52 protein-coding genes and 1 riboswitch (2 of these 53 running past the window's edge) are annotated in these 57,671 nt (G+C 43.8%); of the genes, 4 read left to right on the top strand and 48 right to left on the bottom strand.

The genetic code is table 11. The annotated features are described in order from the left end of the window. From CKV62_RS02685 to CKV62_RS02585, 21 genes are all read right to left on the bottom strand, one after another. A protein-coding gene (locus CKV62_RS02685; RefSeq protein WP_095065519.1) for an MlaD family protein crosses the window boundary here: on the bottom strand, positions 1–811 show its 5' portion. 449 nt of this gene lie to the left of the window's left edge; 811 of the gene's 1,260 nt are visible here — the first part of the coding sequence; it begins with the start codon at positions 809–811; the stop codon falls past the left edge of the window. Then, positions 811–1,569, bottom strand: a complete 759-nt coding sequence (locus CKV62_RS02680; RefSeq protein ID WP_095065517.1) for an ABC transporter ATP-binding protein — start codon at positions 1,567–1,569, stop codon at positions 811–813. The genes CKV62_RS02685 and CKV62_RS02680 overlap by 1 nt, the downstream gene beginning before the upstream one ends. Positions 1,570–1,589: 20 nt before the next feature. Further along, a complete protein-coding gene (locus CKV62_RS02675; RefSeq protein ID WP_095065515.1) occupies positions 1,590–2,351 on the bottom strand; it encodes an MlaE family ABC transporter permease in 762 nt (253 codons plus the stop codon). A 34-nt stretch (positions 2,352–2,385) separates the two neighbouring features. Continuing rightward, a complete protein-coding gene (locus CKV62_RS02670; RefSeq protein WP_095065513.1) occupies positions 2,386–4,419 on the bottom strand; it encodes a SpoIVB peptidase S55 domain-containing protein in 2,034 nt (677 codons plus the stop codon). Between the two features lie 13 nt (positions 4,420–4,432). Next, complete coding sequence (locus tag CKV62_RS02665) at positions 4,433–4,717, bottom strand: biotin/lipoyl-containing protein (RefSeq protein ID WP_095065512.1); 285 nt, start codon at positions 4,715–4,717, stop codon at positions 4,433–4,435. An 87-nt stretch (positions 4,718–4,804) separates the two neighbouring features. After that, complete coding sequence (locus CKV62_RS02660) at positions 4,805–6,148, bottom strand: phosphodiester glycosidase family protein (RefSeq protein WP_095065510.1); 1,344 nt, start codon at positions 6,146–6,148, stop codon at positions 4,805–4,807. 197 nt (positions 6,149–6,345) lie between these two features. Beyond that, positions 6,346–7,731 (bottom strand): rod shape-determining protein, encoded by a 1,386-nt coding sequence (mreB, locus tag CKV62_RS02655; protein ID WP_169835183.1) that lies wholly within the window; start codon positions 7,729–7,731, stop codon positions 6,346–6,348. Continuing rightward, the gene (murA, locus tag CKV62_RS02650) at positions 7,712–8,977 is read right to left on the bottom strand and encodes a UDP-N-acetylglucosamine 1-carboxyvinyltransferase (protein ID WP_038117054.1); all 1,266 of its coding nucleotides are present in this window, start codon (positions 8,975–8,977) and stop codon (positions 7,712–7,714) included. Before murA ends, mreB begins: the two co-directional genes overlap by 20 nt. 237 nt (positions 8,978–9,214) lie before the next feature. Further along, the gene (glpX, locus tag CKV62_RS02645; RefSeq protein ID WP_095065508.1) at positions 9,215–10,177 is read right to left on the bottom strand and encodes a class II fructose-bisphosphatase; all 963 of its coding nucleotides are present in this window, start codon (positions 10,175–10,177) and stop codon (positions 9,215–9,217) included. Between the two features lie 64 nt (positions 10,178–10,241). Then, the gene (gene fsa / locus CKV62_RS02640; RefSeq protein ID WP_095065506.1) at positions 10,242–10,886 is read right to left on the bottom strand and encodes a fructose-6-phosphate aldolase; all 645 of its coding nucleotides are present in this window, start codon (positions 10,884–10,886) and stop codon (positions 10,242–10,244) included. A gap of 12 nt (positions 10,887–10,898) precedes the next feature. After that, positions 10,899–12,179 (bottom strand): serine--tRNA ligase, encoded by a 1,281-nt coding sequence (serS, locus tag CKV62_RS02635; RefSeq protein WP_095065504.1) that lies wholly within the window; start codon positions 12,177–12,179, stop codon positions 10,899–10,901. 155 nt (positions 12,180–12,334) lie between these two features. Then, positions 12,335–13,288 (bottom strand): cation diffusion facilitator family transporter, encoded by a 954-nt coding sequence (locus tag CKV62_RS02630; RefSeq protein WP_095065502.1) that lies wholly within the window; start codon positions 13,286–13,288, stop codon positions 12,335–12,337. A gap of 152 nt (positions 13,289–13,440) precedes the next feature. Further along, positions 13,441–14,727, bottom strand: a complete 1,287-nt coding sequence (guaD, locus tag CKV62_RS02625; RefSeq protein ID WP_095065500.1) for a guanine deaminase — start codon at positions 14,725–14,727, stop codon at positions 13,441–13,443. A 129-nt stretch (positions 14,728–14,856) separates the two neighbouring features. Continuing rightward, positions 14,857–16,206: an NCS2 family permease gene (locus CKV62_RS02620; RefSeq protein ID WP_095065498.1), complete on the bottom strand. Its 1,350-nt coding sequence runs from the start codon at positions 16,204–16,206 to the stop codon at positions 14,857–14,859. 53 nt (positions 16,207–16,259) lie between these two features. Next, a riboswitch (purine riboswitch) is annotated at positions 16,260–16,358 on the bottom strand. A 144-nt stretch (positions 16,359–16,502) separates the two neighbouring features. Continuing rightward, entirely contained in the window at positions 16,503–17,822 is a 1,320-nt protein-coding gene (potE, locus tag CKV62_RS02615) for a putrescine-ornithine antiporter (protein ID WP_095065496.1), read from the bottom strand. 62 nt (positions 17,823–17,884) lie between these two features. Next, positions 17,885–20,059 (bottom strand): ornithine decarboxylase SpeF, encoded by a 2,175-nt coding sequence (gene speF / locus CKV62_RS02610; RefSeq protein ID WP_095065494.1) that lies wholly within the window; start codon positions 20,057–20,059, stop codon positions 17,885–17,887. A 555-nt stretch (positions 20,060–20,614) separates the two neighbouring features. Further along, positions 20,615–22,126, bottom strand: coding sequence for a lysine--tRNA ligase (gene lysS, locus CKV62_RS02605; protein WP_095065492.1), 1,512 nt, complete (start codon positions 22,124–22,126; stop codon positions 20,615–20,617). A 29-nt stretch (positions 22,127–22,155) separates the two neighbouring features. Continuing rightward, complete coding sequence (gene greA, locus CKV62_RS02600) at positions 22,156–22,629, bottom strand: transcription elongation factor GreA (protein ID WP_038117070.1); 474 nt, start codon at positions 22,627–22,629, stop codon at positions 22,156–22,158. A gap of 114 nt (positions 22,630–22,743) precedes the next feature. Further along, positions 22,744–23,739 (bottom strand): tRNA dihydrouridine synthase DusB, encoded by a 996-nt coding sequence (gene dusB / locus CKV62_RS02595; RefSeq protein WP_095065490.1) that lies wholly within the window; start codon positions 23,737–23,739, stop codon positions 22,744–22,746. Between the two features lie 87 nt (positions 23,740–23,826). Next, the gene (locus CKV62_RS02590) at positions 23,827–24,594 is read right to left on the bottom strand and encodes a type III pantothenate kinase (RefSeq protein WP_095065488.1); all 768 of its coding nucleotides are present in this window, start codon (positions 24,592–24,594) and stop codon (positions 23,827–23,829) included. Positions 24,595–24,604: 10 nt separating this feature from the next. Next, entirely contained in the window at positions 24,605–25,579 is a 975-nt protein-coding gene (locus tag CKV62_RS02585; protein WP_095065486.1) for a biotin--[acetyl-CoA-carboxylase] ligase, read from the bottom strand. A 216-nt stretch (positions 25,580–25,795) separates the two neighbouring features. Between CKV62_RS02585 and CKV62_RS02580 the strand changes: the two genes are divergently transcribed. Further along, a complete protein-coding gene (locus CKV62_RS02580; protein ID WP_095065484.1) occupies positions 25,796–27,139 on the top strand; it encodes a threonine/serine exporter family protein in 1,344 nt (447 codons plus the stop codon). A 151-nt stretch (positions 27,140–27,290) separates the two neighbouring features. On the opposite strand, the gene ftsH is transcribed toward CKV62_RS02580, so the two are convergent. From ftsH to CKV62_RS02550, 6 genes are all read right to left on the bottom strand, one after another. Continuing rightward, entirely contained in the window at positions 27,291–29,249 is a 1,959-nt protein-coding gene (ftsH, locus tag CKV62_RS02575) for an ATP-dependent zinc metalloprotease FtsH (protein WP_269456720.1), read from the bottom strand. Positions 29,250–29,337: 88 nt separating this feature from the next. Next, complete coding sequence (gene hpt / locus CKV62_RS02570; RefSeq protein WP_095065482.1) at positions 29,338–29,883, bottom strand: hypoxanthine phosphoribosyltransferase; 546 nt, start codon at positions 29,881–29,883, stop codon at positions 29,338–29,340. A gap of 22 nt (positions 29,884–29,905) precedes the next feature. Continuing rightward, the gene (gene tilS / locus CKV62_RS02565; RefSeq protein WP_095065480.1) at positions 29,906–30,904 is read right to left on the bottom strand and encodes a tRNA lysidine(34) synthetase TilS; all 999 of its coding nucleotides are present in this window, start codon (positions 30,902–30,904) and stop codon (positions 29,906–29,908) included. Then, a complete protein-coding gene (locus tag CKV62_RS02560; RefSeq protein WP_095065478.1) occupies positions 30,873–31,769 on the bottom strand; it encodes a Ppx/GppA phosphatase family protein in 897 nt (298 codons plus the stop codon). Before CKV62_RS02560 ends, tilS begins: the two co-directional genes overlap by 32 nt. Positions 31,770–31,834: 65 nt before the next feature. Then, positions 31,835–32,233, bottom strand: coding sequence for a S1 RNA-binding domain-containing protein (locus CKV62_RS02555; RefSeq protein WP_095065476.1), 399 nt, complete (start codon positions 32,231–32,233; stop codon positions 31,835–31,837). Between the two features lie 75 nt (positions 32,234–32,308). Beyond that, entirely contained in the window at positions 32,309–32,641 is a 333-nt protein-coding gene (locus tag CKV62_RS02550) for an FtsB family cell division protein (RefSeq protein WP_038117092.1), read from the bottom strand. Positions 32,642–32,957: 316 nt separating this feature from the next. Here CKV62_RS02550 and CKV62_RS02545 point away from each other — a divergent pair, with 316 nt between their 5' ends. Beyond that, positions 32,958–33,905 (top strand): L-lactate dehydrogenase, encoded by a 948-nt coding sequence (locus tag CKV62_RS02545; RefSeq protein WP_095065474.1) that lies wholly within the window; start codon positions 32,958–32,960, stop codon positions 33,903–33,905. A gap of 206 nt (positions 33,906–34,111) precedes the next feature. Here the strand turns inward: CKV62_RS02545 and CKV62_RS02540 are convergent, their stop codons facing one another. From CKV62_RS02540 to CKV62_RS02470, 15 genes are all read right to left on the bottom strand, one after another. After that, the gene (locus CKV62_RS02540) at positions 34,112–34,351 is read right to left on the bottom strand and encodes a GlsB/YeaQ/YmgE family stress response membrane protein (protein WP_095065472.1); all 240 of its coding nucleotides are present in this window, start codon (positions 34,349–34,351) and stop codon (positions 34,112–34,114) included. A 12-nt stretch (positions 34,352–34,363) separates the two neighbouring features. After that, positions 34,364–35,173, bottom strand: a complete 810-nt coding sequence (locus CKV62_RS02535) for a hypothetical protein (protein ID WP_095065470.1) — start codon at positions 35,171–35,173, stop codon at positions 34,364–34,366. A gap of 57 nt (positions 35,174–35,230) precedes the next feature. Then, entirely contained in the window at positions 35,231–35,698 is a 468-nt protein-coding gene (folK, locus tag CKV62_RS02530; RefSeq protein ID WP_095065468.1) for a 2-amino-4-hydroxy-6-hydroxymethyldihydropteridine diphosphokinase, read from the bottom strand. Beyond that, a complete protein-coding gene (folB, locus tag CKV62_RS02525) occupies positions 35,698–36,060 on the bottom strand; it encodes a dihydroneopterin aldolase (protein ID WP_038117103.1) in 363 nt (120 codons plus the stop codon). Before folB ends, folK begins: the two co-directional genes overlap by 1 nt. A gap of 1 nt (position 36,061) precedes the next feature. Next, entirely contained in the window at positions 36,062–36,895 is an 834-nt protein-coding gene (folP, locus tag CKV62_RS02520; RefSeq protein WP_095065466.1) for a dihydropteroate synthase, read from the bottom strand. Beyond that, positions 36,888–37,457 carry a GTP cyclohydrolase I gene (folE, locus tag CKV62_RS02515; protein WP_095065464.1) on the bottom strand — a complete coding sequence of 190 codons (570 nt, stop codon included), beginning with the start codon at positions 37,455–37,457 and terminating at the stop codon, positions 36,888–36,890. Before folE ends, folP begins: the two co-directional genes overlap by 8 nt. 8 nt (positions 37,458–37,465) lie before the next feature. Then, on the bottom strand, positions 37,466–39,022 hold the full coding sequence (locus tag CKV62_RS02510) for an ABC-F family ATP-binding cassette domain-containing protein (RefSeq protein WP_095066696.1): 1,557 nt from the start codon (positions 39,020–39,022) through the stop codon (positions 37,466–37,468). Positions 39,023–39,115: 93 nt separating this feature from the next. Next, the gene (locus CKV62_RS02505; protein WP_095065462.1) at positions 39,116–40,261 is read right to left on the bottom strand and encodes an amidohydrolase; all 1,146 of its coding nucleotides are present in this window, start codon (positions 40,259–40,261) and stop codon (positions 39,116–39,118) included. Positions 40,262–40,276: 15 nt separating this feature from the next. Further along, positions 40,277–41,215, bottom strand: coding sequence for a S66 peptidase family protein (locus CKV62_RS02500; RefSeq protein ID WP_095065460.1), 939 nt, complete (start codon positions 41,213–41,215; stop codon positions 40,277–40,279). A gap of 93 nt (positions 41,216–41,308) precedes the next feature. After that, positions 41,309–42,910, bottom strand: a complete 1,602-nt coding sequence (locus tag CKV62_RS02495; RefSeq protein WP_095065458.1) for a peptide ABC transporter substrate-binding protein — start codon at positions 42,908–42,910, stop codon at positions 41,309–41,311. Continuing rightward, entirely contained in the window at positions 42,907–43,725 is an 819-nt protein-coding gene (locus CKV62_RS02490) for a serine hydrolase (protein ID WP_095065456.1), read from the bottom strand. Before CKV62_RS02490 ends, CKV62_RS02495 begins: the two co-directional genes overlap by 4 nt. Before the next feature lie 13 nt (positions 43,726–43,738). Further along, on the bottom strand, positions 43,739–44,686 hold the full coding sequence (locus tag CKV62_RS02485; RefSeq protein WP_095065454.1) for an ABC transporter ATP-binding protein: 948 nt from the start codon (positions 44,684–44,686) through the stop codon (positions 43,739–43,741). Beyond that, positions 44,686–45,666 (bottom strand): ABC transporter ATP-binding protein, encoded by a 981-nt coding sequence (locus CKV62_RS02480; RefSeq protein ID WP_095065452.1) that lies wholly within the window; start codon positions 45,664–45,666, stop codon positions 44,686–44,688. The genes CKV62_RS02485 and CKV62_RS02480 overlap by 1 nt, the downstream gene beginning before the upstream one ends. Continuing rightward, the gene (locus CKV62_RS02475) at positions 45,666–46,565 is read right to left on the bottom strand and encodes an ABC transporter permease (protein ID WP_095065450.1); all 900 of its coding nucleotides are present in this window, start codon (positions 46,563–46,565) and stop codon (positions 45,666–45,668) included. Before CKV62_RS02475 ends, CKV62_RS02480 begins: the two co-directional genes overlap by 1 nt. Further along, entirely contained in the window at positions 46,558–47,490 is a 933-nt protein-coding gene (locus CKV62_RS02470) for an ABC transporter permease (protein WP_095065448.1), read from the bottom strand. The genes CKV62_RS02475 and CKV62_RS02470 overlap by 8 nt, the downstream gene beginning before the upstream one ends. Positions 47,491–47,624: 134 nt before the next feature. Between CKV62_RS02470 and CKV62_RS02465 the strand changes: the two genes are divergently transcribed. Both CKV62_RS02465 and CKV62_RS02460 read left to right on the top strand, forming a co-directional pair. After that, on the top strand, positions 47,625–48,458 hold the full coding sequence (locus tag CKV62_RS02465; protein WP_095065446.1) for a pyridoxamine kinase: 834 nt from the start codon (positions 47,625–47,627) through the stop codon (positions 48,456–48,458). Positions 48,459–48,482: 24 nt separating this feature from the next. Further along, positions 48,483–49,073 carry a DUF805 domain-containing protein gene (locus CKV62_RS02460; protein ID WP_095065444.1) on the top strand — a complete coding sequence of 197 codons (591 nt, stop codon included), beginning with the start codon at positions 48,483–48,485 and terminating at the stop codon, positions 49,071–49,073. Between the two features lie 248 nt (positions 49,074–49,321). Here CKV62_RS02460 and CKV62_RS02455 read toward each other — a convergent pair whose 3' ends face one another. The 6 genes from CKV62_RS02455 to CKV62_RS02430 all read right to left on the bottom strand — a co-directional run. After that, positions 49,322–50,491: a hypothetical protein gene (locus tag CKV62_RS02455; protein ID WP_095065442.1), complete on the bottom strand. Its 1,170-nt coding sequence runs from the start codon at positions 50,489–50,491 to the stop codon at positions 49,322–49,324. Positions 50,492–50,580: 89 nt separating this feature from the next. Next, positions 50,581–54,225, bottom strand: a complete 3,645-nt coding sequence (gene cydD / locus CKV62_RS02450; protein ID WP_095065440.1) for a thiol reductant ABC exporter subunit CydD — start codon at positions 54,223–54,225, stop codon at positions 50,581–50,583. Positions 54,226–54,390: 165 nt separating this feature from the next. After that, a complete protein-coding gene (gene cydB, locus CKV62_RS02445) occupies positions 54,391–55,410 on the bottom strand; it encodes a cytochrome d ubiquinol oxidase subunit II (RefSeq protein WP_095065437.1) in 1,020 nt (339 codons plus the stop codon). Continuing rightward, positions 55,401–56,789: a cytochrome ubiquinol oxidase subunit I gene (locus CKV62_RS02440; RefSeq protein ID WP_095065435.1), complete on the bottom strand. Its 1,389-nt coding sequence runs from the start codon at positions 56,787–56,789 to the stop codon at positions 55,401–55,403. Before CKV62_RS02440 ends, cydB begins: the two co-directional genes overlap by 10 nt. Before the next feature lie 66 nt (positions 56,790–56,855). Beyond that, positions 56,856–57,308: an RrF2 family transcriptional regulator gene (locus CKV62_RS02435; RefSeq protein WP_095065433.1), complete on the bottom strand. Its 453-nt coding sequence runs from the start codon at positions 57,306–57,308 to the stop codon at positions 56,856–56,858. A gap of 107 nt (positions 57,309–57,415) precedes the next feature. Further along, a protein-coding gene (locus tag CKV62_RS02430) for a MogA/MoaB family molybdenum cofactor biosynthesis protein (protein WP_095065431.1) crosses the window boundary here: on the bottom strand, positions 57,416–57,671 show its 3' portion. 239 nt of this gene lie beyond the right edge of the window; only the last 256 of its 495 coding nucleotides appear in the window; the start codon falls outside the window, past its right edge; it ends in the stop codon at positions 57,416–57,418.

Below are 57,671 nucleotides of genomic sequence, written 5' to 3'. Positions count from 1 at the left end.
CAGATTGATATGGCTTTCCGCCCATCAATTTATTGACACGAGCCGAAATCTGAGCCGTATTATGCAATGTTTCGCGAATATTCTCTTGCGCCTTCGGGTCCGTCACGGTGGATTCCATGGAACGAGCCATATAATCCACGCGTTCTGTAGTCTGTTTTAAATTCGTCAAAATAGCACGCATATCATTCCCCGCATTGCCATCCGAATTAAACTGCTGCGCCGCTGCATTGAGCTGAGCCGTAGCATCCGCCATATTCTGCGTAATAGCTACTGCATTATCCGCCATAACAGCCGTCGACTGCAAAGAATGTTTTAATGCACCTTGCGTCGCCGGGTCGCCGATAATATTGTTGATGGACTGCAACATCTTTTCTGTACCGTCCATCAATTTCTGAGCACTTCGCATAGCCTTATCCACAGCATCGCTACCTTCCCCGCGAACGGTATCGCCATTTTGTAAATACACCTTGGATGTGCCCGGAGAAATCTGAATATATTTATCCCCCAGGAATCCATCCGCCCCCAAACTGAAGGTTGAATCGCTCGGAATCTGTGTAGATTCATCAATTTTCATTTTTACCACGACACCGTGCGGTGTAATTTCAATATCTGAAACGGTCCCGATGGTAACACCCGAATATTTAACCTGATTACCGTTTTTTAAACCGTTAACCTGCTCAAAATCACCGGTAATGGTCATCTGCGGCTTCGCCCATATATCGATACGCCCCACAAAAAGGATTCCTGCAATAAATAATGCGATCCCTATGATTGTGAAAGCCCCAACTTTCGCCTCCGTCGTCCACTTCATTATAAATCTCCCATCGCAGACACATGAATCGGTTCTGCTTCGCCATGAATAAACTGTTGTACTTTTTGATTTGAAGAATTCTTAAAGTCTATTGTATCAGAAATCTCCACAAATTTCCCCTTATCCAATAGTGCTATGCGATTTGCCACATAGAATGCCGCATTCATATCATGCGTCACCACTACCGAAGTACAACCCAATCGTTCTTGCATCCCTTTAATTAACATACTGATTGTCCCTGATGTAATGGGATCCAGTCCGGATGACGGTTCATCATAGAGAATCAACTTTGGATCCAAGGCGATGGCACGAGCAAGACTGACCCGTTTTTTCATGCCGCCGGACAATTCGTTCGGCATATACTTCTCATACCCCTTTAAGCCGACCCAGTCAAGACGTTCCGACACAATCCGCCGTATATCTTCCTCCGGTAAATGCGTATGCTGCCGCAGTCCGAACGCTACATTCTCACCAACCGACATAGAATCGAAAAGTGCGGAATATTGAAATACCATGCCCATCTTTCTGCGTACCGTATTAAATTCTTCTTCGGATAACGTTGTAATATCCGTGCCGTCTACAATAATTTGACCCGATGTAGGTTTCTGTAAGCCAATCAGGAGTCTCAGCAGCGTACTTTTACCACTGCCGCTGCCGCCAAGAATGACCAATGTTTCCCCATCCAAAATAGTCAAATTTATGGAGTCTAAAATCACCCGTGTATCATAGGCGACTACAACATTACGTAATTCAATCATATTAGCCTCTATCGCCTCGACTAGTATAACAAGGTGGATAAAAAGTAATTCAACACAAAGATTAAAATGATGCTGGTCACTACCGAACTGGTCGTAGAAAAACCTACCGCTTCGGCACCCATTTTCGTCTCCATCCCCTTATATGCACCCACCAGAGCGATAACGGCGCCAAACACACTGGATTTTATCAATCCCAATGTAAAGTCGGAAATAGTTGAAAACATCTGAATGGAATCCATATAGGTTGCCGGAGCCAATCCTTTGATAACGGTAGCCACAAAATAACCTCCGGCAATACCGATAACGATACCGTAAAAAGCCAGAATAGGTACCATAATCATACAGGCCACGACACGGGGCACCACTAAATATCCGATAGGATCAACGGCCATTACACGTAGCGCATCGATTTGCTCGGTGACCTTCATCGTGCCGATTTCCGCCGTTATAGCGGCCCCTACGCGACCGGCCAACACGACCCCTACCAGAATAGGCCCCAGTTCACGGCCCATAGCTACGGCCATGAGCCCCCCTACAGTACCTTGAGCGCCGTATTTAACCAGGACATCTGTAATCTGCAACGTCATAACGGCACCTGCAAACAGCAGTGTGAGGCTGATAATGGGCAGAGAATCAACGCCCAAATGGGACATCTGTTGAAATACATGCCATAGGTTAAGCATTTTCAATTGTTTTATAGTCTGCCACACCAGAAGTGTGGCACTGCCCATTTGAGACAGTCGATCCATAACGGACCGCCCGATTACTTCAAGCCAGGTCAAACCGATTCAGCCCCTTTCCCTGTGTCACGATTATTTATTCAGCCGGATTTGTTGTTTCATGTTCCTTTTGAGCATCGCCGTTACTATCAGATTTATCATCTTTCTGGGTATCCGGTTTTGCATCTTTTTTAGTATCAGGTTTTACATCCTCTTTACCATTGGATTTTGCATCTTTCTTCGCATTTTTGCCTTTTTTAGATGCATCCTCAAGGTCCAGCTTATGTTCCATCTTAATCTGTGCTTTTACCTCTTTTGCACGTTTTGCCAAAGCTTTATCTCGATCGGCCGGCTTCATAACCTGGATGGTGAACTGGCCGTCACCTTCTACGATATAGTCCGTATCGACAGCCGTTTTTTCTATCTTTTTATCATCATCCTTGCCATCGCCGATATCTTCTTTTGAGGTCTTTTTCTTCACATCGCCCGGCATAGGATTGGTTTCAACATCTTTAAGTTTCGCCTTCTTAACGGATTTAGTACCCTCTTCATTAACAAGGCTGATACCGTCTTCCAGGAATTCCACAACAATCTGATTGTTTGTATCCGTCTTTTGCAATTCATCAAAGAGATCATTGAAATCTTTGTAAACTTTCAAACGACGTAAAATTTCATCCGTTAAGTTATATTTCTGTTTTTCCAAAACATATGGCAATGGAATTTCACCGCCGCCGCGAACTTCAAGCGTATATTTACCTATCGCCTGGTCGTCAGGAACTTTAAAGAAAATTTCCTTTACGACCTTTTCTCCGCGGAACGGTTCCAATGTTACATCTACCACAATGGTATCGCCAGGGGACACGATTGTGGATGACGCGGATGCATCGACAAGCTTCGCCGTTTTCTTATCTTGCGTTACCTCTGTCTCTACAGAAATATCAGTAATTTCATAATTGATAAAACGGTTATTCATAAGTACATCAATAACATTATAAAATTCATCAACCGTCTTCTCACTGATGGATTCGGAACTATAGAACATATTCGTTCGTGTAAACGGCTTATGTTCCTTTCCCTTCGGGGTGATCGTATAGGTAATTTTCGCAGTGCCCGAGCCGCTGCGATCCACTGTTTTATTCAACATGTTATATAAGGATGTAGCCGCTAAGGTCGGCGTCATATCTCTATCTTCGATTACCTTAACGGAGCTCGTCTTATCACGGCCCATATCGGTGTCTTTCAGATGAAATCGCATCGGAATCCCATGTGCAATCACACCGGATACGCCGGCGATACCGGCCCCCCGGTCCTCTGTAACAGATCCGACTTCACGTCCCATGGATCCCAATTTGAAAGCGGAGTCATAACTTTTTACAACCGTAAAGATACTGGCATTATGCATGAAATAGTTCGATGAACCGTGTTTCAAGAACGGATGTCCGAACGCGACAACCTTTTCGCCATCTACATACGTTACGGTCCCGATAGCACCGAGTTTAAGATCTCCGTCAACAAGTAACGCCGCTACAGAGCCGCCTGCTTCCAACGGTTTTTCTATATCATCACCGCTGGCGCTGGCCGTATCATAGGTTTCATACTTATATTGAGGTAACTTGGATTTGAAATAGTTCATTGATGCCGCATCAAAACCATACGCCATTAACGGTGTACCTAAAGGAATCAGCTGCTTATCATCCCAGGTATTAGACAGGTTTTTCTCATACGGGATATTCCAAAGTTTCACCATATCCTCGATTGGCGTAATCATGCCAACCGTACCGTCCGCAAAACCCCAACCGTATGCAACGGCACCGACGAGTTTCCCGTTTATATACACGGGACTGCCGCTCATGCCATGAGCGATACCTCCGGTCTGTTCCATGACAGGCCCCGAGAATTTCGCCAGAATAAGATGTCCGGAAGGCCCCTTATCCTTCATGACACCAAGCACCTTTACATCAAAGGTAGAAATAGTATCCCCTACAATTACAGTTTTTGCTATTCCTTCCATGCCCGTCTCTACGTCATTGACAGGCATAAAATCAACAGCCTGTGCTACGTTAAGAGAGGTACAGAAGAAAAGCGCCAGTATCGCTTTTCTATACCGACGCCAAGAATGAGAAAACGTCATTCCTTTCTCTCCTTTATTTACTTTCTACAGTGACAACGATTTGATCACGAGAAACGTCTGCCCCCACTGTAACATTAACCGCCGATACAGTACCATTTACAGTAGATTTAGCAGCCGCCATAGGTCCTGCTAAGGTTTCTACGGTTACCAAGGTTTGCCCTTCAGTTACAGGGGAACCAACGGAAACAACAGAAGCCACCTTACCTGTTAATACACTTTGGTATGATACAGGGGCCGCCATTACAGATGTAACACCTAATACGCCTAGCGCTGCTAAGGCTAATATGACTCTTTTCATAACGATCCCTCCTTTTACAAAATTAGTTATGTACGTATAGTATACTAAATTATAACGTTTTTTTCAAACAAAATTGCATACAATATATCATTTAATAATAATTATATCTTCGTATGTCGAAGGTGCAGATGATGCCTTGTGTACATAGGCGTCATTCACGAGAACATCTACGCTCCCCTGATTTGATAATTCAAAACCATCCGTGGCCCCCATCTTCGAAAGCAACGCCGCCCCCTCTTTTTCGGTGACCCCGACGGAATTGATACCCGCCTTATCTACAGTCAGCACGACCAAATCATGATCCTTCGTGGTACCTATAAAGCTGCGGGCTTCATTATTTGACGTATCGGCACCTACATAACGGCCATTTTTCATTACCAGTGTACCGCCCTGAACGTCAGCACCGCCTGCGGTACTGACCTGAGCCAAATCCTGTCGATTTTGAATTGTAACCGGCGTTCCTACCTTTAACTTGCGCAGAGCGTCTCTAGACTCGCCATGCCCCGACAATACATATTGGTTTACACCGATTGGAGAATTTCCCTTTCGATGACTCACAACCTTTCCGTTCGACACGGTCACCTCATAACCGAAATCATTGGTCTTTGTGGAGCTGCCATACGACGGAGTGTATAAGGTCAACGCATTTTCCTTACGAGGGGTATTCACAGACGTAATTGTAAAACTTTGTTTTCCCGCTTTCGCCTGTAAGGAAGGTCGTTTTTCCTCTATAAAATAACCTCGGTTAGGGGTATACCGCAAAGTTCCGCGATTGCCTATCCGTTCCAGATCAACGGCACCATTAGAGGCAACGGTATAAGGTTGCTCAAAACTACGCCCCTTGACTTTTGCACCGATAGCCGCCGTATGTTTCTGCTGTATGCTGGAAAGTGCTTTTCCTTCAGGTACATGAGATGACACCATCGGCGATGTGTTATCGACAGTCAACGCAAAGGCCTGAATTTTTCCTTCGCCTACAGTATTGCTGATTTTGCTGTACTTGATGGATTTATTAATATCCTTTGTAGTCTGTTGTGAATAATTCGAGAACAAATCGACTATGATACGAGTCGGATTTTTCAATGTAAAAGCATGGTGCTGTACATCTCGGTTCGCAGTCAGTGTTACCTGTAAAGAACCGTTCATATTTTGTAAGCCCACACCTTTAAGCACACCGGTTTTACTGGAGTTTTGCGCCACCGGAGATGTCAAACCATTCTTTGTGCCACCTAAGTTCAACGTAAGAGACCGATCAGCTTCATTATAGGAGCTCGTCCAAGAAACAGGCATTTCCGACAAATCAAACACAACTCGACTTGTGCCGTCATGATTGGATACGCGTAGTGCCGTAAGATTTCCCGCCTCAGCCGATGGAACCAGCAATCCCATAGCCCCAAGCAACGCTGCGGTTAGATAGATATATCGTTTCATATATGTCCTCAATAAGACAATCTATAAGACTTGCCTTTATATAAATTTTGTACAATATACTTTTACTATAGTATACATGATATATTTCAAAAATACAAAAACGAAGTTATATACTTCTTTGACATGTCAACAAGACTAGCGACAGAAGAATAACTTCGTTTGTATTTTACTTTATATTCATGAAATATAAATGTATATTATTGTAATTCATCCAACGTATCACGCAGTTGTGACATTTCATCAAGGGCCTTGGCAACCCCCTTGATAACCGCATAGCGAGGTGATTCCACGAGATAGGATGCAACACCTATAGAGCGCGTGATGACCCGATCAAGACCGTCAACGAGGGCTCCGCCACCGGTTAAGATAATCCCGTGATCAATAATCGCCGCTACCAACTCAGGTGGCGTCTTTTCGAGAATACCTTTGATAGCCTCCAGAATATTCATCACCTGCGCCTCTAAGGCCCGTTGAATTTCCAAAGAATTAACGGAAACCATCTTGGGCAGGCCCGATCCGGAATCACGGCCGCGCACTTCAATAACGCGCTCTCTGGCACGACGATCGACGGTGCCGACGGCAACCTTTATCTCTTCCGCCGTCAGTTGCCCGATAATAAGACGTTTTTTACGTCGTATATAGCGAATGATAGAATCATTAAACGAATCTCCGCCGATACGTAAGGACTCGCTGACAACGACACCGGTATCACATAATACGGCAATATCCGTAGTGCCGCCGCCCACATCTACCACCATGGCCCCCACCTGCTGCGCATCGTTGAGGCCCGTTCCCATAGCAGCTGCGAGTGGTTCTTCAATAAGAACCGTCTTCTTTGCCCCCGTCCGTAAAAGCGCTTCCAGAATCGCCCGCTTTTCAACAGGCGTAATCCCTGACGGCACACAGACGATGATGCGCGTTTTCATGAGACGCGAAGCAGGTACGACGGAACGAATAAAATACTTCAGCATAAATTCTGTCATATCATAATCCGCAATGACCCCCGCTTTCACGGGACGAATGACGGAAATCCCCTTTGGCGTACGACCTACCATAGTACGTGCCGTTTCTCCCAAGGCGAGAATATCCCCTGTCTTGTCATCTCGTGCGATATAAGCCGGCTCATCCAAGACAAGTCCCTTCCCCTTCGCATAGATCAGAATATTGGCCGTACCCAAATCGATGCCTAAATCAAACGTCAGAGACCGATTCAATCGACTCATCCAGTCCCCGACCTGTTCCGGTCTGACCAATCGCTTCAAGGTCATGGCAGGTGTTGTCTTGGCAATCGCTACGGCCTCACGATTACGGCGTTCAGCACGACGTAACTGCGTAACCTTTACCATGGCATCTCGCATATTCGAGGTCAAATGGTTCGCCTGTTTCGTTACCCCTTTTGAAAGCTTCGCGGATTTTCGCTTTGTCTTGCGTAACGGCTTACGGCCCGCATCGCTCTTCGTATTCGCCGCCCTGGCCGCACCTAAATTCTGCTGTTCGTTATATAAAGCCGGCCCTTTAGAGCGCCGGCTTCGTTTCTTTGTATTCTGTTTTGGCCCTTTATTCTTATTCGTCAACCCGAACAATATCGGCACCTAACCTTTTCAACTTACCCACAAAATCATCATAGCCGCGATCGATGTGATGAAGACGACCGATTTCCGTCGTTCCTTCAGCCGTCAATGCGGCACATACAAGGGCAGCCCCCGCACGTAAGTCCGTTGCATTCACGACAGCACCATGTAAACGCGGCATGCCCTCTACGATAGCCTGCCGATTATCGATATCGATATGAGCCCCCATCTTACGAAGTTCGGCAACATGCATGAAGCGGTTTTCAAATACCGTTTCCGTAACGGTGCTCGATCCTTCTGCAATCGTTGTCAAAGCCATAAACTGAGCCTGCATATCCGTCGGAAATCCCGGATACGGCAACGTTTTAATATCTACCGCTTTAATGTCTTTGCCGGTACTGATGACACGAATGCCATCAATATCTTCCTCTACGGTAACGCCGGCCTCTTTCAGTTTAGCCACCACCGGTTTTAAATGTTCCGGCAGCGCATTTTCTACAAATACATCCCCTCCGGCCATAGCCGCCGCAATCAAGTATGTTCCCGCTTCAATACGATCAGGGATGACCGTATGTGTAGCACCGTGCAACTCAGGTACCCCTTCGATACGAATCACATTGGTGCCGGCGCCGCGGATATTAGCGCCCATTGCATTTAAGAATGTCGCCAAATCAACAATTTCGGGCTCCTCGGCAGCATTTTCAATAACGGTCTTTCCCTGCGCCATAGATGCAGCCATGATGACGTTTTCCGTAGCACCTACGCTTGGAAAATCCAGATAAATCTGAGTCCCTTTCAATCCTTCCGGCGCATATGCATGTACATACTCTTCGGTAATATCAATTTTTGCACCGAGAGCCTCGAATGCTTTCAAATGAAGATCGATAGGACGTGCCCCGATAGCGCAGCCGCCGGGCATAGAAATTTTAGCTTCCCCCTTACGGGCCAACAAAGGTCCCATCACGAGAAAGGATGCGCGCATCTTGCGGACTAATTCGTACGGTGCTTCGGTTGCAGTGAGTGTAGAAGCGTCAAAGATGATTTCATTATCTTCTTTATTTCTGGTAATCTTAACCCCTAAAGACTCGATAACTTGGCATATAGTTCCAACATCCTCCAAATTTGGAATTTCAAGTAATTTACTAGGTGTAGACGCTAGTAATGTGCCGGCAATAATAGGTAATACCGCATTTTTTGCACTACTGACACGCACACGGCCTTCCAATCGATTGCCACCTTGAATAATTAGCTTTTCCAACAGAATTCCTCCTACACTTTATATCAATAATCTTGCATCACCTACAAGATTTTGTATTTATAACGTCACATACTAAATGTTATTATACTAAATGTTATTATACTATTTTTTTCTATCTCTCATCAAGAGACCGATTAAATTTACAGCGAAAAAAGGCTCCTCTTGATGAGGAGCCTCTTCAAAACTATAACAACCGCAATTCAATGACGAGAAGATCAATGAAACAGTCATATAAATTTATTTTGCTTTCAACGATTTTAATTTCTGATCCATATGAACCGTGTCGAGGAATCGTACAGTACCTGTTTTAGAGCGCATCACGATAGTATGAGTACGCGCACCGCCCGGGAAGTATTGAATCGGATTCAACAAGTTACCGCGTGTAATGGCTGTTGCCGCAAAAATAACATCATCGGTACGAACTAAATCATCCAGGGTAAGGACCTGATTGACATCGGTAATGCCCATTTCATGACAACGACGAATTTCTTCATCCGTTTCCGGTTTCAAACGAGCCTGCATATCGCCACCTACGCATTTCAATGCTGCAGCGGCCAATACGCCTTCAGGAGCGCCGCCTGTACCGACAACCATGTGTACCCCGGAGCCTTCAATACAACATTCCATTGCAGGGTTTACATCTCCGTCGGTGATAAGCATGATACGTGCACCTAGATCACGAGCTTCTTTCATCAATCCCTGATGACGCTCGCGATCAAGCATAACCAATGTGATTTCATCTACATTACGGTCCATCTTGGCAGCCACGTTTTTAATGTTTTCCGTCAAGGATTTTGTAATATCGATAGCACCTGCCCCGCGAGGACCGACGCACAATTTTTCCATATACATATCCGGTGCGTGCAACAGACCGCCCTTTTCAGCGATAGCCATAACTGCAATCGCCCCGTTCTGCCCTTTTGCAATAAGATTCGTTCCTTCGATAGGATCCACCGCGATATCGACTTCCGGTCCGCCCGCACCTACATGTTCACCGATATAAAGCATAGGTGCTTCATCAATTTCACCTTCACCGATAACTACGGTACCGGAAATGCGTACGGAATCAAATGCTTGACGCATCGCATCTACCGCAAGACCATCGGCCTCATCCTTTTGTCCGCGTCCTAATAAACGACCGCTGCGCAAAGCCGCAGCCTCAACGACACGAGCAAATTCCAACGATAATGTACGATCCATAATGGGCCTCCTTATAAGTCCTGTATTTAATAATGTAGCTCACTTGTATGAGTTATATACTGTCTTATTGATTAGCTTGTTTCCAATCAGCCATAAACTTTTCAAGACCTGCATCCGTCAACGGATGTTTCATGGCCTGTAAAAGTACTTTAAACGGAACCGTCGCAATATGGGCACCGGCCTTTGCACATTGAATGATATGCAGTGGAGTTCTCACACTGGCAGCGATAATTTCCGTCGGAATGTCATGGATAGCGAAAATATCAGCAATATCCTGAATTAATGTAAGCCCTTCCATACTGATATCGTCGATACGTCCTACGAACGGACTCACATAAGAAGCACCGGCACGTGCCGCCAACAGCGCTTGATTAGCGGAAAAAATCAAAGTCACGTTTGTTTTGATGTCTTCTTTACTTAACACAGAAACGGCCTTAAGCCCTTCCGGCGTCATCGGAATTTTAATGACTACGTTAGAACCTAACTTCACCAGTTCATGAGCTTCAGCGACCATGCCTTCCGCATCAGAAGCGATAACCTCCGCGCTGACAGGTCCATCCACGAGATTCGCAATCTCGGAAATAACTTGTTTCAAATCGCGTTTAGCTTTCACGATAAGGGATGGATTGGTAGTTACCCCATCGATAAATCCGAAAGCATAAGCCTCTTTAATTTCATCAAATTCCGCGGTATCAATAAAAAACTTCATAGGAGCCCCCTCTTACTTCACCGGCGCAATCACTTCAACGCCGCCCATATACGGAACAAGAACCTTAGGAATTACAACGGAACCGTCCGCCTGTTGATAATTTTCCAAAATGGCGGCCACCGTACGGCCTACAGCAAGTCCGGATCCGTTCAAGGTGTGAACGAATTCAGGTTTTCCTTTAGGTCCGCGACGGAACTTGATATTCGCACGACGAGCTTGGAAATCGGTCATATTGGAGCAGGAAGAGATTTCTCTATACTTACCTTGTGCAGGCATCCATACTTCAACATCATAGGTCTTAGCGGAACCGAATCCGATGTCACCCGTACAAAGGGTGATAACGCGGAACGGTAATTCCAACAAGCGCAACACTTCTTCGGCATTATCCGTCAATGTTTCCAGTTCCTTAAAAGAATCCTCAGGTTTCGCCAACTTCACCATTTCCACCTTATTGAACTGATGCTGACGGATAAGCCCCCGCGTATCGCGACCGGCAGAACCGGCTTCGGCGCGGAAACATGCAGTGAAAGCGGTATAATATTTCGGCAACTCATCTTCATTCAGAATCTCGCCGCCATGATAATTCGTCAGTGTTACCTCTGACGTAGGAATCAAGAAATATTCCGTATCCTCTACATGGTACATATCTTCCGCGAATTTAGGCAGCTGACCCGTTCCGGTCAACGTTTCGCGCGTCACCATATACGGTGTCATCATTTCCGTATAACCGTGCTTATCTACGTGAAGGTCGACCATAAAGTTGATAAGCGCGCGCTCTAAGCGGGCCCCCAAACCTTTATACACGGTAAAACGAGCACCGCTCATCTTGCCGGCGCGATTGAAATCAAGAATATCGAGGTTTTCACCTAAATCCCAATGAGCCTGTACGTCAAAATCGAATTGACGCGGTTCGCCCCATTTACGCTGCTCTACATTTTCATCCTCATCGGCACCGACAGGAACGGACTCATCACACATATTCGGCAACATCAAGGCAGCATCACGTAAGCTGGTTTCCACCTCGCGAATACGGTTATCGAGTTCCGCAATATCATCGCCTACCTTTTTCATTTCGGCGATTTTATCATCAGCATTTTCTTTATTGCGTTTCAATTGACTGATTTCCTCTGTTACGGAATTACGTAGAGCCTTTAATTCCTCCACCTTACCAATCAATTGACGACGTTCATCATAAGCGGATACAAAGGTTTCTAAATCGCCCTTCGTATGGCGATTGTCCAAATTTTGTTGCACCAAATCGAGATGTTCACGAACAAATTTTAAATCTAACATACTATAAACCTCTTTCTCCAACTATGTTACGTACAAAGTGTATTCAATACGTTTAAGTATACCATATATTATTGTATTTATCATTAACAGCCTATATTTATACATCTATTCAGCTCAGCAAAGATTTATACATCGACGCGCATTCATACAGATGTCTAATCGTCATCATCTTCGTCGAGCAGATAATCTTTCGCCATCCACTTGCGTGTGCCCGTGAAAGAAATGGTCACCCATTTTTCCGTCGGATTTCCGCCGATTTCCGCATCGATTTCATTGCGAATCGCATCAAGCTCGGCAATGGTTTGGTACGGGAAGTTCTTGCGAACCAGAATATCAATTTCGATGATTCTGGAATTACCGTACGCCTGTACGCTTGTCACATAATCCTTGAAATCATATTTTTTCATAAATCGTTCCATAATTTCCTGCACCTCATCATGCAAGGATGACGGCGCCCAGCCCAAAATTTGTTTAGTGGACGGAACGATAATATGAATGGCGGATGGAATCATCTGTACTGCGAGTACAATCAATACAATCGGGTCAATATAAGCGGCCCATTTTCCGTATTCCGTTCCTTCCAGCATCGTTGCTACGACGAAACTGATCAGAATAGCGGCTTCCAACAGTGCGTCTACATACCAGCTTACGTTATCAAACTTGATCAAGTTTGACTGCAAACTCTTATTGATGCGTCGAACATATAGATAGTACGCGGTGTCTGCAACAGTAAAGAATATGGCATAATAAATAGCAGGTCCGAAATCTACGTGACGTCCTCCGCTTAACAGATCCGTGATACCGCTGGATAATGCGTACAGCACGATAAGCAAAATAAAAAAACCTTCCACCGCGAGTACGAGAGGTTCAAATTGCCAATATCCGAACTGAAAGCGCTTACTCGTCTCACGAGCCACTAATTTGGCCGTCATGAGCATCATAATCTTAATAACTACATCGACAAAGGAGAATACACCATCTAATAAGACCGCACTCGACCCGGTCACAATCCCCATTATCGTACCGCTCACAGCCACCAAAGCCATAAGCCCTACGGATTGCATCAGCAGTTTCTGTTCAATGGAGCGCCTTGCCCCTAATATATCCATTGAGCACACTCCTTTCTGACTTATATACATCTTTATTATACACTAATCATCGAAGTGTATAAAATATATTACAAAAAGCCCACCGTATACCTTATGCACGGTGGACCTTCAATAATCACTAACATATGAACTTCTATTCTATTATATGATAGCTACATAGCCATTGGCGGCTCATCTAACAATTTACCGGCTACATATCTCCCAACAATATGGCGATCATCGCCTATATATAGCCACCGTTCCAGACGTTCCTCTATACTCCGTTCATTCGGATCAAACAATTCATGATCATCGATAACAAGAGCATCAAATTCATAGCCGGTTTCAAAGCTACCTACGTCACCAAAGAATTGTCCGCCCCCCTTAGTCGCCATATAGAAAGCTTCCGATAATGTAAGCGATGCATAGCTGGCATCCACCTCGGCCCACTTCATCTTTGACAAACCCACGGCTTCGGTCAAAACCTTGGCCATACTGATGTCATGGCCTCCTGAAATGTCTGAGCCTAATGCAATGGAAATACCATGATTCAACAATTTTCGTATAGGTGCAATGCCGCTGGACAAATTCACGTTAGAGTACGGGCAGTGTGCCACCATCGTCTTCGTTTCATGCATCCGCTCCATTTCTTCATCGCTCAGATGAATACAATGAGCCATGACCGTCGGCACTGTACCCATCAGACGATGTTCACAGTATACATCCGTATAACTGGAGGAATCCGGATGAAGTGAATGAACCCAGTCAATCTCACCATGATTTTCAGATAAATGAGATTGAATTGGCACATTATACTCCACCGCTAAATCTCCGAGTCCACTCATCAGGCGGCTCGTACAGGATGGCACAAAGCGAGGTGTTATAATAGGTCGCACGAGCGGTCCGAATTGTTGAGCCTCTTCAAGCCATACTCTTGTATCATGTAAAGACTGGTCCGTATCCTCAATCAGATAATCCGGACTGTTCCGATCCATATTAACCTTGCCTACAAAAGCGGATAAACCGGCTTTTGAAAGCAGTTTCATCAATAGCAATGTGCTTTCTTTATGAATAGTGCCAAATAAAATACTGCGCGTTGTACCGTAACGCCATAATTCATTAACAAAAGCGCTATATACCGTCTTTGCGTAGTCTAAATCCGAAAACTTCGCCTCCTCCGGAAATGTATACGTTTCAAGCCAAGGCAGCAATTCTTTATCCATGCCAAGGCCTCGATTGCAAAATTGAGGCGCATGGGCATGGGTATCGACAAATCCGGGAATAATTAAATTATCTCCGTAGTCCTCAACCGGATACGACTCAAATTCGGAGGGAATACTTTCACCACAATACGCGATACGACCGTCACGAATAATTACATAACCGTTTGGAATCACTGAAAACTCCGCTGGTCGTGATGTATAAATAATATTACCTTTTACTATATAAACGGAATTCATCGAATAATCTCCTCTTTTCAACAATACCGCTTAACCGTAATATACGTACGTCAACTACAATGAACTATAATTGCTCGATGTTACTCTCTCAACAATAAAAACACATATAACAATCCTGACTCTCACAGCTTATATAGCAAAATGTATGATGAAAGCAATGGTCATTACATACATAACAGGATGGATTTCCTTACAACGTCCTGTAATAAGTTTCACCAATGTATAAGAGATAAAACCGAAAGATAAACCTTGCGCAATACTGAAGGTAAGCGGCATAAGAAGAATCGTTAAAAAAGCAGGCAACGCTTCCGTAAAATCACCGAAGTCGATATGCGTCACTTCACTCATCATAAATACACCTACGATAACGAGTACCGGAGCTGTTGCTTGAGCGGGTACCAATAAGAATAATGGCGCAAAAAACAGAGCGATTAAATATAATATACCCGTTACGCATGCCGTAAGACCCGTACGTCCACCATCGGCAACAGCGGCCGCACTTTCAATATAGGAAGTTACCGTAGACGTACCGATGATTGCACCGGCCGCGGCACCTATAGATGTACATAGTAATGCATGGTTTAGCCGTTTAAATTTACCGTCCGCATCAACGAGATTCGCTTTTCGCGTGACACCGATAAGCGTACCGATGTTATCAAACATATCTACGATTGTAATAGAGAAAATAATCGACAAGAATCCATATTTAATAGCACTCATCACATCCAATTGAGCAAATGTATCCACAGGAAATGGCGGCACCAAGTTAAAAACATCCGTACTAGTTTCAGGGACCTTTGTATAACCGAAAATCATGGCCGCAACAGTCGTGATAATCATCCCCAACAACAAACCGCCCCTCACCTGCTTGGCTAAGAGCACACTGGTGATGAGCAAACCGGCCAATGTCAACAATACCGCAGGATCCTGCATATTGCCAAGTGTTACAAATGTGGCCTTATCCGCTACGATAATATGAGCATTTTTAAATCCGATAAAAGCAATAAAGAGACCTATACCGACACCGATAGATGTTTTAAGTACCTTGGGAATACCGTCAATGATAAGATTCAAAATACGCGTTACTGTCAAAACAATAAAGACAGCACCGGAAATAAATACGGCACCTAGTGCGGTCTGCCAGGTCAGTCCCATCGATCCGCATATGGTATAGGCGAAGAATGCGCTAAGTCCTAGTCCCGGAGCGACGATAACCGGAACGTTCGCTACTAAACCGATTAAAATTGTCGTAAATGCGGTCGTCAAAATAACTGCCGCAACCGTACTTTCATGAGGCATACCGGATGCAACCAGCAAATTCGGTATAACCGCTAAAATATATACGGAAGCGATGAACATAGTTATGCCCGCAAAAATCTCGGTACGCACATTCGTACCATGCTGAGACAGCTTGAAAAATTTATCAAGCCAGCCCCGGTCCTGTCCGTGTCTTACACTCTCATTCGACATCGAATTCATCTTACTTACCTCCTAACTTAAAGAGAAGAAAATAAATAAAAACGACTACAAGAGCATCACAAAATAGCTCTTGTAGTCGTGAATATCGGTTCCCGCTAGAAAGCCTTGACCCATCATGTCAAGGGTATACAAGGTATAGTCTTACTATGAAATTATATATATCAATTATATAAAATATGTACCGAACAAAATATATCTTGGTTTAAGTATAAAATTATTTTTATATACTGTCAATAATAAATAATAAATAAACATCCTAACAATGCGCCTCCCTCAGGAGGCGCATCGTATAAAGACTATTTCCCGAGATTTCGTTCCAAATCAAATCGGTCCGATACAAAGCCGTACAAGGTCCAGCCCGCAAAGGTTACAATGGCACCATATGTCATTGCTTCAAGACCGGATGCATATAGCGCATATAAGCTATAAATGGAGCCAATGAAAGCGATAAAGGTTGTCCCCTTCAATTCGCCGCCACTGCGGCCCGCAGCTTTCATCAACACGATGATAGCCCCCATCGACAAGAGGTATGGAATGATATTCGTTACAACCGCTAAATTAACGAGCGTTTCAAACTGTTCACTCAAAGATGGACTGATTGTCATCAAGCTGAGGAAGGATTGAATGATTGTAATCGTTACCATACCAACTACAGGTGCATCTTTAGATGTAATCTTGCTGAATAATTTAGGAAAATATCCTTCGTCCGCAGCACCTTTAAATACATTGGCAATGGTGAACTGCCATCCGAGTAAAGATCCGAAACACGACATAACCATAAGGCCCATAACGATTTTACCGGCTACACCGTTAAACATGGATGCAAAGGCCAAACCAAACGGTGCATTACTGTTAACGAGTTCATTTGCAGGAACAATACCAAAGATCATATTGGTGGATACGATATAAATAACTGCAACCCCTAATGTACCGCCGAGAACTGCTTTCGGTACATTCTTTTCGGGATTATCTACGGCATCCGCATTTGCACAGGCGGACTCAAGGCCAAGAAATGCCCATAAAGTCATGGCGATGGAATTAGTTGCCGCTTCGCCGAACGGCATATTATTAACATTCCAGTTCGCCACATACATATCTGTTGAGAAATAAGCCCAACCGACTGTACTGATTACGATAACCGGTGCAATAACACCCCATACCGTAAAGCTGGATACACGTCCCGTGATACTGGCACCACCGAAATTCAACGTCGTCGCCAACCACAATGTGACAATTGTATAAATACCGGTCAACAACGGAGTCAACGTAACATCTGCAAAGGTCGCCGCATAACCTACGGCTGAAATAGCGATAGCAATATTGGCAATTAAAAGAGACACGCCATACGTATAATTCGCCATGAAGTTCCCCGCCTTGCCAAAGGAATATTCGGCATAACCGCCCATACCGCCGCCTTTACGACTATACATACCGCACTTTGCAAAAGCATAGGCCAAACACATGGAACCTACAGCTGTAATCAGCCATGATACGATTGACAATGATCCTACCTGCGCCAATTTTGTAGGCAGCATGATAATACCTGAGCCCATCATATTTACAGCGGTCAAAATTGTAAGCTGCAATACGGACATCTTATTTTTGCCTGTACTCATAGTTACCTCCTTTTATCTTGTGTATTGTACCGCCGGAAAACCCCCGACGGTACACAGAGGAATTATTTTTCAAATTCTTTTTTCAACACATAACCGAATGCTTTCTTCGTCCCATCCGGCTGTTTCGTAATGTATACGCCCTGAATTTCCGGAGCAAATCCAGGTAATTTGTTAATGCCTTCTTCCAACGCCAAGAAGTAATCGCAAGCAGTTTTTGACCAACGTTCGCCCGGTTGTACGCACAATACCCCTGGAGGATAAGGAAGCGCACCTTCAAGAGCGATGCGTCCTTCCGCTTCGCTCAACGGTACAAGTTCACCTTTGCCGCGCTGGAATTCAAAATTGGCTTCCTGAGGATTCATAACATATTCCGGGAAGTAATCATATAAGAACAATCGTTGTTGCAAGATACTTACATTCCGGTCTTTATAGAAGTCATGCATTTCCTGACATAGCTGACGAATGTGATATCCCTTGTATTTATCCAAGTGGCTGTAATAAATGGACGGCAATACATCTTGCATAGGTGCATCAGCTTCAATCAATTGTTCAAATCGGACAAGTTGCGCCACTAAATCGTCCATCTTCGTCTTTGTTTCCGCCGGTGTCATCAAGAACAGAATGGTATTCAAATCACATTTTTCAGGAATAATTCCGTTTTCACGCAAGTAGTTTGCAAGAATATTGGCATGGATACCGAAATCTTCGTATTCACCCGTTTCCACATTAATACCCGGTGTAATCAATTGAAATTTACAAGGATCTATAAAATATTGACCTTTGCCATAGCCTTTAAAGGAATGCCATTTCGCATCCGGTTCAAATGCGAAGTAATCCACATCCTGTGCCATTTTCTTTGTGTCGCCGTCTTCCCACTTTTTACCATGTACAACCGGTGGTACTAAAGGACGTAGATATTTACAGTGTTTCAATACGGCTTTACGAGCTTCAATAACCGTTTCCACACATTCAATCCATAATTTTTTACCCGCTTCGCCTTCATGCATTTTTGCATTTACGTCAAGGGCTGCAAACAACGGATAGAACGGTGATGTAGAGGCATGCATCATGAACGCATTATTCAAACGTTTATGATTTACATAGCGGTCTTGCCCCTTAATATGCTTATCCTTCTTATGAATCTGAGATGTCTGTGAGAAGCCCGCCTGCTGCTTATGAACGGATTGAGATACCAGGATACCGGGATCATCAGGACCAAGTTCCAAAAGCAACGGGCTGCAGTCTTTCATCATAGGAATAAACTGTTCATAGCCGACCCAAGCGGAATCAAAGAAGATATAATCACAGAGATGTCCGATTTTATCGACTACCTGACGCGCATTATAAATGGTTCCGTCATACGTTCCCAATTGAATAACCGCCAACCGGATAGGCCGCTTTGCCTTTGCTTTCTTAGGATCTTTTTCAGCAATCAGCTTGCGAATATATTTTTCATCAAAGCAATGTTCTAAGATACCACCGATGGACCCGAACGGATTACGTGCCGTTTCAAGATATACAGGTGTTGCGCCGGACATGACGAGCGCCCCGTGACAAATCGATTTATGATTATTGCGATCATATAAAACAATGTCCCCAGGAGTAAGTAATGCATTTAACACGACCTTATTGGAAGATGATGTCCCGTTCAGTACAAAATATGTTTTGTCCGCATTATAAACCTGTGCAGCATGTTGCTGAGCCTCAACTGCGGAACCTTCATGAATCAGAAGATCACCTAACTTAACGTCCGCATTACAAAGATCGGCGCGGAATACATTTTCTCCGAAGAAATCATAGAAAGCACGTCCTGCAGGATGCTTGCAGAAGAATTGCCCCCCTTGATGCCCCGGGCAGTCAAATTGAGAATTACCGTCCTCTACGTAATTTGCCAAGGCCTGGAAGAATGGCGGTAACATAGATGCTTCATATTTTGCAGCAGCCGCTTCAATCTGTCGTTTATATAAATCAAAATTTGTAGTTGATCCGTCGATAACACGTTCCACCTTACCGATAAAAGGAGAAATATCTACAGACTTATCAAACACAACCAAGAAAACCGGTATACCAAAGGATTGTACCAACTCATTTTCAAGTACATCTGTATCGGACTCGCTAATGACGATGGCCCCCACATCGGTAAAATCAGTTTGACTAAGCTCCACATTTGTACGCCCTTCCATAGAACCGAAGTAGAATTGCGCCTTATGAGAGAAAGCAATTTTTAAATGTTTCATGATGTGTTTCCTCCTAAATTATGTTAACAACGATAATTTAAAGAATATAACTTACACATAGGGTTGATTTATAAAATTTATTAATGAATTCACCTTTACTAAATACACCTCCTTGTTTTAAAGGTAATTCACGTATCTATATTTCTATCTTAACATCTGAATTTTTCATTTAAAAGTGTTTAATTATACACATATATCATAATTATACATTGTGCATGATTTAAATGTATAATCTATACTATTACAGGTATGTGTAAATTTAATCACATATATCTCTATAATATTGGAAAATCAACGATAAATACTATATATCCATGTTCTTTTATTTCATCACAAAGTAAATCAAAATTTTTTATGTATATCATAATGTAATCATAGATAATCCGTACACCATTTTTATATTGTATATCTAATCACACTGCATATATTTATTAATCAACATTATAAGAGTTGATAAAAGCCCGTATCAAAGTATTTGATACGGGCTTTATACCGATTTTTTTATATGCTAAACAGCAAAAAGCTCACCACCATACACGGTAGTGAGCTTTAGAATTAATCTTCTTCAGATTCAGTTTGCTGTTGAACTTCCGGTTTCATCAACGGGAACAATAATACATCACGGATAGATGCGGAATCTGTCAAGAACATAACTAGACGGTCGATACCGATACCGAGACCTGCAGTTGGAGGTAAACCATATTCCAACGCCGTTACATAATCATTATCCATACGATGAGCTTCATCATCACCGGCTTCACGTTCCTTCAATTGAGCTTCGAAACGTTCTTTCTGATCAATAGGGTCATTCAACTCGGAGAAACCGTTTGCCAGTTCACGGCCATAGATAAACGCTTCAAAGCGTTCAGTAGTCAACGGTTTTTCACGATTCAACTTAGCCAACGGAGAAATTTCCTTCGGATGACCGTATACGAATGTAGGCTGAATCAAGTTTTCTTCTACATACTCTTCAAAACAAGCATTCATGATCTTACCGATACCGTCACCCGAACCATACTCAACATTCAAACGATCTGCAATGGCACGAGCTTCTTCCAATGTTTCAACGGCATCGAAATCCTCACCTGTATACTTTTTGATACCTTCTTGCATCGTGATACGATTCCAAGGTGGAGTCAAATCAATTTCAGTACCTTGATAAGTAATCTTGGTCGTACCCAATACTTCTTTTGCACAGTACGATACGATATTTTCTGTCAAACGGATTACGTCTTCATAATTGCCGTATGCCTGATATGATTCCATCATTGTAAATTCCGGATTATGGCGATTATCGATACCTTCATTACGGAAGGAGCGGTTGATTTCATAAACGCGTTCCAACCCACCTACGATAAGGCGTTTTAAGTACAATTCCGGAGAAATGCGCATATAAATATCAATATCAAGAGCATTATGATGCGTAATGAACGGACGAGCAGCGGCACCGCCAGGAATAGCATGCATCATAGGAGTTTCCACTTCCATGAAGTGCTGATTGTTCAAATACTCACGAACCTTCGCTACGATTTTAGTACGTTTTACAAATGTATCACGAACTTCGGGATTTACGATCAGATCAACATAGCGTTGACGATAACGTAATTCCGTATCCTTTAAGCCGTGCCATTTTTCAGGCAATGGACGCAACGATTTGGACAATAAGGTCAATTTATCAACTTTAACGGTAATTTCCCCCATATGAGTTCTGAATACATGACCTTCAATCCCCACGATATCACCGATATCAAGCATTTTTACATATTTGTAATTATCTTCACCCAAAACATCCTTACGGAAGTATACCTGAATATCACCCGACAAATCACGGATATTCGCAAATGCCGTTTTACCATGGGAACGCATAGTCATCAAACGACCTGCAATCACTACAGGTTGATCATCGTAATTCAAGAAATCATCCTTAATATCTTGTGCATGATCTTTGACAATAAAACGTTGACCGAACGGATAGATGCCATCAGCTTCATACTCAGCCAATTTATCGCGGCGAATTTGCATTTGATCATTTAATTCTTCTTGGGTATTTTTAATTTCTTCACTCATCTTATCGCCTCTTCGTTGTGAACCGTAAATTATTGGATTGCTAATACTTTGAAAGTCACAGGACCGTCCGGTGTGGACACCTCTACTTCATCACCTTTGCGTTTGCCCAAAATAGATTTGCCTACAGGGGATTCATTGGAAATACGATTATTAAAAGGATCCGCCTCGGAAGAGCCCACAATAACGTATTCCAACTCATCGTTATACATCGTATCCAATACGGTAACCTTGCTACCTACAGATACTACATCACCCTTGACGGATTCATCGATGATTTTCGCAGTATTGATTTTATTTTCTAATTCCACAATATGACCTTCGATGAAAGCTTGTTCATTTTTCGCATCGTCATATTCGGAGTTTTCACTGATATCGCCGTATTCAATAGCTGTTTTGATGCGTTCAGATACTTCGATACGGCGCACAGATTTATAATACGATAATTCTTCTTCTAATTTCTTTAAACCTTCGGCGGTAAGTAATGTTTCTTTTACGTCTGCCATGGATACCCCACACTTTCTACGTATAAATAATAAGAAAAAGTGTCACAATAAGATGACACCTTATCCTTTGTTTGTAAATTTTCTCAATCATTATATAAAAATACTATACATTTGTCAATGCGCCTTAACTTCGGCCAGGATGGAACGGTATGTTTCCAGCTCTTTCTGAAAGCTCGTTACCGTATGAATCGTATTCACCCGATTGCGCCAATAGGCGGATTCAGGTAAGCCTTTCAGATACCAGCCCGCATGTGTTCGGATTTCTCGCACAGCCAAGTGTTCACCCTTATATTCACATAATAATCGGAAATGTTTCATCAACATATCGAGGCGCTCCAATGCGGACGGTGCAGATACGACTTCACCGGTGGCTAAGTACTGATGAATGCGATCAAAGATCCACGGATTGCCCTGCGCACCACGTCCTATCATCACCGCATCACAGCCTGTCTCATCAAGCATACGCTTCGCATCCTCCGGCTCAACGATATCTCCATTACCTATAACAGGAATAGATACGGTCTCTTTAACAGCTTTAATATACGACCAGTCCGCTTGACCGCTGTACATCTGTTCCTTTGTACGCCCATGAACAGCGATGGCTGCTACGCCGGTAGATTCAATGCGCTTAGCAAAATCTACAACATTAATATGATCGTGGTCCCAGCCGATCCGCATTTTCACTGTCACCGGTACATCAACAGCTTTGACAGCCGCCTCAGCCACACGCGCTGCCAAATCCGGATGTTTCATGAGAGCTGAACCGTCACCGGATGTAACCACCTTTTTTACGGGGCAGCCCATGTTGATATCCACAATATCCGCACCTGCATCGGCGACAACCTTTGCCCCTAAAGCAATAGCTGCAGGGTCGGATCCAAAAATCTGCATCGACACAGGTCGCTCCGCCTCTTCAATACGCAATAATTCATGTGTTCGTTCATTTTTATATTTAATTCCCATAGCGCTCACCATTTCGGTACACACTAAAGCCGCCCCGTGCTCTTTCGCCAAAAGCCGGTACGCGATATCGCTAACACCCGCCATGGGTGCCAGTATGGCCTGTCCGTCAATCAAAACGGAGCCTATATACCATCGTTTTGTATCCATATATATCACCTAATAAAAAGGGTACAGCATAGGCTGTACCCGAATGTACACTACTTTGTAATAATTTATAACTCTATTATAGTAGCATTATTTATTTCGTTCGTAAATAAGACGTAACCCTTCCAGCGTCAACATAGGCTCTACATGGTCGATACAATCGGTAGCGCTGCTGATAAGCTGTGCCAAACCGCCGGTGGCAACTACGGTCACGGGTCCTCCCATTTCCGCTTTCATACGAGTCACAAGGCCCTCTACTTGACCTACATAACCGTAAAACATACCGGATTGCATCGATGATACGGTATTTCGGCATATAACCTGGCCCGGATCCTTGACCTCGATGCGCGGCAACTTAGCGGCCCGTTGAAAAAGAGCTTCCGCAGAAATGGTCACGCCGGGACTGATGACACCACCAATATAATCACCATTACCTCGGACGGCACAATAGGTAGTCGCCGTACCGAAATCAATAATAATCAAATCACCTTTGTATTTATCATAAGCAGCCACCGCATTCACGATACGGTCCGCTCCTACTTCACGAGGATTATCATATTTTATGGCAATGCCCGTTTTCGTGCCGGGTCCTACGATAATCGGATTCACATTGAAATAGCGAAGACATACACGTTCCAGTGTAGGCATTAACGGCGGTACAACGGAAGAAATAATAATATCCTTTATATCTTTCACATTGACCTTGCGATCATGAAAAAACAGGTTCATCATCAACATGCCATATTCATCGGTGGTACGCACCCGATCCGTAGAAATACGCCAATGGCCGACAAGTTCTTTCTTGTCATATACACCCAGTACAATATTGGTGTTCCCCACATCAATAACTAATAACATGAATCCTCCTCTATTGGCGTGAGCGTATAGACACGTCTCCGGCCACAATGCGTTTAATGGTCCCGTCAGGGGTTCTAACTAATAAATTACCGTCTTCATCAATATCCGTCGCCACACCTTCATAGGTATTTCCCGGCGCCCGTACTTCTATATCCGCCCCCAATGTGACAGAGAGCTGACGCCATTCATTAAGGGTATCCTCAAAACCGTTATCGAGAATTTCATAGTACTGATGCTCCAATGATTCCAGTATAATTTTGAAAGCCTCCGTCCTTTCAATGTCAACACCTTCCATCAATAAGGACGTAGCAATATGTTTTAATTCTTCAGGCAATTCTTCCTGTTTCGTCTTTACATTGACCCCGATGCCCATGATGATATGAGAAACTTCTTCCATGGATCCGGACATTTCCGTCAAAATACCTACCAATTTACGACCATTCACGAGAATATCATTCGGCCATTTTATGCCCGCATCGACAAGCCCCATCTTGTGAAATGCCTTTGTAAGGGCTACCGCCGCCATCAAAGTACATTTAGGCGCATCCGCAGGTGCAAAATCAGGTCGCAGAATAATACTGAACCACAAGCCTTTACCGAATGGCGAATACCACCCGCGGGACAAACGACCTCGCCCAGCCACCTGTTCTTCCGTAACCACGACAGTCCCTTCTTCTGCCCCTTGCTGAGCTAAACGGCGAGCCTCTAAATTCGTGGATTCCGTCGTATCCATATAAACATACCGCTTGCCAAACACATCGGTATCTAAAATCTGTTTCATTGCCAATGGACTCAACAAATCAGGTTCCTCCAATAATCGATACCCCCTCTTGGTATAAGATTCTATTTTATAGCCTTTTTGACGCAATGCTTTGATATGTTTCCAAATTGCAGTACGAGATACGTGACATGCATCCGACATATCCTGTCCCGATACGAAGCCACCTTGGTTTTGTCTCAAGAATTCTAGCACTTCATCACGCATGGTTAGAGCCCCTTTCTTTGTTAACCTGGGTTTACAATTCGATTTTACAAGCGCGTCTCTGAAAATGCAAGAATTATTTTGAATCAAGACACTCTATATTCTGAAAGTGGTATAATACATATATCAAAAATTTACGGGATATAAATGTTAACCATTCGATTATATGATGTACTTTCAATAACAATATATCTACATATCTACGGGAGAGAAACTATTATGCAACAGTTTACATTAGAAGAAAAAAACACAGTGCTGGAGAACCCCTTTGTTCATATACATCGTAAATTAGATGTGCTGCTCCACGTGGGGAAGCTGCTCATGGAGTGTGGGGCAGATACAAACCGCATTACCGAAGAAATGTTAAAGGCCGCCACATTTATGGGGATTCCTCACGATTACTTGAATATACACATTTCCTATACGACCTTAATGGTAAATTTGCTCCATAAAGAACGATCCATTACGGTTTTTCGCAAAACGCCCGTTCATATACCGAACATGGCTATGATCAACGCCGTTTCAAAATTAACCTGGCGAGCCTTCGAACGCCATTATTCACTCACAACGTACGAGCATCTCATATCAAAATTGGAATTTACCATACCGGCTTATCCGAACTGGATAAAGGGCCTCGCGTGCGGTTTAGGATCGGCAGGTCTCGCCTTCTTATACAGCGGCGACTGGATTGCCTTTATCGTCACTATCATCTGCTCGTTTATCGGATATTTTACACGCACCTTATCCACGCGTATCGGCTGTAATGAATACGTCGGTATTTCCGTAGGCGCTTTTACCGCCATGGTATCGGCGTACGCTTTTTATACACATATCGAACTGGGCTCATTGCTATATGTCCTCGTATGCTGCACGCTCTTCATGATTCCCGGTGTTCCACTTATCAACTTTGTCATCGACATAATCAACAACCATATATTATCCGGTGTGACACGTGCCATTCGAACACTGCTTATCGTAGGAAGCATGACACTCGGCATGGCCATGGCGCTTTATTTCAGTCCCGTTCCGGCCTTTAATTTCGTCGACATCAAACCGCATGTCATCTCCCTTACACAGATTATCGGTGCTTTCACGGCGGCCTCTGCATTTGCGGTTCTCTTTAATGCACCGACACGCCTGCTCGGATACATCGGTATCGGCGGTATTCTTTGTGTGTCCGTCCGCAATCTGCTGCTGGTTGATTTCGGATTCTCCACGCCCGGTGCAACCTTTGTAGGCGCCGCTGTCATGAGTATTATTTTTGTAAAAGTATCTACATGGATAAAAACATCGAGTACAGTCATCATCGTTCCGTCAGCCATCGCTCTGATGCCCGGAATCCTATTATATCGCTTCGTATTCGATATTCTACATATCAACAGCCTCAATGAAGCGGGCCTTGTTCACATGATGCAAAACGGCATTACGGGAGTCCTCACAATTATCGGAATTGCGGTAGGCGTAGCCATACCGAATGTATTGGCTCAGAAATATCTAAAAAATATCAAAGAGCGTCGAATTGCGGAACTCATGGCGACACGGCATGTACACGACGGCCAATAAATGACATATGGCACAAAAGATTTAAAAATCATAATTAGCATTATCTATATAGCAGATTAGATAATGCTAATATCCATATAGCAGAAAAAGCAGGACTCTCATGGAGACCTGCTCTTTTTGTGTTCATACCAATGGTTATGAACTACTGTAATTATTTAGTTTCATCTTCATCGGTAGAAGCAGCATGATTAATTTCTTCTGAAGGATGAGAAGTTTCAGTACCAACTGCGTTATCCACAGGATTGTCAATCGTTTCCGGCACGATAATTCCCGCTGCTTCCAATGCACTTTTAGGCTCAGCCGCATCAGGAGCTTTCGTTGTACCGTATTTATAAAGATTTTCCACCGCTTTCGCATCAATGGTTTCCTCTTCCAATAAAGCCTTCGCCATATTGTGAAGGAAGTCCAAATTGTCGCTGAGAAGCTTTGTAACATCTTTATACGCTTCCTCTACAATACGATGAATTTCTTCATCGATTTTAGCGGCAATCTCTTCGCTATAATTACGTTCATGGCCGAGATTTTTCCCTAGGAACACCTGTTCCTGCTGTTCGCCGAATACGATTGGTCCCAACGCATCGCTCATGCCCCAACGTGTTACCATGGCACGAGCCGTGTTCGTAACGCTTTGAAGATCGCCGGATGCGCCTGTACTGATTTCATCGAGAACCAACGCCTCCGCGATACGACCGCCGAGAGCCACGCGAATATCCGCCAACAATTGAGATTTTGTTTTATAATTCTGTTCCTCTGTAGGTAACATCATCGTATAGCCACCGGCAGCACCGCGTGGAATAATCGTTACCTTGTGAACCGGATCCGCATGAGGCAACAAATGCGCCACAATAGCATGCCCGGATTCATGGTACGCCGTCAATTTGCGATCTTTTTCACTCACGATATGGCTGCGGCGTTCAGGACCCATGCTGACCTTTTCGCTGGCTTCTTCTACTTCCGCCATGGAAATGATTTTTTTATTGAGACGAGCCGCCAAAAGGGCTGCTTCGTTCAATAAATTACTCAAGTCCGCACCCGTAAAGCCCGGTGTTTTCTTCGCAATCGTTTTTAAATCCACATCATCAGCCAACGGCTTATTGCGGGCATGAACTTTTAAAATTGCTTCACGACCACGCAAATCCGGACGACCTACAACAACCTGACGATCGAAACGACCGGGACGTAATAATGCGGGATCGAGAATATCCGGGCGGTTTGTCGCCGCAATGGTAATAATGCCTTCATTGGCACTAAATCCATCCATTTCAACGAGCAGCTGATTCAAGGTTTGTTCGCGTTCATCATGACCGCCACCAAGACCTGCCCCACGCTGACGGCCTACCGCATCAATTTCATCGATAAAGATGATGCATGGTGCATTTTTCTTCGCCTGTGTAAACAAATCGCGTACACGGGATGCACCGACACCGACAAACATCTCTACGAAGTCGGAACCGGAAATAGTGAAGAACGGTACCCCCGCCTCTCCGGCTACGGCTTTAGCAAGCAAAGTTTTACCGGTACCCGGAGGTCCTGCAAGTAAAACCCCTTTTGGAATCTTCGCGCCGATAGCGGTAAACTTGCCGGGATCCTTGAGGAACTCCACCACTTCTTCCAATTCCTGTTTAGCTTCCTCTGCGCCGGCTACATCTTTAAAATTAACCTTTACATTACCTTCACCCATTAATTTTGCACGGCTTTTACCGAAGTTCATCACTCGGCCGCCGCCGCCTTGGGTTTGTTGCATAATGAAGAAGAAAAGTACCACCAAAATAATAATAGGAATAGCGGATCCTAACAAGCTCATCCACCATGCCGGTTGTTCCGGCGGAGCAGCTGTAATTTCCACTCCATTATCTTGTAATGTTTTGATTAGCGTTTCATCACTAGGCGCATAAGAATTAAATTCTGTTCCATTCTTTAATTTGCCTTTAATACCATGATCATTCGTAATCGTTACGGACTCAACCTTTTTCTGCTGTACTTGTTGAATAAATCCCGTATAACTGAGTTCAGATTTATTCGCGCTTTGACCAGAAAAAGCATCAATAGCGATAACAAAAGCGGCAATGATCAGTAAATAAAGGACGATATTTTTTGTAAATCGACCCAAGAGATTACCCCTTTCAATAACAATTTAGTTTATAAACGAATTGAGTACACCTCATGACGAGATGCACTCATATATTATACCATACTTCTTAATCTTGATACATTTCTTCCTTCAAAATACCTATATATGGTAAATGGCGATATCGTTCGGCAAAATCCAGTCCATATCCGACGACGAAATAGTCGGGAATCACAAATCCCACATAATCGACATGCACATCCATCTTTCGACGGTCCGGTTTATTTAGTAACGCTGCCAAGCACACACTTTTAGCCCCGCGGGCACGCAGATTATCCAGCAAGTAATGCAACGTCGTGCCGGTATCCACAATATCCTCGACGACGAGCACGTGCTTACCTTCCACGGAACGATCCAAATCCTTCAAAATTCTTATGACGCCGGTACTTGTAGTACTATTGCCATAACTGGAGCAAGAAATAAAATCAAAACTCACATTCACCGTATCATCTATAGCACGGGCCAAATCCGTAAAAAATACGATAGCCCCCTTTAAAACTCCGACGAGCACCACAGATTCGCCCTTGTAATCGCGACTGATATCGCGCCCCAATTCGGTAACGCGCGCAGCCAATTGCTCCTGGGTATACAAAATCTCTTTTACATCCTGATGCATATATGACCTCCACGATCTATATCTAATGTTTGCTATACACTTTTATTGTATCACATCGGGCCTCAATAATAATATGTGCAATAGTGAAAGTTTTCACTTCTCCCGTCTGTACTATATCCGACAACTGCGTCTGATGAGCAAAACTCAATATTAAACGATTATCGACTACCTGTACCATCATCTGCCACAGCCTTCGCTGTAATGCCCTCGGCTGTTGACGCAATCGACGACGGGAAACGGTGCAGCTTCGGTCATCTACTGAGATCAATGTGTTAAAAGCCTCTTGCGCCATCTGTTGCAGGAACTCCATATCCTCCGTTACAGAGCGGCCCATCCGCCCAAGGGAGTCTATAACCGCAGGATTTATTTTTTCCAATTCCGGAATGATACGATGACGAATTCGATTGCGTTGATACTCTATATCGTCGTTAGTACGATCGATACAATAAAAAATATGACGTTCCTCTAAATACGCCAGCAGCGCCGCTTTCTTCACCTCAAGTAACGGTCTTACAACAGGTATTGTATAGCTATGACTAATAACGGACATCCCCTGTAAACCGTTCATACCCGAGCCTCGAATGAGATGAGCCAAAATTGATTCAGCCTGGTCATTTTTATGATGAGCCACCGCAATATAATCATATCCCTTAGCTCGAGCTAACTCCGTAAGCCATTCATAGCGTATGTCACGTCCCGCAGTTTCTACAGAAATCTTCCGCTCCATACTAAGAGCCGGTACATCAACAGCCACGCTGTAAAAGTCCAGATTCAAGGCTTTCACCCGATCCTGCAGCCACAGCACCTCAGCCTTGCTTTCACGGCGAATCTGATGATCCATAACGGCCACCCCGATATGCCACTGCGTATGACGATGCGCCGCAACATCCAATAACAGATGAAGCAATGCCATCGAATCGGGCCCGCCCGAACAGGCGACCAATATACGGCTATATTCAGGAAATAAACCATTCTGTTTTAATGTGAAATTAACGGTTCGAATGAGCTGCTTCACATTCACGAGCCATCGCCTCCATACCATCCTGATCACTCACAATTACATGCGGCACTTCATACGCATCCATAAAGGATGTTAAAATTTCAGCACCGGCCACGATAATATCGGCGCGCCCCGCAGGTAATCCGATCACCTGTAAACGCTCATCACGACTCATATAGCGAAGTTGCATGATAAGTCCCTCTACAGTTTCACGACTCAATTTATGACCCTGTACACGTCTGCCATCATATACATCCAACCCCAGGTCAATTGCCGCCAATGTCGTCAACGTGCCTCCGATACCGACAAACTCTCCAAACTGGCCTTCAATCATCATCGGATCCCACAAAAAACGTGTTTCCTCCCATACCCGTTGTGGTCCTTCATCAGATACGGCCTGTAAACGCACCGCCCCTACCGGATAGGAACGGCTCCAATAGACACCGCCTATATTCCCTACAGCAATTTCGGTACTGCCTCCACCAATATCGATAGTGGCGTAGTGACGACCATCCTGCAGCTGTTCACCCAAGGCCCCTTTAAAACCATATACGGCCTCTTCATCACCACTTAATATGCGCCGCTCCATTGGGCAATAATCGGAAACGGCATTCATAAAATCCATTCCATTAGGCGCTTCGCGCACGGCACTGGTGGCGAAGCCACAGCAATACTGTGCTCCATACACTTGAATCAGGTTATGTATCTCCTTAAAAGCCTTATACGAAGCCTCTATCGATTCTGCCCGCAAGGTTCCGTCCGCATTACGCTGTCCCAGCCGTGTCGTCCATAGCTGCTTCGGTTCAAAGTGCCATATAGTTCCGTCAAATTCCGCCAATAACAAACGTATCGAATTAGAACCGATATCTACAATTGCCGATTTCATATGCCCTCCTGCACCAATATTTACGAGTACATAAATAAAGAGATGGCTCGAAGCCATCCCTTAACTCAATCTCGACGACCGCCACGGCCTCCGCGTTTTCCTTCTGTATTTCGCTTCAAATCATGCAAACGTTCATTACTGTCACGTAAAAACATTTTCATTTTAGCCTCAAACGCCTCTGCGCTTTGTTTATTCTGAACGCGACGCGGACGCTCTTCACGAGCAACTTCCTTTGGCTGCGTCTGACGAATAGAAAGACCGATCTTATTACCTTCAACGGATAAAACCTTAACTTTCACAGGATCCTCAACCTTCAACACCGTGTTGATATCCTCTACATAACCATGCGCCACCTCAGAAATATGTACTAAACCCGTTTGTTTTTCGCCTAAATCAACAAACACTCCGAATTTCGTAATACCCGATACTGTACCATCAATAATGTTACCAACTTCGATTGCCATGCAACCTCCTAAAATAATGCGGAAACTTCAAACTACAAACCGTTGCGAATATAACTTTGTCCGTGAAAGTACAAATCATTTCACATATGGTACTTCACCAGGTTTAACCAGTCCTAACTCCTCTCGAGCCACCCCTTCTATGGTCTTCGGATCTTGTAACTTAGCCTTTTCCTGTTCTAATTCATCATTTCGCTGCTTTAGTTCTTCTAACTGTTGTTCTATATGTTGTTTTTCTTGATATACAGCCACCAAGCGATAGGCTTGCCCTAACAATAGCAAAACCATAAGCCCTATTCCGATTCGCTTGATCCACATAAGGGCAATACGCTGATCCTGTTCTCTGCGATTAGGGCGAACCCGTTTACGCGGTTCCTTCGGTCTTTGTATTTCCGTTGTATGCTGATTCATAAATGTCCCCCCAAATATTCATCAACTGTATACTGACATTCTTAAATTATATCATAGAACTGATTAAATATGTCATACTATCTAACCCGATTTTTATAAAATTTTCATTTCGTATATTTAATGGGAACCAAAGGGAAGGGACTATACTTGTTTGCTCCATCCTGCGCAAAGTCGCTGCACAAGTACAGTCCCTTCTTTCTATCATTTTAACTATAATATGACCCATTAAAATAAAATTTCTCTTATATTTTTAGAGAGGTATATAATAACAGTATACTTATCAACCTTAATAGATAATTAATGATAGGAGGTAATCATGAAATTACGAAAAGTCGGCATCATCGGCACCGGTCACGTAGGATCGCATGTAGCATTTTCCCTCGCATTACAGGGTGAGGCAGATGTATTATACATGATGGATATCGATGAAAAGAAAGCACAGGCGCAAGCTATGGATATTAACGATGCGGTCAGTTATATTCCGCATCACGTAACAGCTACGGCAGGTCCTATCGAAAACTGCGGAGACTGCGATATTCTTATCTTCAGTGCAGGTCCTTTACCAAACATATCACAAGATAGATTGGAAACGTTAGGGGAAACGGTGGAAGTCCTAAAAGATGCCATTCCCCGCATTAAAGCATCAGGCTTTAAGGGATTCATCATTTCCATTTCAAATCCGGCCGATGTGGTCGCAACCTATTTACAAAAACATTTAAACTGGGATTCGAATCGCATCATTTCATCCGGTACGGCACTTGATTCAGCACGCTTACAAAAAGAATTAAGTCAACACTTTCACATAAGCCATCGTTCCATTACGGCCTATTGCCTCGGCGAACATGGTACCAGCGCCATGATACCTTGGTCCCACATATGTATCCAGGGCAAGCCGTTAACGCAATTGCAAAAAGAATTACCTCACCGCTTCCCTGAACTTGACCACACGCAGGTGTTAAACGATGTAAAAATCGGCGGTTATCATGTGCTGGCCGGTAAAGGTTCTACAGAGTTCGGCATCGCCAGTGCTACAACGGAACTTATCCGATCCATTTTTCACGATGAAAAAAAGGTCTTGCCTTGCTCCTGTTATCTCAATGGACAGTACGGAGAATCCGGTATTTTCGCCTCTACACCGGCCATCATCGGGAAGGATGGCATCGAAGATATCTTAGAACTGCAATTAACACCCGATGAGTTAGAAAAATTCAAGTATTCCTGTTCCGTTATTCGAGAACACGCATTAAAAGCGGAAATCATGTAAAAGCTTTCATCATGAGTCCATCCCCAAAATAATATTCACTATAGCATAATCATCAAATACCATACAACAAAAGGTCCACCCATTCCGATAAATAACGACTCTACAATGAGCGCCGGACGGAATAGGCGGACCTTTTCATTTAATGATTATGTTACCGATACTATTCTAATATGCTTGATAATCAATCACTATCATACTAAAAGAAATTAACTATTACGACCTGTAAAGAAGCTTACAACGGCAACAACGATAACAGCCCCCGCAATGGACGGAATCAACGCCATGCCGGCAAGGCTAGGGCCCCAAGTGCCAAGCAAGGTTTGACCTACAGAAGCACCGACTAAACCTGCAACAACACGATAAATAATACCCATTTTTTCAGATTTATTTGTAATACAGCCTGCTACAAAGCCGATAAATCCGCCTACAATAATAGACCAAAGCATAATATATACCTCCTATAATGTCATATCCTCAAGATTTAAAGGAAATAAATCTTTCTCCTCTACAACTTGAGGGGATTTTTCTAAATACTGCTTGCGCATCGTCCAAAGAATATCCAAATCTTCGGGAGCTAATTTAGATAATGCATAAATCATAGTGAAATTCGGTCCATAATGACCGCGTAAGCTATCCGGTATCCCTTTCGCACCTTCACCACTAATGCGATTATTGAAAAATCCTTGAATCTGTCGCGTATCCAGATCAATGATGATAAATCCCGATGCATCATACACATATAATGTATGATTAACCCGTTTTAAGGCTCGTACCGTATTTGTAATAAAATACTGATCCCGCAGATCTATAAGAGATGCTTCATAACCGGAATGATAGAAGTCTCCATAGTAATAGGTTCCACGATCAGAGGATTTCAACAATCCCTCCAACTCGGACCGATCCTTATCATCAAAATCGGAAAACGCTTTTACCTTAATAACATTCTTTAACCCTCTTTGATATGCCGTTGTCTCCGGAACATCCACATGGGGCCCTCTGAAAGCAATCGGCATAAGGCTAAGAGTATTATTATCTAGATTATACACTCCATAACCGTCATAGCCAAGAAAATAAACTCGTGAGTCTACAGTTTTCATAGCTAAAATACGTTTGGAGATAACGGCATCACTAGAATTTACCAGTGCATGCGACTCCGGATCTATGCGAATCGTCTTGGTACCATGATTAGTTCCACCCACGGCAAGCCAATATGATAATCCCATTATAATTATGGCTAAAATGCATAGACCTATACGTTTTATATACATTTATCCTCCCCAGGAACCCCTTATCATAAAACGTAACTATATAATATGTCTCGTATATTATATATCTAATACAGATAATCTATCCTTGATAGATATCCCATTATAAATGAAAGCAGGCAATAATTCCATCAACGACTTCAGTACAAAATCCCGCTCCCAGAAATACGGATGCGGAACCGTCAGAATCTCATCATCAACAGAAAATAACCTATCATTCTCATAAATTAGAATGATATCTAAATCCAATGTTCTCGGTCCCCAATGAATATGCCGCTCTCTACCGGCAACACGCTCCAGATTCTGTAATACTTCGAGCATATCATGTGGAGATAAACTGCTTTCACAGGACCACATGCCATTTACGAATGTACCTTGATCTTTATAGCCCCAGGGTTCTGTCTCAATTAGCGTGGAAGTGTGCACATTATATATATCATCATGAGTCTGAAAGGATTGAAATGCTTCATCAATATATCGATATCTATCCCCCAGATTCGATCCGACACCGATAAAATAAGTATACATCAAATTTGGCCCCGCGTAGTAACCACCTCAACATAGTCAAGCATACCCGCAATCGGCACCGATGGTTTACGCACCGTCACGGACAGCCCTACTATACCTTGATAATGCTGATATAAGGAGTCCGAAATGAGCGCCCCCAACCGCTCTAACAGATTACATTTCTCACCGATCATAACGGAACGTACCAATTCATAGACTTCTACATAATTAATGGAATCCTCTAAATTATCGCTTTGTCCCGCTTTTGTAAGATCCGTGGTGATTTCCACGTCCACAAAAAAACGTTGTCCCTGTTCCTGTTCCGACTCCAGATTTCCATGATATCCGTAAAAGCCCATATTCTTTAATACGATTTTATCCATATCATTCACCTCGCAGCAAACTATCCGCCACGGCTAAAGCTCGCTTATGCATTCGTACATTATGAACACGTACCATATCAACGCCTTGGAATACACCGGTAATGCACGCGGCTACGGTACCTTCATCACGTTCTTCCGGTGGCAGGCCGCCCAAGATAGAGCCGATAAAACGCTTTCGACTAGGTGCTAATAAAACCGGATATTCATAAGCCGTCAATTCGCCCAACCGCTGTATAACCTCAATGTTCTGCTCTTCCGTCTTGCCGAAACCGATTCCCGGATCAATCCAAATCTGTTGAGGCAATACGCCTTCTTTCATCGCCTTGTCTATAGCAGCAAAGAAGAAGGCTTTCATATCTTCAATAATATCACCATAGTTCGTATCATTGCTGTTATGCATGATAATGATAGGCACCTTGTATTGTGCCGCAACAGCCGCCATATCCGGGTCGTAATGCAGGCCCCACACGTCATTTAAGATATGCGCTCCTTTTGAGAACGCATAATCCGCGGTCTTCGCATGATATGTATCAATCGAAACAGGAACCGTCGATGCATTCAATACCGGTTCCAGCAACTCAGATAAACGTCTGATCTCTTCATCCGCGGTCAACGGTATTGCTCCAGGTCTCGTTGATTCGACACCGAGGTCAATGATATCCGCACCGTCCTGAATCATCTGTTTCACATGATCCACTGCCGTCTGCGGCGTGTCAAATTGGCCTCCATCCGAAAAGGAATCAGGCGTTCCATTTAATATCCCCATAATGAGGGTTCGATCGGATAAAGCTAAGCTCTTCCCATCTTTCCATGTATAATTTCTACGTTTAAACATCTGCCTGACCTCCGCCTAACATCGCTAACGCTTCATCTCGAAGCGTCCCCGTCTCATCTAATACACCGCGACTCTCCAAGGTGATTACCTTTGAATCTTGCTGCATAGTCCCCTTAATCAACATGCATAACTGAGTTGATGTGATGCGCACAAATACACCGTGAGCCGATAAATCATTCATAATCGCATCGGCCAGTTCCGACGTCAACCGCTCCTGTAATTGCGGCCTTCGACTGAGGATGTTCACCACATCCTGAAACTTACTGAGCCCCGCCACACAACCGTCCTTCGGCTGATATACGATATCTACAGTACCGAAAAACGGCAGCAAATGATGCTCGCACATGGAATAAAACGGTATTCCACTCAAAGCCACCAGGCCCTTATAGTCTGCCGTAAAGGTGTCGCCCCACGCGGATTTCGTATCCATCCCGACACCGCTAAATAATTCGCCGTATAATTCCGTTACACGACTTGGTGTTTTCTCTAATTCCGGCGCCTCTGTATCAACAGATAAAGCCTGTAAAAACTGCTTTATCCCGTCCTTCGCACGTTGATTCATCGGTCCTCCTAAACAATTTTTGTCGTCCAATCCTCAATATTCCAAATATCCGTAACCCACCCGTTATAAAAATCGGGTTCATGACTTACGAGCACAATAGTGCCTTTGAACGCGCGCAACGCACGGCTCAGTTCTTCTTTTGCATACACATCCAGATGATTTGTCGGTTCATCCAGGACCAAAACATTATACTTATTCTGCATCAGTTTGCAAAGGCGTACCTTCGCATTCTCTCCACCTGAAAGCACGCGCATTTGTGACGTAATATGTTCATTGGTAAGACCGCATCTCGCCAATGCCGCCCGTACCTCCGCATTAGTCATCAACGGGTATTCGTTCCAGATGTAGTCAAGTGCCGTCTCCGAGTTGGACGGCGCATCCTCCTGTGCAAAATAACCGACTTGCAAAAACTCACCCTTAACAAGTTCTCCGCTGACCGGCTTCAAAAGTCCCAATATCGTTTTCAGCAATGTTGTTTTTCCTAATCCGTTAACACCGCGGATTGCAATTTTTTTGTTTCGTTCAATCTGAAAATCAACCGGTCTCGTAAGAGATTCATCATAGCCGATTTCAAGGCCAAAGGCCTCCACGATAAATCGACTCGGCGTACGCCCTTCCTTAAAACCGAAACTAGGCTTGATATATTCCTTCGGTTTTTCCAGAATTTCCATCTTCTCCAGCCTCTTTGCTCGCGAATTTGCCATACCCCGCGTCGCAACGCGCGCCTTATTTCGCTGGATAAAATCCTCCATGCGTTCAATTTCCTGCTGCTGACGTTCATACGCCTTTTGAGCTTGCGCCTTCTTTACCTCATAAGCCGCCTGGAACTGATGATAGTCACCAGTATAACGCGTGAGCACGGCTTGCTCGATATGATAAATCACATTGACTACGGAATTTAAAAACCCCATATCATGAGAAATCAGGATAAATGCATTTTCATAATTCTGTAAGTAATTTTGTAACCAATGAATATGCTCTACATCCAAATAGTTAGTCGGTTCATCCAGTAATAGAATAGTCGGTTTCTCCAGTAACAATTTTGTTAATAGCACCTTGGTACGCTGCCCGCCACTGAGTTCGGTCACATCCCGATCGAGCCCGATATCCATGAGCCCTAAACCGGATGCGGTGCGTTCAATAACCGCATCAATTTCGTAAAAGCCCCGCTGTTCAAGAATCTCCTGCCATTCTCCGACCTGTTCGAGCAGTTTGTTCATTTCAGCTTCCGAGACATCACCCATGCGATTATAGGCATCATTGATATTCTGTTCCATCACAAAAAGGTCATCGAAGGCCTTTTGCAAGACATCTCGAATCGTCATACCCTTTTCAAGCACTGCATGTTGATCCAAATAACCCACAGTCACCTGATTTGACCATTCTATCTTGCCCTCATCAGGCGGTAATTTACCGGTAATGATGTTGAGGAATGTAGATTTCCCTTCCCCATTAGCCCCTATGAGACCTACATGCTCGCCTTTCAGCAATCGGAACGATGCATCATCTAAAATTTGTCGCGCCCCAAAACCATGAGTCACATGGGAAACGGTTAACACACTCATATCAATCTCCATCGGAATAAAAGCCGCCTTACATAAGACGGCTTGTTTCGTACTAATTATCGTATCTATTGTACCTTGATTGTATACATTATGTCAAAATTTGGACATCGCATATCGCAATGCGACGACTGCCATGATTTTTGCGCCTTTAATCGCCTGATCGAGCCCATACTCAGACCCCGATGCACAGGTGAACTCCGGTGTATGCGCCTCCAGCCCCAAACCTATTTGCAATGTCGGCTGTGCTGTCGGGACCTCATAAGACACATTTCCTACATCAGTACTGCCGTCAGCCTCGTCATCGGGCAGTCTCCTCGGCCGTTCTCCGAACTCAGTCATAACCTCATCAAACAGCTCCAGTAACATCTTATCCTGTCGCATATCCTTAAAGAGAGGCTCATAATGATGCATCTCCACACGAGCACCATAATGTTCTGCAATCTCCTTCGCCTCAGCTTTAATAGCCGGTAAAATAATATGTTCCAGATCATCCACAGTTCTACCACGCACCGTCATGCGCAACGTTGCCGTATCGGTCACCACATTAGGGGCTGCTCCGGCCTCCGTGAAAATGATACCTACAATAACACCTTTAGGAAATTGCTCCGCTTTCATACGTTTTATCGATTGATATAAATCAACGGCGCAGTCGAGCGCATTGACACCGGAATCTGTAAGGGATGCAATATGACAAGAACGGCCGTAAAAGGTCACCTCCAGAGGATGCGTCGCCAACGATGTACCGCCAACCTCATTTTCACCACCCGGATGAATGATAAGTGCCCCCTCATATCCATCAAAGAGGTGCTCCTCCGCCATAAATACCTTACCGCCGATAGTTTCTTCGGCAGGACAGCCGAAGAAGGTTGTGCCCCACCGTTCATCACAAGTTTGACTAAAGGCTATAGCCGCGCCCATGCTCATGATTGCGATTAAATTATGTCCGCACCCATGACCTAACTCGGGCAATGCATCATATTCGCCGAGAAAAGCCATTTTATGATTCCGTTCTATATTCTTATCGCTGCGCATTGCTGTGCGCAGTTCAGGCCGTCCGGTTAATCCGACTTGTGTAATGAATCCTTTATCCGTCATGTACTGACTGATTTTCTCCAGCGCTTTAAATTCCGCCTGCCCCAACTCGGGATTATCATGCAGAAATAGAGAAATTGCCTTTAACTCATCCTGCAGATTGTCAATAATAGCACAAGCCTGTGCTTCACGTTCCTGTAATGTCATAGTTTCTCTTTCTTATTAGGATGTATACGGCGATAACACGATTGTGTTTGAAATATATCTGAAATGAACATGTGCCCCTAACGGCAATGTCTGATGAGGTGTACCGTGTCCGGTCGGAACATAACAAACAAAGGGATCCGGCAAAGACGACTTGCGGTTTTCCTCCATATATCGCAATGCTTCATACCCTATATCATACTCCCGTTCGCCCTCATCGCCATCACAATCCGTGAAAGTACCGACCATAAGACCTTTGATGCGATTCAACAATCCGGATAGACGCCATTGTTGCAACATACGATCTAATTTATACGGCGCTTCCCCTATATCTTCGATGAAAAGAATCGTATCCTCAACACTGTCATCCTCAAAAAAATACGGAGTACCGCAAAGCATGGATAACATTGTCATGTTACCGCCACGCAAGATACCGTCACCTAATTCGGTTCCGATGGCACCACGGGGCGGCTCCGGTAACGGTTCAATTACCTGCAATTTACCTTCCACCGCTGAAAAAAGAGCATCAATGTCATCATGTCTTTCCGGTTTAAAATCGACACCCATCGGACCGTGATAGGTTACGAGACGACTGTATCGATTAATCGCCATATGAAGAGCTGTACAGTCACTATATCCGATAAAAGGCTTCTTATACTCTCGAACAGCATCGTAATCAATTTTATCAAGATATCGCATCGTGCCGTAGCCTCCGCGCAATGCCAAGACCGCATCACAAGGGCCATCTGTCATCATCCATTGAAATTCTTCGGCTTGTTTCTCTGCCGATCCGCCATATAATCCCTTGCTGCGACAGGATTCACCGAATATAATATCATACCCTTTCGCTCTACATATCTGCTGTATCATTTCTAATGACTCATCGCTGCTGCTGGCGGGTGCTATACAACCGATTGTCATACCCGGTGCCAACCGTTTCGGATATTTCCACTCCATAATGCCTCACAATTTATCTAAACTTTTCTAACGTTCATACTGGAAAGCAAACATACAAAAAGACGTACACAATGTGTACGTCTTAAGTGTATCTTATTTGTATGCTTTTTTAAAGTCAACAAGACCTAATGTGGTCCAGAAATAATCTTGAATCGTTCCGTTCGTTACATATGGCTGAGTTGTAAAATACAACGGCATAACAAGGGATTCATCAAAAATCATCTTTTCCGCTTCATGCATGAGCGCATCACGCTCCGGTCCATTAGGGGTCACACGGATACGTGCGATAAGGTCATTGTATTCTTCGCTATGATATTGACCGTCATTATCCTCTGCGGAGAACACCTCCAGGAAGTTTTGAGGGTCACTGTAGTCCGCTACCCAGGAAGCACGAGCCACCTGGTATTTACCCGCCTCCCTATCAGCGAGGAATACCTTTGTTTCCTGGTTCTGCAAACGCACATCTGCACCGAAAGCTTCGGTCCAGGCCGCTTGAATAGCTTCTGCAATAGATTTATGCAGCTCGCTGGTGTTGTACAATATCGTAATCGGCGGCAATGGACGATTTTTCCCATAGCCTGCATTTCTCAGAATTTCCTTTGCCTGTTCCACATCTTCATACACGAGATAGCTGCCGGCTTCGCGGAAATCGTCGCGGCCGTTGCTTTCAAGCATACCGTACGGCACAAACGCATATGCGGCTTCTTTACCGCCCTTGACAATATTTTTAACGATATCAGCCCGGTTGATAACCATGGAGAATGCTTTACGCACTTCAGGATCTGTGAACGGTTCAGCGGTCACGTTAAACACATAGTAATAGTTACCTAACATAGGCCCGATATGTAACAGCCCGGCCTCTTCCAGCCTCTGTTGATCCGCCACCGGCGGTTCTACGGTCATATCGGCTTCGCCGCCTTCCACAAGAGTCAACCTCGTACTTTGAGATTCGCTGATAGGCCAGTTCATATTCTCGGTCTTAACGGAATCGGCATCCCAATAGTTCGGATTCTTTACAAAATCCATTTCTCCGTTATGATGCCAACGAAGCAGGCGATACGGTCCGTTGGATACCAGCGTTTCCGCTTCGGATGCCCAGTTTTCATGAGCCTCTACCGCTTTTTTATTCACCGGATAATAACCGTGAGATGCAAGCAATTTTAAGAAATACGCCGTCGGATTTTCCAGTGTAACTACAAGCGTATCATCATCAACAGCCTTAACACCTACATCATCAGCCTCGGCATCACCGTTATTATAGGCTTCGCCGTTTTTCAGCACATATAACATATATGCATTATCCGCATGAACATCAGGATTTAAGGCGCGCTTCCATGCGTATTCAAAATCGCGGGCGGTCAACGGCTCACCGTTTGACCACTTCAAATCAGGTCGTAAATGGAATGTATATTCCAAACCATCTTCGGAAATTTCCCAGCTTTTCGCAAGCGCCGGTTCCGGCTCACTTTCATCATTGAGGCGCACAAGGCCATCAAATAATTGTAATTGTACCGTAGCCTCCGGAGATGTGTTCGACTTCGCCGGGTCTAGCGTAGACGGTTCCTGCTCTAAAACGTAACGGATTGTATGTTCATCTATATGTTGAGCCCCTCTTGGGTATCCAAACACAAATAGAATCACACTCACACCGAGAGCGAGAACCATGAGTTTTAACAAATTGCGTTTATCCATCATGGCAATGCTTCCTCTACAAATTCTTTCATACTGCGCCCCACTCGAGCACCTAATTCTTTGGCACGGACATTTCCAATACCGCTCATGAGCAGCACAAAACAAAAATGACCGCTAAATGTTTCCAGTACGCCTCCATCATGCTCTACGCAATCAAGGGATCCCGTTTTATGGTGAAAGCATACATCTTCGCCCCAATAAAAGGGCAGAATATCTCTAAATTGTTGACGTCCCAAAATATTCCACATTTCATGCCCGTATGCATCACGGTCTCTATGTTCAAAAATGTGATGGTACAAGCGTGCTAAGGACATAGCGGTTAGCCGATTCTCCCGGCCCTCTGAAGATGCCTCGAAGTCCATCATCATGCGATTGAGTTCCAAGTCATCAAGCCCCAGCTGTTCCGCACGGGCGTTGATATTCTCCATACCGAGCGTCATGATAAGAAGGTTTGTAGCCCAATTATCACTGAGCACCATCATCAGCCGACATAATTCCAAATATGTAAAACTATGTTTACCTGTCAGCTCCTGTAATGCTCCGCCGCCTTCAACTCGAGGTGTACGCGAAAGAGAAACCGCATCATTCAGATTCAGTTGATCTATACGAGCCAAATAAAAAACGTATTCCATAATGAGTACCTTAATCATACTCGCACCGCTATGTACCGTATGTTCTCCCTTAGCAGCGATGAGAATCGGTTCCTCGCCATCATTAAATTGCATAACTACATAGGATATGTTTCCGGCAGGTGCAAATTCTCTGATGTACGCATCGAGCCGATTCTCCAAAGACTTGCCAACAATTAGTTTTCCCATTTATAATCTCCCGTTACAAATGCCAACACGCAATGCGACGATCAGCCCATTCCCTGAGCGGTGGTCGCTCTGTATAACACCTTTGTTCCGCTTCCGGACAACGTCCGCTGAATAAGCATCCTGTCGGCGGATTTAGTGGATTTGGCGGTTCCCCTCTAAGCGGTGTCCCTATCGGCGCATGAGGGATAACCGGTCCGTTCAGTGCCGTTAACGCACGAGTATATGGATGTTGTGGGAATTCATACAAATCAAGAGCCGGTCCCTCTTCCATAACGGACCCCATATACATAACCACCATCCGATGGCTGATGTAACGCACCATACTCAAATCATGAGAAATGAAAAGGTACGATATCCCGTTTAATGCCTGCAAACGCTCCAATAATGTCATAATCTGTACCTGAATCGATACATCTAATGCCGAAAGCGGCTCATCGCAGATAATACATTGCGGTTCCATAATCAAAGCACGCGCAATACCGATACGTTGACGTTGACCGCCGGATAATTCATGAGCATAGCGTTCCCCGAAAGCCATCGTAAGACCTACTTGCTCCAACACTTCTTTTACACGAATGACACGATCCCGAGCGGTGTATTTCGTATCCAGCTCCAAAGGCTCTTCTAAAATCGTATTAACGGTAAGCCTTGGATTGAGCGATGCGTAAGGATTTTGAAAAACCATCTGCATCACAGGATGAACTGCATCCCGATTTCTATAAGGATCAATTTCCTGTCCGTTCATATAAATGGAACCGGACGTAGCCTCATGTAACCCCATCAGGGTGTAGCCGAAAGTGGACTTGCCGCAACCGGATTCCCCAACAATACCGAGTGTTTCCCCTTCCGATTGATACAGGCTAACCCCTTGTAAAGCATGCACCGTTTGTTTCGGCTTAAATAAGCCGCCTGACAGAGTAAACTCTTTAACGAGATTTTCTGTCTCCCATACATATCCCATTAGAGTCCCTCCAACTTAGATAACCAACATGCAAATTGATGATTTTCAGCGACATCCACATCCATCGGGATACGCTTGCCGCAAATGCGCATAGCCCATTTACACCGAGGATTAAAAGAACAGCCTCTAGGCAGATTAAATAAATCCGGCGGCTGACCTTCTAAGGCTTTCAGTTCACCATGCCATTTCCCTTGCGGCAATGCCAACAGCAGACCGATTGTATAAGGATGTCTCGGATCATTAAATATTCCGTCAACGGTCGCAGACTCTACGCATTTACCGGCATATAGAACCATAACACGATCACAAAGCTGAGCAATAACACGTAAATTATGAGAGATAAAAATAATCCCAATGCCTGCCTCAACGGCTAAGGTCTGCATAAGGCGTAAAATCTGAGCCTCTGTAGTCACATCAAGTGCCGTCGTCGGCTCATCGCAGATGAGAATCTTCGGTCGCCCCGCCACAGCCATGGCGATACATACCCTCTGACGCATACCGCCACTCAACTCATGGGGATATTGCGATAAACGCTTTTCCGGTGTAGACAAGCCCATCTTCATTAACAAATCAATAGCTATCGCCTTTTCATCGTAATCATCACCATAAGCATTACTGCGTTCGATGACTTCATACAACTGTTCACCAATCGTCAAAATCGGGTTTAAGGAGGTCATAGGATCCTGGAACACCATGGCTACCGTGGTACCTCGCAATTCATTCCAGTCATCCTCATCATACGCTAAGCAATCATGACCATCGATTACAAATGAATCGGCCTTAATCCTCGTTTTCCCGCTCGGTAATAGACCCATTAACGAATTAACGAGCACAGATTTACCGCATCCGGACTCACCAACAATACCTAAGATTTCTCCGGCTTTCAAGGTGAGATCTTGATTTCGAATCACCCGCAACGGACCTTGGAAGGTATCAATCGTAATAGACACATTGCGAACATCAATGATCTGGTTGTTCATCATCTATCTCCTTCCTTAGGATCTAAAACATTGCGCAAACCGTCGCCGAGAAATACAAAACCAAGCATAGTTATACTGATTGCGACAGCGGGAAATATCAACTGAAACGGGTAAGAACGCATACTGCTGATGCCTTCGGATGCCAACACACCCCAACTTGCCATCGGTGCATTTACACCAAGTCCGATAAAGCTGAGAAATGCTTCCGTAAAAATAGCTTCCGGAATAGCCAACATCAAAGTAATGATAATAGGCCCCACACAGTTCGGTAAAATATGACGCATTAAAATACGTCTCTTCGGGATTCCCATCGCCTCGGCAGCAACGATATATTCCTCACGTTTTACTTTCAAAATCTGACTGCGTACGATACGAGCCATATTTAGCCAATAAGCAATACCCAAGGCCAGAAAAATAGACATAAGGCCCGGTCCCAGTACGACCATCAGCAAAATAACATATAGCAGAAGAGGAATACCGTAAAGGATATCTACGATAGCCATCATGATACGGTCCACCTTGCCGCCCATATAACCGGCGATACCGCCATACATTACACCGATAACAAAATTGATAAAAGCCGCTACAAACCCGATAGTCAAGGAAATACGGGCGCCGTACATAACACGCGTATAAATATCACGGCCTAATGTGTCGGTACCGAACCAATGTTCAAAGCTCGGCTCCTGATTCGCATTCAATAAAGATTGATCCGCATAGGTATACGGTGAGATAATAGGTCCTAAAATCGCCAGTACAATCATCACCAGAATAATGGACGCACCTACAACGGCTAATCGATTTACCTTGAATCGTTCCCACTTACCCGGACGTTTTACAAACGTCGAACTGTCATCCTGCGGGGAGCGTTCGATAGGAAAAAATTCTTCTCTATTCATTTCTGTCCTCCCCTGTCGTCACGCGTGGATCGATCAATGGGTACACCATATCCACGAGAATATTAAGCGCTACTACGAGAGCACTATAAAAAATCGTTATACCTAAAATAACCGTATAGTCCCGATTATAAATAGACGTTACAAAATATTGACCCAAACCGGGAATCGCAAAAATCGTTTCCACAATGAAGCTGCCGGTCAAAAGTCCTGCCGCTAAAGGTCCTAAATATGTAATTACAGGCAGTATTGCATTGCCTAAAGCGTGCCGCGTCAAAATAGTCCAACGGCTCAGGCCCTTAGCACGTGCCGTGCGGATATATTCCTGCTGATACACATCAAGCAAGCCGCTTCTGGTTAACCGTGCAATAAACGCCATCGGCTGTGCCGCCAAGGTAAGTACGGGCAACACCATATAGGACGGTCCACGCCATAATGCGACAGGTAGCCAGCCCAATTCGAAGCCTACCACATATACCAACACGGCTCCAATAATAAAGGTAGGTACAGAAATACCCAAGGTAGATACAAATGTTATCACATAATCTACAATACCATTTGGTCGCATCGCACTGATAGCTCCGGCCGTAATTCCACCTACAACGGCTACGGCTAACGCCAACAACCCGAGTTGTGCGGAAACCGGAAATGCATCGTTGATGATATCGTTAACACTACGGCCTTCATATTTAAACGACGGTCCCAGATCACCCTGAACCACACTGCCCAGATAATCGCCATATTGTTTCCACAACGGATCATCCAAATGATACTTCGCTTCAATACTTGCTTTTACCTGAGGCGGTAATTTTTTCTCTGTTGTAAAAGGTCCACCCGGTATTGCATGCATTAATGCAAAGGTTACGGTAATAATAACCCACAAGATTATAATTGCGCCACCTAGACGTCGAAACACATACCTTGTCATTTAACTATCCTCCATAGAAAATTTTATCTTTTTATTATACTATATTGTGAAAAATTTTTCACGAATTTAATGATTACATTTACAGGACGCCTGCTATACCGTACAATAGAAGATATAATCTATTGGAGGTGTTTATGAATACAGTACCGCGAATATTAACCATACAGGATATGAGCTCCATCGGTCGCTGCGCCCTTACGGTTATGATTCCTATCATCAGCGCCATGCGATGTCAGGCGGTTCCGCTGGCTACAGCTGTATTGAGCAATCACTTAGAATATCCGCACTATGAATTCGTAGACCTCTCCGATCACATGCGCGATTTTATGGATTGCTGGGAAAAGAATAACATCGATTTTCACGCTATCGTCAGCGGCTTTTTGGCATCTCCCGAGCAGATTCACCTCGTAGAGGAGGCCATCAATCGTTTTGGCAATACTAACCAAATGATTATCGTCGATCCGGCTATGGCCGATGACGGACGACTTTACTCCATCTATACATCGGACATGGTTGTTGCCATGCGCCACCTCGTATCTAAAGCGCATATCGTCAAGCCGAACTATACGGAGGCCTGCTTTTTATTGGATATACCGTATTCAACACACCCTATCAGCGAAGATGAATTGCGACACCGCTGCAAGCAATTACATCAGATGGGCCCGGACATGGTCATCATGACCAGTGTGCCATCCGAAACGCACGCCACCGTCGCCGTATACGACGGCATTACAGACAACTTACAAACCTATTCTATCCCGCTGGTACCTGTAAAAGCAACCGGAACCGGAGATATTTTCACCGCCGTATTATCCGGTGCCGTCATGAAGGGATATTCACCGTACGATGCGGCAGAGCTGGCTATGAATTTTACAACGAAAGCGATTCAGGCTACCGTGGATAATGTAAAATCAATGAAACATGGTGTGGCATTCGAACTCGTCTTACCGGAATTAATAAAATTGTAATAAAAATTTTAAAAAGGGGAATTTATGGATTTAATTTATGCATTGCTGCGTACGCTTCTGATTTGCGCCATCGGTTTTCTCATCGCATTTCTGGGGCGTAGAAGGGGCTTAACGATATTTAACTTATCCGGCCGGATAAACCGCTTACAATTTATCATACTATTTATCGTGCTGATGATATTATTCTATATCGTCCATATTCTTGACACTAAACTGATAGAGTTTGTCGTATCTTTACCATCATACTGGATTTCCCGTGCGTTCATATGGCTTTTATTAGCCGCTTTATTCCCTTTATCCTGCGCTCTCTTCGGACGACGCATTCACGATATCGGATTTAATGCATGGGCCGGCATTCTCTGGTCAGCCATTATCATTTTCATCAATACCTATACAGCCGTCTCCCCGGTTAATTATTTATTATACCTTTTTATATGGCTCGTCGGTTTTCTGTTCTGGGTTTTGCCGGGCCAACCGGAACCCAATGAATATGGTTATCCACCGTTTATGAGCGTACCGCAAAAAGTCTTCGAGCCCGCTAGAGAACCAAAAAGCGAACAGGCACAGAAAAAACGAAAAGCCGCACGAAAACGTCGAAAAAAGAAAAATCTCTAAACTGTCCGCTTCCGGTAGTAATTGACATACAAATACTAGTTTAGTATATAAATACAATTACTACAAAACGATTAACCTTACCTCAACCAATGATACCGTATCTCGTAAATGAAATGTCCGCTTACGATTAGATTAAAATAAATCTAACAGCAAGCGGACACGACAAATCCGAGATACGGTATTTTTATATCATATTATATATTTAAAACATAATTGCTATCAAAACTTTTATTACCGTCTATACATAATCAATTCATCAATAACATCAACTCTATTAATGTACAGCCGATATAGGCAATGATAAATTTAACCTTCTGTTTTCGCGCTCGATCATCATCAGCAATCTTTAAGCGATTCGCTAAAAAACGCTTATCCCGAATTTGAAGCAATAAGTGCTTGATACGCTCCTGGCTTTCATTTGCGGTACATTCATCACAATCCGATGTAAGTGTCGCCTGCTGCATGAAGATACGACGATGTAATTTGCGCATCTGAATCTTGATATTGTTATGTACAAAGGCGCTCTGCCACTGCTTACGCGAATCAAAGTACATATACAGATAGCGCGGAATATTCATCACCAGGAAGGAGATAATAAATATCCCCAGAGAAATCAAGAAGTATGTGGAAAAGGAAAATTCCAAGGTTTCCGTCGGTAGATAATGATGCAGGATGATGAAGGTAATCCATACACCGATTGGCAACAGTAATACCGCCGCTATATCGATAGAGCGCAGCCAACTGGTACGAGTCGGCACATCCGGTACCGTGAAAGTATCCACCGGATCATGAAACGCATAGTAATCCAGCTGTAATACGGACTGGCTGGTTCTCGGATTTCCCAACAGAATAGGCCCCGTACTGCCGATATGGCGTTCCGGTAATGGTATAAACTTCTTAACCCTCGTATTCGGCAAAAGATCAAACTGAATGATACCTTTCTTTTCAAAACGCATGGTGGAACCCTTTTCACCCAGTTCAATGGGATTAAAGAATATTCCGAACAGGCTGAGGCACCAATTCCCAAGTAAATGGAGAATAGAGTTTAAAATAAACCCGCCTGTATCTATGTTATTTGTATCTAACCGTATGGCAAATGATGATGAATAATCATCAAACCATAAATCCTCTAAGGTAAACTCCACATTGATTACATTCCCCCACTTCGTAATAATGGACAGGAATATCTGATTATTCGGTTCAAATTCAAAGGTTACGGAATAAAATAACCAATGATTGCGAAGAGCGGCACGCAACATGCGATTAACCATATCTTCTTCTATATATAATAGACGATGATCGAAGAGCTCCGGCTCCATCGATACAGTATTACTAACAGTAGTAGCCTCAATCGTCGTGTCCCGTTCAGACAATGCTTCATCCACCAAAGCACGTAATTTGGTGAAAATTCTAGTCATAACCCCTCCAAGGGTAACATGAAATAGCTTTTAACACTCAAATTATACCATATATTGCGTAATTTATCGATATAATACTACTAAATCTGCTACCCGATACGTGCCATAGACAAATAACAATATTCATAAAATCTGCCCTCCGATGCAATGAGTTCATCATAAGTGCCATCTTCAACAATTTGTCCCTGATCCATAAATATAATTCGATCCATTTTTTCCAGACCTTCTAATTGATGAGTGATATAAAGACATGTTCTCCCCTCTATGTATTTCATCAAGTCTGTATGTAATGACCTTCTGGTCACCTGATCAAGACCTTCTAGCGGTTCATCCAGAAGCACGAGTTGCGGATTGCGCAAAAACAGTCTTGCCAAGGCGACGCGTTGCCGTTCACCACCGCTCAGGCCATACCCACCGGATCCGATAATGGTATCAAGCCCCCTCGGGAGCCGATTTACGACCGCCTGCAAAGAGGCCCTTTTAATGGTCCTATCTATATCGTCATCAGATGCGCTCGGTCTGGCAAGCCGAATATTATCCTTCAGAGAAGCATGGAAAATATATGTATCTTGCGTAATGGTTCCCAGTAATTCTCTCCACGCATCGATAGCGAGATGTTTTAACTCATGTTTACCTATATCAATCGAGCCACCGTAATCATAGAGTCGCTCCAGCATATTAAACAATGTTGTTTTGCCGGAGCCGCTGGCCCCGACAATCGCTACAGATTGCCCTTTAGGGATGTACAAATCAAGATTTTCATAAATATTGTTATATGCATCATACGCAAAGGATACGTCTTTAAAATGTATATGCTCTATCGTATCAATTAGCTCCGGCTGTACAGTTTCGATTACAGGAGGTCTCTCCTGCTCTAGCTCTAATAAACGATTCGTCGCAATCCGGCTTTCAGCACCGTGATGAACAGCGGCTATCATCGGCTGCAATGATTCAAACCATGCCTGAACACCGATAGCCGCTACGGCTACCATGACGCTCGCATAAGGTCCCGATAACACATGTGCCGCCATACAGGCCACTATGATAACTGTTAACTGTATGCACGCGATAAAAACCGTATTTCCACGATTCATATCGTTATCTATGGATGACTTACAGTCATCAACCGCAGTCATCATGAATTGAATTCGTTCATACACAAGATTTTCATTGCCGTAACTGATGATATCCTCCAAACTGTCCATTGTATCGCTAAGCAGAGCCTTATATTCTCCCTGCTGCGGTGCAATTACACGTAAATTTTTTTGATTATAACCATATACAACTATTGGTAATATAATCCCCGTCACGACTGCAGCTATCAGAACGGGCCATAACAGGCCAGGACTGATTGTAAAAGCACCGTACGCTACTAATGCGGTCAAGCCGATAGCAGCTATCGGCGGAATTAAGGTACGCAAATAGAAAAATTGTAATACTTCAATATCCCCCATAATACGACCTAACATATCGCCCGCTCCGATGCGTTTCAAAATCGCCGGTGCAAGCGGCTCCAACCTTTTATAAAACCAGAGGCGCAATCCGTATAAGCCCTGAAACGCCATGCGATGCGTTGTATATCGTTCAAAATATCGACACACGGCACGACTGATGCCGAAGGAGCGGACACCGACGATAGCAAGGCTCAAATATGTTATATCCGGCTGTAATGCGGCAGAAGCCAGTAACCAAGCGGATACACTGAGAAGGCCTACATTCATAAAAACCGTAAAGAATGTAAAAATCAAAGCAAGTACCATGGACCATTTAGCAGGTCCAAGAACAGAAAATAACAGCTTCCAGCCTTGTAAATCAATAAACGATCCAGCGCCCCTTCTCTCCAAACTTTTTTCACGTAGTGTGTCATCCCCGTACATCGATTCAGCACGAAGCGACGGATGTGCCGATTGGCCAGCCGGCACATTCTCGGATCCTGTATAGCCAGATTCATACAATGTGAAAGCTCCCGAAACGGTATCCTCTGATTTGCCAGCATCAACAGATGTTCCGCTCGAAGCTATATCAAGTTTTCCTGTTCCTGCCGATACCAACTCCTTAAAATATCCATCAGTATTGATGAGTTCATCATAGGTCCCCTGTTGGATAATGTGTCCGTCTTTCAACACATAAAGAGACGATGCCCAGTGCATTGTCTGCAATCGATGTCCGATGAGGATGACGATTTTCCCCTTCATCAGGCGTTGAACGGCACGACTGATTATAGATTCTGTTTTCACATCCAAGTGAGCCGTCACTTCATCTAGAATAAGAATTTGTCCCTGTCGTAAAAATGCACGCGCTAGGGCTACCCGCTGTCGCTCACCACCGCTAAGACCTGCACCGCCTTCACCGATAATCGTATCGAGACCTTCCGGTTTACGTTTGATTACATCGATTAACGCCACCTCTTTACAAGCATTTAAAATATCCTCATCACTGACATCTAGGCCAAAAGATAAAATCTCACGCAAAGTTCCTTTCATAAGATGAGGCCGTTGAGATACATAAATAACTTGTCGACGCCACCAGTCGATATCCAACTCCGTCATATCATAACCATCAACGAAAACCGTACCTGTCGGGGCCTTTAAGAATCCGCCTATAATATGAGCAACTGTAGATTTACCTGCACCACTTTCACCGACAAGCATGACAGATTTATCACGATGAGCCTGTAAAGATATATGGTGTACACCGTTTTTACCCTCTCCATAGGTAAAGGTTAATCCATCAATTGAAATATCTTGTAGCGGCTCATCAATACATTGAGATCCACCTCTTGGTAAAAGTGATTGAGATGCCATGAATTCTTCGTATTTAAGTATAGACGTCTTTCCTGCCATCCCTGTATGAAAGGCCGCCCCCAACTGTCTGAAAGGTGTATAAAACTCCGGTGCCAACAGTAAAATAAAAAATGCCGGCAAAAAAGCGACGCCTCCATCCAGCAGGGTTAAGCCTAAATAGACAGCGATCAAAGCGGTGCTGATGGTGCTCACTAATTCAAGCACTAATGCTGACAAAAAAGCGACACGCAACACGCGCAGCGTGGAATCTTTGAATTCTCGAGATAAACGGGCTATAACCTGAATTTGCTCTTTTGCACGACCAAACAGCTTCAATGTCGTAATACCTTGTAACACATCAAGGAAATGGCCTGATAACAAGCTCATACGTTCCCACTGTTCCTTGTTGAGGCGATCTGCCTGCTTCCCGATCAGGATCATAAAAAACGGAATCAACGGAACGGTTATGATAAGAAGAATACCGATAATCGGCATCGTATTCACAATGGCAATTCCCATCACAAGTGGAATCATGATGGCATAGAGAATTTGCGGAATATAACGAACCACATAGGCATCCACCTGCTCTAAGCCATCTGTAATCATATGAATGACATCGCCATGTCGCTCTTTCTGCTGCACGCCGAGCTGAAACATATGTCGTAATGCGTGAGCACGAAAAGATGCTTTCACGGAGTTCCCCAGTCTCAATGCTAGCGTCTCCTGTAAATAATAAGAACCCAAACGACATATAATGGCAATCCCTAAATAAATCAAAGTATCATGTTCATCCTGAACTGAATGCTCCAAAAATATAAAATTATTAAGTAAAACAGCAAAAAACCATGCCTGTGTAACTATGGCGAGACTTTCAATAAAACATGTCATCCCGAGTAAAAAGAATGACCCCTTATGCTCGAGTAACGCCTTTAATGCGGTACGTTGTATCATATAATATCCCTTTTAAAAGTACTAATTCTAAATTGAATCTAATTTTATCAATATTACACTCATCTTACCACAAAAAAGAGACGTGCCGCTACAGCACGCCTCACAATGAATACTAATTTTCATGATTCAGATGATATGAACTTTGAATACTAAAATTCTATCCGATTAGTAATGTAAATCTTTTTCTGTTACACGATGACGGAATATCCAATATACCCAGGATTGGTAAACCAAAATAATCGGTACAAATACGAATGCTACGCAAGTCATTAATGCCAATGTATATGTAGAGTTTGCCGCATTAGAAATTGTTAAGCTCCACTCAGGATTCAAGGACGAAACCATAATACGAGGGAATAAGCCGGAGAAATACGCAATCGTTACAGAAATAACAGACAAAGAACTAAATATAAAGCCCCATTTTGTATTGCGAGTACGTGTAGCTCCCCAGGAAATAAGAAAAAACAAAACCGTTAGTGTAAAACAAATAGTAGCCAATACAGAGTTAAACAAATCAGTATATACATAAGTAGCTATCACTAATGCCAATGCACCAATAGCCGCCGGAACACCTACTACTAATGACGCAGCCCGGGCACGTTCAGATATAGGCCCGGCAGTCTTAATAGATGTAAATAAACCACCATGATATGTAAATACTAAAATAAATGCAATGCCACAAAGAATGGTATATGGGCTTAATAAATCAAGAAATGTGCCCACATATGTCATACTACCATCAATCGGTGTACCTTGAATCAAGTTTCCTACCGTAACGCCCCACAATAGTGCAGGAATCAATGAACCGAAGAAGATGCAGTAATCAAAGGTCTTACGCCATAATAAGTTAGGACTTTTAGAGCGGAATTCAAAAGATATGCCGCGAATAATAAGCATAGCAAGCATCAAAAATAGCACCAGATAAAATCCACTGAATAATGTAGCATACACATGCGGGAAGGACGCAAACAACGCACCGCCAGCAGTAATCATCCATACTTCATTGCCATCCCATATAGGGCCTAGCGCATTAATCATTTGACGACGTTCCACGTCAGTTTTACCGATGACCGGCAACAGAATTCCTGTTCCATAGTCAAAACCTTCTAACAAGAAGAAGCCTGCAAACAGTATGGTAATTAAGATGAACCATACCACCTCAAGGTTATTCCAAATCAGTTCCATAGTCGCGCCTCCTCTTTTTCAACCACATTATGAGACGGATTACCTTCCGGACCTTTTTTAATATGCTCTACAGCAAGATAAATAGCCGCAATAGCCGCTAAAAGATACATAAGAGTAAACCCGATAATCGTCGTCAAAATTTCACCTGCCGTTACAGCTTTAGATGCGCCGTCTGCAGTGAGTTGTAACCCATATACAATCCATGGTTGACGGCCCGCTTCCGCTACGAACCATCCCGTGGAATGCGCGATAAACGGCAGCGGTAACATCCAGAACATAATTTTTAAGAAGATGCGATTTCCTACAAGCTTATTCTTCGCATTGAGTATAAGCCCGACGAAAGCAACAAGCAACATGAGAGAACCGGTAGCGACCATAATACGGAATGTCCAGAAAACAGCTCGTACATCCGGGATGTAGTTACCAGGTCCATATTGAGCCTCTGACTTAGCCTGTAATTCTTTAATTCCTTCCACCTTGCCGGAAGTGAATGAATTTTGAGTCAAGAAAGACAAGCCGCCGGGAATTTCAATGGCACTTGTATTTTTCTGTTTCTTTACATCGATATTGGCAACCAACGAAAACGGAGCCGGATCCTGTGTTTCCCATAACGCTTCCATCGCCGCCATTTTCATCGGCTGTACCTTTGTAACATATTGCCCCTGATGGTGACCGGCCAAGGCCCCCAATGTCCCGAATACAAAGGCGAAAATCATGCCCCATTTAGCAGACTTGCGATAAAAATCAGTGGCATTGTTACGCAATAAATGCCATGCACTGATGGACATGATGATTATACCGGCAGTTAACAAACCATTAAATACGATATGGAAGAATTGCCCCGGCACATAACCGTTTTGAATGATGGCAAAAAAATCCTCCATCTCTACACGTCCATTGCGAAGCACATACCCTACAGGATGTTGCATAAAAGAATTTGCTACGAGAATCCAAAATGCGGATAAACTTGTCCCCAACGCTACCAAGGTAGCTACAAAAGCATGAACCCTTTTATTTAAACGGTCCCAACCGAAGATCCACGCGCCCATAAATGTAGATTCCAAAAAAAATGCCATTAATGCTTCAAGTGCTAACGGAGCACCGAAAATATCGCCCATAAAACGAGAGTATTCCGCCCAGTTCATACCGAAGTGGAACTCCTGAACAATACCCGTCACAACCCCCATAGCAAAGTTAATAAGGAATAATTTGCCCCAGAACTTTGCCATTTTTTTATATACTTCTTTACCGGTGGCCACATAGGTCCACTCTAAAATAGCTACAATCACTGTCATACCTATCGTAAAAGGCACGAATAACCAGTGATAAATAGATGTTAGCGCAAATTGCAATCGAGCTAAATCTACAGCCTCAAACATCTGTTTTCCTCCTTAGAATTAAATTCCTACCATCACTTGATGAGCTCATCGATTTCAAAACTTACATCATTGTACTTGTGAAAGTGGTTGTAATTCCTGCAATATAACCGCCTCTCGCTCAGCTAACTGGTAAAAATTAACCCCTTCTAATTGATCTATTAGTTGATGTTGAATGATTCCCATCGCTTCATTAATAGCACAACGTCCCCTACAAGACTTTGAACATGAACCCATATCATATAAACATTGTTGTAAATACGCATCCCCTTCTACCGCTCTAATCACATCGAGCAATGAAATATTTTGAGGTTCACGATTAAGTGCAAACCCGCCATCCACACCGCGGAAGGATCTCATAATCCCTGCTGCAATAAGACTACGCATAATTTTGAGCAAAAACCGTTCGGGAATCAACTCCCTCTCGGCCAACACAGCACCTGTTACCTTTTCTCCAGGAGATAACAAAGACATATGTAAAACCATACGAAATGCATAATCCGTGGCCTGATTTAACTTCATATAATCTCCTTTCTTATACACACGGACTTACGTATTACTAAGACTAGTATAAATGAAAGAAAACAATACTGCAATGGTATTGTTTTTCTTTTTTCATGATTAACTCATTATTTAGTTATTTCTCTCACCAAATGAGCCATTTCAGGAATAATCAGTTTTCCCATAGCCAATGTAACCGCCCCTACGGATCCGGGTACAGAAAATATAAGAGTATGATTATTGACTCCCGCCTCTGCCCGAGACGCCATAGCCTTTGTACCGATATCCTCCGTATAGGATAAGAATCTGAAAATCTCACCAAACCCGGGAATATGCTTTTCATATAAACTGTTAGCAGCCTCAATCGTGACATCTCGTTTGGCA

Source organism: Veillonella rodentium, from assembly GCF_900187285.1.
GTDB lineage: Bacteria > Bacillota > Negativicutes > Veillonellales > Veillonellaceae > Veillonella > Veillonella rodentium.
The sequence above is the reverse complement of the archived record's forward strand: the minus strand, read 5'-3'. Positions and strand labels throughout refer to the sequence as shown.

What these genes read in the sequence shown, in the direction of transcription:
- CKV62_RS02680 (WP_095065517.1), bottom strand. Translation starts at nt 1,569, where the DNA reads ATGATTGAATTACGTAATGTTGTAGTCGCCTATGATACACGGGTGATT.
- CKV62_RS02670 (WP_095065513.1), bottom strand. Translation starts at nt 4,419, where the DNA reads ATGACGTTTTCTCATTCTTGGCGTCGGTATAGAAAAGCGATACTGGCG.
- CKV62_RS02665 (WP_095065512.1), bottom strand. Translation starts at nt 4,717, where the DNA reads ATGAAAAGAGTCATATTAGCCTTAGCAGCGCTAGGCGTATTAGGTGTT.
- CKV62_RS02660 (WP_095065510.1), bottom strand. Translation starts at nt 6,148, where the DNA reads ATGAAACGATATATCTATCTAACCGCAGCGTTGCTTGGGGCTATGGGA.
- glpX (WP_095065508.1), bottom strand. Translation starts at nt 10,177, where the DNA reads ATGGATCGTACATTATCGTTGGAATTTGCTCGTGTCGTTGAGGCTGCG.
- fsa (WP_095065506.1), bottom strand. Translation starts at nt 10,886, where the DNA reads ATGAAGTTTTTTATTGATACCGCGGAATTTGATGAAATTAAAGAGGCT.
- serS (WP_095065504.1), bottom strand. Translation starts at nt 12,179, where the DNA reads ATGTTAGATTTAAAATTTGTTCGTGAACATCTCGATTTGGTGCAACAA.
- CKV62_RS02630 (WP_095065502.1), bottom strand. Translation starts at nt 13,288, where the DNA reads ATGGATATATTAGGGGCAAGGCGCTCCATTGAACAGAAACTGCTGATG.
- guaD (WP_095065500.1), bottom strand. Translation starts at nt 14,727, where the DNA reads ATGAATTCCGTTTATATAGTAAAAGGTAATATTATTTATACATCACGA.
- CKV62_RS02620 (WP_095065498.1), bottom strand. Translation starts at nt 16,206, where the DNA reads ATGAATTCGATGTCGAATGAGAGTGTAAGACACGGACAGGACCGGGGC.
- potE (WP_095065496.1), bottom strand. Translation starts at nt 17,822, where the DNA reads ATGAGTACAGGCAAAAATAAGATGTCCGTATTGCAGCTTACAATTTTG.
- speF (WP_095065494.1), bottom strand. Translation starts at nt 20,059, where the DNA reads ATGAAACATTTAAAAATTGCTTTCTCTCATAAGGCGCAATTCTACTTC.
- lysS (WP_095065492.1), bottom strand. Translation starts at nt 22,126, where the DNA reads ATGAGTGAAGAAATTAAAAATACCCAAGAAGAATTAAATGATCAAATG.
- greA (WP_038117070.1), bottom strand. Translation starts at nt 22,629, where the DNA reads ATGGCAGACGTAAAAGAAACATTACTTACCGCCGAAGGTTTAAAGAAA.
- dusB (WP_095065490.1), bottom strand. Translation starts at nt 23,739, where the DNA reads ATGGATACAAAACGATGGTATATAGGCTCCGTTTTGATTGACGGACAG.
- CKV62_RS02590 (WP_095065488.1), bottom strand. Translation starts at nt 24,594, where the DNA reads ATGTTATTAGTTATTGATGTGGGGAACACCAATATTGTACTGGGTGTA.
- CKV62_RS02585 (WP_095065486.1), bottom strand. Translation starts at nt 25,579, where the DNA reads ATGCGTGATGAAGTGCTAGAATTCTTGAGACAAAACCAAGGTGGCTTC.
- CKV62_RS02580 (WP_095065484.1), top strand. Translation starts at nt 25,796, where the DNA reads ATGCAACAGTTTACATTAGAAGAAAAAAACACAGTGCTGGAGAACCCC.
- hpt (WP_095065482.1), bottom strand. Translation starts at nt 29,883, where the DNA reads ATGCATCAGGATGTAAAAGAGATTTTGTATACCCAGGAGCAATTGGCT.
- CKV62_RS02560 (WP_095065478.1), bottom strand. Translation starts at nt 31,769, where the DNA reads ATGAAATCGGCAATTGTAGATATCGGTTCTAATTCGATACGTTTGTTA.
- CKV62_RS02555 (WP_095065476.1), bottom strand. Translation starts at nt 32,233, where the DNA reads ATGGCAATCGAAGTTGGTAACATTATTGATGGTACAGTATCGGGTATT.
- CKV62_RS02550 (WP_038117092.1), bottom strand. Translation starts at nt 32,641, where the DNA reads ATGAATCAGCATACAACGGAAATACAAAGACCGAAGGAACCGCGTAAA.
- CKV62_RS02545 (WP_095065474.1), top strand. Translation starts at nt 32,958, where the DNA reads ATGAAATTACGAAAAGTCGGCATCATCGGCACCGGTCACGTAGGATCG.
- CKV62_RS02540 (WP_095065472.1), bottom strand. Translation starts at nt 34,351, where the DNA reads ATGCTTTGGTCTATTATTGTAGGCGGATTTATCGGCTTTGTAGCAGGC.
- CKV62_RS02535 (WP_095065470.1), bottom strand. Translation starts at nt 35,173, where the DNA reads ATGTATATAAAACGTATAGGTCTATGCATTTTAGCCATAATTATAATG.
- folK (WP_095065468.1), bottom strand. Translation starts at nt 35,698, where the DNA reads ATGTATACTTATTTTATCGGTGTCGGATCGAATCTGGGGGATAGATAT.
- folB (WP_038117103.1), bottom strand. Translation starts at nt 36,060, where the DNA reads ATGGATAAAATCGTATTAAAGAATATGGGCTTTTACGGATATCATGGA.
- folP (WP_095065466.1), bottom strand. Translation starts at nt 36,895, where the DNA reads ATGTTTAAACGTAGAAATTATACATGGAAAGATGGGAAGAGCTTAGCT.
- folE (WP_095065464.1), bottom strand. Translation starts at nt 37,457, where the DNA reads ATGAATCAACGTGCGAAGGACGGGATAAAGCAGTTTTTACAGGCTTTA.
- CKV62_RS02510 (WP_095066696.1), bottom strand. Translation starts at nt 39,022, where the DNA reads ATGAGTGTGTTAACCGTTTCCCATGTGACTCATGGTTTTGGGGCGCGA.
- CKV62_RS02505 (WP_095065462.1), bottom strand. Translation starts at nt 40,261, where the DNA reads ATGACATTACAGGAACGTGAAGCACAGGCTTGTGCTATTATTGACAAT.
- CKV62_RS02500 (WP_095065460.1), bottom strand. Translation starts at nt 41,215, where the DNA reads ATGGAGTGGAAATATCCGAAACGGTTGGCACCGGGTATGACAATCGGT.
- CKV62_RS02495 (WP_095065458.1), bottom strand. Translation starts at nt 42,910, where the DNA reads ATGATGGATAAACGCAATTTGTTAAAACTCATGGTTCTCGCTCTCGGT.
- CKV62_RS02490 (WP_095065456.1), bottom strand. Translation starts at nt 43,725, where the DNA reads ATGGGAAAACTAATTGTTGGCAAGTCTTTGGAGAATCGGCTCGATGCG.
- CKV62_RS02485 (WP_095065454.1), bottom strand. Translation starts at nt 44,686, where the DNA reads ATGGGATATGTATGGGAGACAGAAAATCTCGTTAAAGAGTTTACTCTG.
- CKV62_RS02480 (WP_095065452.1), bottom strand. Translation starts at nt 45,666, where the DNA reads ATGAACAACCAGATCATTGATGTTCGCAATGTGTCTATTACGATTGAT.
- CKV62_RS02475 (WP_095065450.1), bottom strand. Translation starts at nt 46,565, where the DNA reads ATGAATAGAGAAGAATTTTTTCCTATCGAACGCTCCCCGCAGGATGAC.
- CKV62_RS02470 (WP_095065448.1), bottom strand. Translation starts at nt 47,490, where the DNA reads ATGACAAGGTATGTGTTTCGACGTCTAGGTGGCGCAATTATAATCTTG.
- CKV62_RS02465 (WP_095065446.1), top strand. Translation starts at nt 47,625, where the DNA reads ATGAATACAGTACCGCGAATATTAACCATACAGGATATGAGCTCCATC.
- CKV62_RS02460 (WP_095065444.1), top strand. Translation starts at nt 48,483, where the DNA reads ATGGATTTAATTTATGCATTGCTGCGTACGCTTCTGATTTGCGCCATC.
- CKV62_RS02455 (WP_095065442.1), bottom strand. Translation starts at nt 50,491, where the DNA reads ATGACTAGAATTTTCACCAAATTACGTGCTTTGGTGGATGAAGCATTG.
- cydD (WP_095065440.1), bottom strand. Translation starts at nt 54,225, where the DNA reads ATGATACAACGTACCGCATTAAAGGCGTTACTCGAGCATAAGGGGTCA.
- cydB (WP_095065437.1), bottom strand. Translation starts at nt 55,410, where the DNA reads ATGGAACTGATTTGGAATAACCTTGAGGTGGTATGGTTCATCTTAATT.
- CKV62_RS02440 (WP_095065435.1), bottom strand. Translation starts at nt 56,789, where the DNA reads ATGTTTGAGGCTGTAGATTTAGCTCGATTGCAATTTGCGCTAACATCT.
- CKV62_RS02435 (WP_095065433.1), bottom strand. Translation starts at nt 57,308, where the DNA reads ATGAAGTTAAATCAGGCCACGGATTATGCATTTCGTATGGTTTTACAT.